Raw genomic sequence first — 55,968 nt, 5'->3', positions numbered from 1 at the left:
TTCGTTGTCCTGCTGATGGAAAGCGATGTCACGGCCGCGGCCTCCTATGCCGAGCGGGCACGCATCATGATCCAGGGTAGTCCCATCAAGATCGATAACAGCCAGACGGTCAGTGTGACCATCAGCCTGGGCTGCACGATACTCGCAGTCGATGATCGCGACATCCAGGATGCCATTGATCGCGCCGATGGCGCGCTCTACGGCGCCAAGGCTGCCGGCCGCAACCGCGTGCGGGTCTCGCTCTCGGTGGTACCGTCAGCCGCTGCTGCCGGTTGATCGCAGAGTCTGAAAATGCAAACGGCGCCGGTGTCATCCGGCGCCGCGGTGCATACTCTGATTACTCCGGTATTGCTTCGCCGCTGCCGCCCAGCTCGGCCGGGAAATCCTTCAGCTTGGGCAGCCCGTCCTTCATCGGCAGCACGGTCTCGGCGTAGTTCACATGCAGTGCCGGCCTGAAATCCAGGCTTGGGATCGTCGCGGCATAGACATCGGTCAACCCAAAGGTCGGGTGTCCGGTCATCACATGGCCGCCGCAGCGGATGCAGAACTGCCGCTCACTGGTCGGGTTTTTCGCGTATTCGCTCAGCAGCTCTTCGCCCTTGGTCACTTTCACCGCCTCGGGCTTCCACAGCGTGAAGGCATTCACCGGCCCGGCCGACCAGGCACGGCAGGAGCCGCAATGGCAATAGCCCATCGCCTCAGGCGCGCCGCTGACTTCGATTTCGACGGCGCCGCAGAAGCAGGCCCCGGTATGCGTGTTGCTCATGTCCATCCCTTTTGCTCGATGCGCCAGTTCCGTTTCGGCACTTGCTGCGCGCGCGCATCCTGCCAAGGGAATCACGGTCTGAAAAACCGCGGCCCGGCGGTTTGCGGTCACGCCTGCGTCAGCGACTCGCCGAACCATTCACAACCATGGGAGCGACAGAGCCGCGTATGCAGCAGCGCGCTGCCGCGGGAGCGATGGTTTGCAAAGCCGCCGATACGATCCGCATCCGGAGGGTGCCGGGCAAAAACGTGCTGCGGCAGGCTCGGGATAAGGTTAGTATCGCCTCACTACCGGTGCGAGCGGTGGTTATGTCCGTGTCAGGCACTGCCGTTCCAACCGCAGGATCCCATGCCGACCATCGCTATCGACCAGGACTCCTTCACCAGCATGCTGGTCCGCATGGCCCATGCCCATGACCAGGGCACGCTCAGCCATGCCACCCGGATGACCACGCTGGGCAAGCTTCTGGGACAGGGGCTCGATCTCGAGTTGGCGGAAATCGACATTATCGGACTGGGCGCGCTGCTGCACGATGTCGGCAAGAATGCGGTGCCGGATGCGATCCTGCTCAAGCCCGGCCGGCTTGACGAGGCCGAGCGCCGCATCGTCGCCCGCCATACCGCCAGCGGCTATGAGCTGTTGCGCGACTGCCGCCATCCGGCCCTGGATCTCGCCGCCCAGGTGGCGCTGTATCATCACGAATGTTTCGATGGCAGCGGCTATCCCGAGGGCCTGACCGGCCAGGCAATTCCGCGCCATGCCCGCATGGTGGCGATTGCCGATGTCTATGACGCACTGCGCTCCGAGCGTCCCTACAAGGCCGGCTTCAGCCATGCCGAGACCATCGCCATCATCACCAAAGGCGACGGCCGCACCAGCCCGCAGCAGTTCGATCCCGACGGCTTGCAGGCGCTGCAGCGGCAGGATCGCGCGATCCAGGCGCTCTATGTGGAAGCCCAGCGCGTCGGACTGCCGCCGGCCTGACGGTGAGCACAGAGAAACGGCGCCGGGTTGCCCCGGCGCCGCTCGTTTACGCAGGCTGCTCTGCCTGTAAAGCTTACGACTTCGCCAGCGGGCAGTTGCCGTCGGCCATCGGCCTGAAGGCATCCTTGGCCGGGATGGTGCGCACCAGCTTGTAGTAGTCCCACGGCCCCTTCGATTCTTCCGGCTTCTTCACCTGGAAGAACAGCATGTCATGCACGGCGCGGCCATCGGCGCGGATATTGCCCTTGCCGAACAGCGCGTCGTCGATCGGGATTTCGCGCATCTTCTTGGCCACTACAGCGCCGTCGGTGCTGTTGGCGGCCTTCACGGCTTTCAGGTAATGCAGCGTGCCGGAATAGACACCGGCCTGGTTGCCGGTCGGCCGGTTGCCATTCATCTTTGCGGCGAAGCGGTCGGCAAACGCACGCGTACCGGGGTTCAGATCCCAGTAGAAGGCCTCGGTCATATAAAGTCCCTGGGCGTTCTTCAGCCCCAGGGCATGCACATCGGTCAGCTGCATCAGCAGCGCGGCCAGACGCTGCTCGCTGCCGGCGATACCGAATTCCGCCGCCTGCTTCACCGAATTGATGGTGTCGCCCACCGCATTGGCCAGGCCGATGATCTGCGCCTTGCTGGCCTGCGCGCGCAGCAGCGGCGAAGAGAAGTCGTTGCCATTCGGCGGATGCTTCACACTGCCCAGCACCTGGCCGCCGGTTGCCTTGATCACGCCGGTGGCGTCGCCTTCCAAGGCATGGCCGAACGCATAGTCCGCGGTGACGAAATACCAGGTCTTGCCGCCACCCTCAGTCAGCGCACGCGCCGTGCCGTTGGCCAGCGCATAGGTGTCATAAGTCCAGTGAATGGTGTTGGCCGAGCATTTCTCGCCAGTCAGTACCGTGGTGCCGGGGCCGGAGGCGATGAACATCGTCTTGCTGTCGCGCGTCACTTCGCTGACCGCCAGGGCGACCGAGGAGAAGGGCACGTCGAGGATGGCGTTGATGCCGTCCTGGTCAACCCATTTGCGCGCCGCAGCCGAACCGATATCGGGCTTGTTCTGGTGATCCGAGAAGATCACCTCGATGGCCACGCCGGGCAGCTCCTTGGCGAAATCTTCGGCGGCGAGCCGCGCGGCGACCACCGAGCCCATGCCGGTGGAGTCGGATGCGAAGCTGCTCATATCGGTCAATACGCCGAGCCTGATCTTGTTGCCGGCGATTTGTGCCGTGGCATCTGATGCGGCAGGCAGGGCAAGAGCCGCGCCCAATACGACGGCGGCGGCCGTCAGTTTCAACGGGTATGTCATGGTTTCCTCCGGTTTATGATTTTCTGTTGTGATGGACGGACAGTTCAGGCTTTCCCGCGCAGATCGCGCAGAACGGTTTCGGCAACGTCCTGGCGCACGGCCTTGCGCTCGACCAGAACCGCGGCGACACGCGCGACCTCTTCGCCGGTGGCGCCAGCGGCAATCGCGACATTCTGTGCATGCAGTGCCATATGACCGCTCTGGATGCCGGTGGTGGCCAGCGCCTTCAGGGCGCTGAAATTCTGTGCCAGGCCGACAGCGGCAATGATGCGCGCCAGGTCTGCGGCGGATTTGACGCCGAGGATTTTCAGGCACGCCTGCGCGGTGGGATGCACCTTGGTGGCGCCGCCGACCAGACCGACCGGCATCGGCAGTTCTAATGTCCCACTGAGACCGCCATCAGTAGCGACCTCCCAGGTGGTCAGGCTGCCGTAATGACCGTTGCGCGCGGCATAGGCATGGGCGCCGGCTTCCACTGCACGGGTATCGTTGCCGGTGGCCAGCACGATGGCCGATACGCCGTTCATGATGCCCTTGTTATGGGTGGCGGCGCGGTAGGGATCGGCATCGGCGAAGTGATAGGCTGCCAGCATGCCGTCGCGCACGGCAGGGCCGCCGATGGCCTCCAGCGGCCAGGTGGCTCGCGCCCGAGCCAGGCGCCGGTCGGCCAGATTGGACAGGATGCGCAGGTAAACCCTGCCGCCACCCCAGCGCTCGATAGATGGCGCCAGTTTTTCCGCCATGGTGTTCACCGTATTGGCGCCCATGGCATCGCGGGTATCGACGATCAGATGGGTGATTACCATCGGCCCGCCCTGCGTGTCGATGACGCGGACTTCCACATCGCGGAAGCCGCCGCCGAGCTTCACCAGCACCGGATCGCAGGCGTTGCAGATTTCGGAGATCTCCGTCTTGCGTTCCAGGATGCGGATGCGGGCGGCCTGCGGATCGGTAACCTGCACCAGCTGGATCTGCGCGATCATCTCCGTGCCGGAGACAGATGTGGTGAAGCCGCCGGCGTCATAGCATTGCCGCGCGGCGTTGCACACGGCGGCGACGACGGAGGATTCTTCCGTGGCCATCGGCACCAGCAGGTCGCGGCCATCCACTTTCATATTGGTGGCGACGCCGATCGGGATACTGATGGCGGAAACCACATTCTCGATCATGTGGTCGGCCAGATGCGGATCGAGGGCGGGCTGGGCCAGGTGGCCGGCGGCGGCGGCATCCAGGCCGGCAAAGCCCTGGACCAGTTTCAGCCGGTCGGCCGGGCTGAGTTTGTGAAAGCCGCTGACGCGCGAGGATTTGCCGGTCTCGACCGATCCCATTCTCTGTCTCCATCCCTGTCCGCCGGTTGACCCATATGTCGATTGACTCGGGGGCGGTACAGTTTTCAAACTGTCCCAATACGGTTCTCTGGCTCAAGGGACGGTTTGGCGGATTCCGGCCGGGCCTGTACCAGCAGAAAAGGCGGGACAGTTGGCGAGCAGCAAAAAGACCGGGGCCGTCACCACGCAGCGTCCGGTGACACGGGTGGATGCGATCATCGCGCGGTTGTCGCGCCTGATCGCGGAAGGCCTGGTGAAGCCGGGTGAGCGCATTCCCTCGATCCGTCGCGCCGCCATCGACCAGGGCGTGTCGAAGAACACCATGGCCGAGGCCTATGACCGCCTGGTGGCGCTCGGCCTCCTGGAGGCGCGCCCGGGCTCTGGCTATGTCGTTGCCGCGGCGGCGGCGGGTGCCGCGCCCCGGCCGGCACCGCATGTGGCCGAAGCGCTCGATCTGGTCTCGCTGCTGCGCGAGCAGATGGAGCAGCATTACGAGGTACGGCCGGGCGATGGCCGGCCGCCGCCGTCCTGGATGGAGGGCTCGGAGCTGAGCGCACAGTTCGAGGGCATGAAACTGCCGCGCGGCGTCGGCATCGAATACGGTTACGGCACAGTGCGGGGTTTTCTGCCTTTGCGCGAGCGCATCGGATTATCGCTGGCCGAGCGTGCGATCCATGGCTCGCCCGAGCAGGTGCTGCTCACCCATGGTGCCAATCACGCGCTCGACCTGATCATGCGGCAGTTTCTCGAACCCGGCGATGTCGTCTTCGTCGACGATCCGGGCTACTACCCGCTGTTCGGCAAGCTGCGGCTGGGCAAGGCGCGCGTTGTCGGTATCCGGCGCAAGGCCGATGGCCCTGATCTCGATGATCTGAATGCCAAGCTGGCGGTGCTGCAGCCCAAGCTGTTCTTCATCCAGTCGCTGGCGCATAACCCGACCGGCGGCTCCTTGTCGCTGTCGGTGGCCTATGGCCTGCTGCAGGCGGCGGAAAAGCATGGCTTCCACATCGTGGAAGATGATCCCTTTGCCGATATTCTGCCGCCGAACAGCCCCCGGCTTGCCGCGCTCGACCAGCTCAACCGCGTGCTCTATATCGGCACTTTTTCCAAGACGCTGTCGGCTTCATTGCGGGTCGGCTATGTGGCCGCCAGCGCGGCGCTGACCGAGGCGCTGGCCGATATCAAGCTGCTGACCGTGGCGGCCTCCTCGGCGCATGCCGAGCGGTTTGTCTATGGTCTGATCGCGGGCGGACATTATCTGCGCCATCTGCGTCGCCTGCGCGGCCGGGTGGAGGAAGCAACGGCACGCGCGCTTGATGATCTGGCCCGCATCGGCCTGCCCGTGGTGCCGCCCCATGGCGGCGGATTTTATCTTTGGGCCGAGTTTCCTGCCGGCATCGACGAACTGGCGTTATGTCGCGATGCCGCCCAGCAGAGCATCTTCCTGGCACCCGGCACGGTGTTCAGCCCCGAACGCGTGTCGCGGCAGCCGGCGATGCGCATCAATGTGGCCCATGCCAGCCATCCGCGGTTTCTCGGCTTCATGAAGAAAGCGCTGCAGCAGATTGAGTGACCGGCAATGGTGCAGCCGGTTCATGAATCATCCCGTTCTTGTCATTTGTCATTCCGCCCCGGCATCAACATCCTGCCAAAATGATTTCGTGTGCGCTGAGCCGGCACCGTAAAAAAGATCGGCGCAGCCGGGACTATCCGGGGGGAGTTCGTCATGACGGGCGGTGTGTTGCCAACCGGGCATTGGCTGCGGCGGGCCGGTGGCCTTTTATGGTGCCTGGCAGGCATCCTGGCTGTGACGCCGGCCTATTCTGCGGATTACCCGACAAAGCCGATCACGCTGGTGGTGCCCTTCACGCCTGGCGGGACAACCGATATTCTTGCGCGCGAGATTGCGCATCGGCTGCAGGTCGATCTGGGCCAGACGGTGCTCATCGAAAATCGCGCCGGCGCCGGCGGTGGCCTGGGTGCGGAAATCGTCGCGCGCGCGTCGCCCGATGGCCACACCTTGCTGATGGGCCATATCGGAACGCTTGCGCTGAATCCCTCGCTCTATCCCAAGCTGGGCTATGACCCGATCAGGAGTTTTGCGCCGGTGGCCCTGGTGGCCCGCGTGCCGAATATCCTGGTCGTCAATGCGAAAAGCCCGATCAACACGCTGGCCGAACTGGTTGCGGCGGCCAAGGCCAGGCCCGGCAGCCTCGCCTATGGTTCCGGCGGCAATGGCAGCGCTGCGCATATCACCACGGAATATCTGAAACATGTGAGCGGCGTGGATCTGTTGCATGTGCCCTACAAAGGCACGGCGCCGTTTGTCACCGATCTGATCGCGGACCAGATCCAGGTGGGCTTCACCGGCGCCACCGCGGTGATGCCGCAGGTCAAGGCCGGGCGCCTGCGGGCACTGGCGATTTCGAGCGCGCGCCGCATGCGGGCTTTCCCGGAACTGCCGACGGTGGCGGAAAGCGGATATGCCGGTTTCGATGCGGACCAGTGGTATGGCATCGTGGCACCGGCCGGCACGCCGGCTGCCGTGATTGCCAGACTGAATGCCACCATCAACAGCGCATTGCTTTCGCCCCAGCTTCAGGCCCGGCTCGATCAGGAGGGCGCGGAAGCGGCCCCGGCCAGTCCGGAAAAATTCGGCAGCTACATCGCGGAAGAAATTGCGCGCTGGCGGCCGATTCTGAAAGCGGCAGACGTTCGTATCGATTGACCATTCAATGAAGGAGTATTGACCATGCGCTTTATCAGCATGATGAAAGTCTGGATGATCTCGCTGCTGTTTGTGGCAGGCGCGGCGCAGGCACAAAGCGGCCAGACCGAAGTGCTCTGGCTCGGTCAGGCGGCGTTCCGCATCACTTCGCCGGGCGGCAAGGTGATCGTTGTCGATCCCTGGCTGCGCACCAATCCGAAAACACCGGCGGCCTTCAAGGAGCTGACGGCACTCGGCAAGGTCGATGCGATCCTGGTGACACATGGCCATTTCGATCACATCGCCGATGCGCCGGACCTCGCCCGGATGCATAACCTGCCGATGTGGGCGCCGGGCGGCCTGAACCAGAGCCTCACCACGCTGGGCGTGATGCCGGGCGACAAGCTGCCGCGCTTCAACAAGGGCGGCACCATCCAGCCCGCGGCGGGCATCAAGGTGACCGCCACCCATGCCGAGCATTCATCCGAATATGTGCATCGCGACGAGGCGACCGGCAAAAGCGCCACCCATGTCGGCGGCGAGCCGGTCGGCTATATCATCGAGATGGAAAACGGCTTCAGGATTTATCACATGGGCGACACCGATGTGTTCGGCGACATGAAGCTGATCGCCGAGCGCTATCGTCCCGATCTGGTGCTGATCCCGATCGGCGGCAATTTCACCATGGACCCGCAGGGTGCCGCCTTTGCGATCCGCGACATGCTGAAGCCGAAATTCGTCATCCCGATGCATTATGGCGCCAATCCGCTCGGCAAGGGCACGCCGGAGGAATTCATCGGCGCGCTGGGCACCACAAGCACCCGGGTGCTGAACCTCAGCCCCGGCGAAGCCGTGAAGTTCTGACGCTAACAGCATAGCCAAGGCTGCCGGAAGCCTGCCTGCGGGCAGGGTTTCGGCAGTCTGGATCTTTGAAATGGAATTGGCGGAGAGGGTGGGATTCGAACCCACGGTACGCTTGCACGCACAACGGTTTTCGAGACCGCCCCGATCGACCACTCTGGCACCTCTCCGCGAGGGACCGGCTGGGGTGCAAACCACGGCCGGGGGTCGAAAACGGCGCGGACCTTAACTGAACCGCTCCCCGCCCGCAAGGCCCCGGCACCCCCTGCCGGACCGGGCAAAGCCAAAGACTCTTCAAGCACTTAAATACCTGCTCGGGGGCCGCGCGGCGGAACAGGTCTTGTCATCGCGACGGGCTTGGCGGACACTGTCACCACCGTGGGGCCGCGATCAGCGGAGTCGACGGCAAAAATACACCGGGAGGCCAGATGAGCACCGGGAAGACTGCAGGGACGAACGCCGGAACCAAGGGTGCTGCCGCAAGCGGGGCAGCAGCCCGCGTGGCTGTGTCCCCACGTGCCCGGCCACCCCATATCCGACCATCACCGATCCGACCATCATCGGCCGCCAGCTTTGCAACCGGCGGCGACTTGCATCGTTTTTCGGAGGTTGCGTAACCGGATCTGCACCCAACAGCCCGCCTCAGGTCGTCGGGCAGAAAGAGGAGGACACAACCATGGGCGTTGCGGCAATTCTCAAGAACAAGACGCCTGGCGTGATCAGCGTCAGGCCCGATGAAGGCATCGAGGCGGTCTGCCAGAAACTGGCCGACAAGGGCATCGGTGCGGTGATGGTGCTGCGGCCCGATGGCGGCATCGCCGGCATCCTGTCGGAACGCGATATCGTGCGCGGCCTGGCCATGATCGGCACCGACCTGCTGCAGCAGAGCGCCGACACCATCATGACCCGCAATGTGATGGTCTGCACCAGCCAGGACACCATCGAGGATGTGATGCACCTGATGACCAAGCGGCGCATTCGCCACCTGCCCGTTGTGGATAACGGCAAGCTGATCGGCATGATTTCCATCGGCGACGTGGTCAAGCGCCGCATTGCCGACACCCAGATGGAAGCCGAGGCCCTGCGGCAGTACATCGCCACCGGCTGAGTTCTGCCCTATATAGGAGCCATGAAGACTCAGCAGCCTGCCTATCTCGTCAGCCCCGACCCGCAGAACCCGGCGCTCACCGAGGCCGTGCAGGGTATCGACCAGGACGGCCGGCCGATCGATACCCGCGTGCCGGTCGAGCGTCCGCTCACCCTGTTTCTCAACGGGCAGGAGATCGTCACCATGATGACGATCGGCGACTATCCCGACTATCTGGCGCTCGGCTATCTGGCCAACCAGCGCATGTTGCTGCCCGAGGATGAGGTTACCAGCATCGACTACGATGCCGATATCGAGACCATCGTGGTGCGCACTGCACGGCAGACCGATTACGAAGACCGCCTGAAGAAAAAGACCCAGACCTCGGGCTGCGCCCAGGGCACGGTCTTTGGCAACATGATGGATGCGGTGGAAAGCGTGTCGCTCGATCCCGATGCGATGTTGAACACCTCCTGGATTTACAGCCTGTCGAAACAGATCAACCTGACGCCCTCGCTCTATCTTGAGGCCGGCGCCATTCATGGCTGCGTGCTGTGCGAGGACGACCGGCCGCTGATCTACATGGAGGATGTCGGTCGTCACAACGCCATCGACAAGATCGCCGGCTACATGCGCGTGCATGGCCTCTCGGCCAGGGGCAAGAGCATGTACACCACCGGGCGGCTGACCTCGGAGATGGTGATCAAGACGGCGCAGATGGGCATTCCCATCCTGATCAGCCGTTCTGGCTTCACCGCCTGGGGCGTGCAACTGGCACGCCAGATCGGCATGACCCTCATCGGGCGGGCCAAGGGCAAGCGGTTCGTGGCGCTGGCCGGCACCGAGCGGCTGCATTTCGATGCCGATCCGGCCGCCGTGGCCGAGGAAGACACCCGCAGCCAGCGCAAGGGCGGCCGCGACGACGAGGCGGCATAGCATGTCGGGCAAGGTTCTCGGTGTGGTGCTGGCCGGTGGGCTGGCGCGGCGCATGGGCGGCGGCGACAAGGGGCTGCAGCTGCTCGGCGGCAAGCCGATCCTCTCGCGGATCATCGAGCGCCTGGCGCCGCAGGTGGATGGCATCGTGCTGAATGCCAATGGCGATCCGGCGCGCTTTGCCGACTGGGGCCTGCCGGTGGCCGGTGATGCGGTCGATGGTTTTGTCGGACCGCTGGCCGGCGTGCTGGCTGGACTGGCCTGGGCGAAAGCCAATCGGCCGGAGATTACAGATATCGTCACCGTGCCGGGCGATGGCCCGTTCCTGCCGCGCGACCTGGTGGCGCGCATGGTGGCGGCGCGGATGCAGGCCGGTGCGGATCTCGCCTGCGCGGTGTCGGCCGGCCAGGCCTATCCGGTCGTCGGCCTTTGGCCGGTGCGCCTGCATGACGACCTGCGCCATGCCGTGGTGGACGAGGATATCCGCAAGGTGGATCGCTGGACGGCGCGGCACCGGCTGGTGCAGGTTGAGTTTGCCGCCACGCCGGTCGATCCGTTTTTCAATGCAAATGCGCCGGAAGACTTGGCCGAGGCCGAGCGGCTGCTGGCCAGTTTTGGGGATGCTGCATGACACCGGAAGAATGGCCCGACCTGCCACCGGGCTACACATTGAAGCTCTGCGTGGCCGATGCCTTCAGCACCGCCTGCCAGGCGGCCAGTGAAGGCGCCGAGGATGGCTTCATGCTGATGGTGGACCGGCCGAGCCGCTGCGAGGCGGCGCTGGTGCTGCGCCCGCTGGACCCGATCCAGCCGGCGCTGACCCTGGCCTATGTCGGCCTGCTGGGCCTGCATGATGGCCTGGCCGCGGTGGCGCCGGCCGAAACCCCTGTCGCCGTGGGTTGGCCGGATCGCCTGCTGGTGAATGCGGCCTGTGTCGGTGGCATCCGCATTGCGCATGGCCCGCTGGTCGAGAAGGAGGGCATGTCAGACGTGCCCGAATGGCTCGTGCTGGGCATCACCGTGCAGATGGTGTCCGAGCGCGACGACGATGCGCCGGGCACCGAGCTGGATTATACCAACCTGCATGAGGAAGGCTGCCGCGATGTGACCGTGCCGCAGCTGGTCGAATCCTTCGGTCGCCATATGCTGCATTGGCTTGATCGCTGGCAGGAACAGGGTTTTGAACCGGTGCGCCGGGCGTTCCTGCATGACCTGGACGACAAGGCGCTGAAGATCGATGCCAATGGCGACGCTTCCAGCGAGACGGCGGCGGGCGGGAAGAGCTTCTATCCGCTGCGCGACCGGTTGCGGCAGCCGAGCTGGCAACTGCCCGAAAGCGTAAAGGCCCTGCAATGAAGCTGCTGCGCACCATCCGCTTCGATGAGTCTGACACCCGCGTCTTCCCCGAAGCCGCCGATCCCGGCGAATGGGCTGTGCCGGGCACCTTTGCCTTTGCCGATGCCGACCCGGACAGCCTCAGCCGCCAGGAAAAACAGGCCTTTTCGAATGGTTTCCTGGGCCTCGACAGCTTCGGCTGGTCGACGCTGGTGACGGTGTCGACCATCGAGCGCGAGGAATACGATGCGGTGATCGAGGCGCTGGCCCGGCATCTGCAGCAGGAGTATGGCGCGCCGGATTTCGCCACTGCCAAGGCCGCTGCCAGGGAAGAGATCGATTACGCCGTCTCGCTGAGCGAGCATCCGATCAACACGCTGCTGTCCTTGAGCCGCTTCATCGAGGGCGATGCAATCCGCGAGCAGTTCCGCATCGTGCAGCCGCCGGGCGACAAGCCGCATACGAAAATCTGGGAGATCGCGCCTGATGTCTGAAGGCTTCTGGATCAGCAGCGGCTACGACCTGCTCGACCGCGGCGCCGATGGCCGGCTCGGCATCAGCGGCGATTTCATCCGCGCCTATCTCAGCCGGCCGGAAATGGCGCCGCCGGACGAGGCCTGTGCCGCCGAGCGCGCGCTGCATGCCAGCCTGCTGGGTGATCCGCTGCGCAGCGTGTCGGCTGCCGATATCGGCAGGCTCGCCGATGCCGATGCGCAGGAGAATTATACGATCTTCCTGCGCTTCCGCGATCACCTGATCCGCAGCGGCAATCTGGAAGCAGCCTATGTCGGCCTGTTCCGGCCCAAGGCGCCGGCCGTGCCGGCGATGTTCATGGATCATCTGGCTGCCGCCATCCTGCGCGATTTGCTCGATGGTCGCGACAATGCCTTCCAGGCCCGGGCCGCCGAGCTGTTCTTCCGCGTGCAGAAGGCAACGGTGCAGGACAGCCGCATCCTGCTGGCCGATGAGGAAACCGTCGAGATGCTGTCGGCCGGCGGCTTCGGTTCGCTGGGCGCGCTGGTGGCCGAGGCCGGAACGGCACTGCGCAGCATCGACATGGATATCCTGACCAAGGAAAACGCCCCGCAATACTGGGCGCGCAGCGACAAGCACGACTTCGTGCTGGATTTCGGCTTCACCCGGCCGGGGCAGGATGCCTTTGCCCGGGTGATCGAGGCCTGGGTCGAACGGCTGACCGGCGCTGCCGTGCAGGTGCAGCCGGTGCAGACCATCCGCGACGAGCGCTGGGTCTGGCATGTCGGCATGGACACGACCTCCAGCACGATCATGAACGCACTGTATGAGGGCAAGCCGGTCGACGAGGATCACATGCGCCAGATCCTGGCGCTGTTCCGGCTGGAATTCCGCGATCCGTCGCTGATGCTGCCGCGCGTGGCCGGCCGGCCGGTCTATCTCGGCATCGCCATGGATCACCATGGCAAGCTGCGGCTCAAGCCGCAGAATCTGGTGGTCAACCTGCCGCTGAATGCGGGAAGCTGACGCATGGCCGATATCCTGCCGCCTGAAACCGAAATCCGCCGCGTCGGCGTGATCCTGGAACGTCGCAAGCTGGACAATCCCTGGAAGGATTACAGCTGGCGCCCGGTGCAGGTGCTGCCCGGTGTGCCGGATTCGGCACCCTGGACCAAGCTGGCCGAGGGCGAGGGCTGGGTGCAGTTCTATGCCGGGGATGCTGAGCTGGCGCTGTATCGCCATGAGAGCGAGACCTACGCCTACAATATCGAAAGCGCGCAGCCCGCTGTCTGGGTCTTCCTGCGCAACAGCGATGTGGAGCCGGGCATCGCCCTGCATGGCGCTTCGGTCGATCCGGGCGAGGCGCATGCCCATAACGATACCGGTGACGACATCGTCGATTTCGTGCCGATGCCAGCCGCCATCCTGGAATGGATGCAGGATTACGTGCAGCGGCATCCGCCCACGAAAGAGCATTATAAACGCAAGCGCGACCGTGCCGATCCGGAAGCGTTGGCGCGCCGCAACTGGCTCTACACTTCCGACCCGCTGCGCCAGGTGCCGGAAGATGAGTGACCCCGGCAGCCGCGACAAGCCCGAAGGCGCCGATGCGGAAGCCGGCGGTTTCCTGTCGCGCTGGTCGCGCCGCAAAGCCGAAGCGCGACAGCAGGAGCAGGCCCCGGCCGCAGAACCGCCTGTTGCGCCGGAGCCGGAGCCCGAGATCGATCTGGCCGCGCTGCCGTCGATCGACAGCCTGACGGCCGACAGCGATTTCAGCCTGTTCCTGCGCAAGGGCGTGCCGCCGGCGCTGAAGGCCGCGGCGCTGCGCAAGCTGTGGCTGGTCGAGCCCAGCGTGGTGAACTACCAGGCACTGGTCGAATACAACTGGGATTTCACCGCACCGGGCTATGGCGATCTGCTGCCGGGCGATGATGTGGTGAAAATGGCGCAGAAGGTCTTTTCGGGCTTCAGCCAGGAACCGAAACCGGCGGAAGAAGCACCGGTCGCGGTGCCCCCGGCGGAGTCAAGCGAACCGCAGCAGGCCCTGCCGGCACCCGATGACGCTGCCGTTGCTGTATCCGCGCCGCTTGCGCCGGACCCGCAGCCAGCCGCGGAGCCGCAAGAGGCATCAATGCCGCGCCGCCGGCATGGCGGCGCGCTGCCGACTTAGGGCTTTTCGTCGTCTTTCTCCATGCCCAGCTTCTCGGCACCCAGGCGGCGCAGCAGGTCGGGGCGCGCCCGCAACCAGGCTTCCAGCGGCTCAAGCGCGCGGAACAGCAGCGGGTTCAGTGAAATCGACAGCAGGGCGCCGGCCAGGATCAGGTCGCGGCCATCCGGCGGCAGCAGGCCGAAGGACACACCCAGGCCGGCGAGGATGAACGAGAATTCGCCGATCTGCGCCAGGCTGGCCGATACCGTCAATGCGGTGGTGAGCGGATGGCGGAAAGCCAGCACGATCAGGAAGGCCGCCAGTGATTTGCCGAAGACGATGATGAGCACCACCGCCAGCACGCCGAGCGGTTCATCGAAAATGATGCTGGGCTGGAACAGCATGCCGACCGAGACGAAGAACAGCACGGCGAAGGCATCCTGAAACGGCAGCGAGCGTTGCGCCGCATCGTGGCTGAGTTCGGATTCATTCATGATCACACCGGCAAAGAAGGCGCCGAGCGCGAAAGACACGTCAAACAGCATGGCCGCACCGAAGGCGATGCCCAGCGCACAGGCCAGCACCGCGAGGGTGAACAGCTCGCGTGAGCCGGTGTTGGCCACATGCTGCAGCAGCCAGGGAATGGCGCGCTTGCCCACCACCAGGGCGAGGGCCGCAAACAGCGCCACTTTCACCGCCGTCATCAGCAGGGTGTAGGCAACGCTTTCGCCGCTGCTGTTCGGGCGATCGCCCAGCATGTCGGCAAAGGCCGGCAGCAGCAGCAGGGCGACGATCATCAGGATGTCTTCGACCAGCAGCCAGCCGACAGCGATACGGCCCTGATCGGTATCGACCTCGTTGCGGCTTTCCAGCGACCGTAGCAGCACCACGGTACTGGCAACCGACAAGGCAAGGCCGAACACCAGGCCGCCGCCGATACCCCAGCCAAAGATCTGCGCGACAATGAAACCGAGCAGGGTTGCCACCGCGATCTGCACGACGGCACCGGGAATGGCGATCCAGCGCACCCGCATCAGATCGCTGGGCGAGAAATGCAGGCCAACGCCGAACATCAGCAGGATGACACCGATCTCGGCGAGCTGTTGCGCCAGTACGGTATCGGCGACGAAGCCCGGCGTATGCGGACCGACCGCGATACCGGCAAGCAGGTAGCCGACCAGGGGGGACAGGCGGAACTGTTGCGCGATCATGCCGAAGGCGAATGCAATCACGAATGCGAGAGCCAGCATCGTAATCAGCGGGGCGTCATGCGGCATGCCGGGGGAATCCTTACGCAACCAAACGGTGAGCTATCGTCGAACTCTCTGGGAATACAGCCAGTTGGTTAGCAGTTAGTGCATCAGTGCCGCAGTTTAAAACCTTTATAAAAAGCTGCGACTAAGAATCGCTCTCAAAATTTCGCAGGTGCAGCAAAAACCCTGAAAAATCAGCAGGTTATGCCGATTTCCATTGGCGCCCGACAAATCAGTTTGTAAGTTAACGGCGACAGGCAGGGGATTCGTGAGCGACGCACTATCAAAAGCCATCACTTTGGTCGGCGGGCAGACTCAACTGGCCCGTTTGCTGGGCGTGAAGCAGGCCAATGTCTGGCATTGGCTGAACAAGGCTGATCGCGTCCCCGGCGAATACGTGCTGGCCATCGAGAGCGCGACGGGCGGGCAAGTGACCCGCCATGACCTGCGCCCCGATCTCTATCCCGATGTGCAGGCCGCCGATGCGGCTCCGGTCATTCCCGAGGAAGACATCTGGCGGGCACAGATTTATGCCCTGTTCGGGCGTAGCCTGGCGCGGCGCCCCGACACGGCGCTGCTGACCGCACTGGCCCAGCTCAAGGGCGATGCCAGCCCGATGGGTGCGGCATTGGCCGACCTGGCCGAAGCGGCCCGCGCCATCTCGCTGGAGCGCGCGCAGGACGAATACGACGCGCTGTTCATCGGCCTGCCGCGTGGCGAGCTGGTGCCCTATGCCTCATTCTATCGCACCGGTTTCCTGTACGAGCGTCCGCTGGCCAAGCTGCGCGGCGACATGGAGAAGCTGGGCTATGCCCGCGCCGACCATGTGGCCGAACCGGAAGATCATATGGGCGCCCTGTGTGAACTGATGGCTTTGCTGATCCGCGGCGGTGAAGGGCGTGGCCCGGCCGAACTGGCGACGCAGGAGCGCCTGTTCCGTCAGCATATCGCCCCCTGGGGCGAGCGGTTCTTCACCGATCTCGAACAGGCGCCCAGCGCGAAACTCTATCGGCCGCTCGGCACTGCCGGCCGGCTGTTCATGCTGATCGAAACCCAGGCTTTCGCCATGGCCGCGTGAGCGGCCGGCACACCCATACGGAGGAACCCGCCATGAGCAAAGACAAATCCGCCGAGAAGAAAGAAGCGCTCGATCGCCGCAGCTTCCTGCGCACCGCAGGTGTTGGCGCCGCGGCAGCTGCCGTTGCCGGTGTGGTTGCCGTGCCCGCCAAGGTCGAGGCAGCCGAGAATGCCGAAACCCGCAAGAAGCAGCGCTACAAGGAAACCGAGCACGTGAAGCGCTTCTACGACAGCAACCGGCTCTGATCGCTCAGAGCCGCAAGACCAGCCCGAAGACGTTAAGTCCCGATACCGGAGACGCCCCATGTTGATCAAGAAAAGCTCCACCACCGGTGCCCCCCAGAAGGCCGGCGGTAAACTGTCCGGCATCCTTGCCGGCGCTGCGCTGCAGACCATGGATCGCCGTGGCTTCCTCAAAGCATCCGGCCTTGCGGCCGGCGGTCTGGCTGCCGTTTCGGCGCTGACGCCTGCGATGATCAAGACCGCCAAGGCGGCGCCGTCTACCAGCGGCAACATCGTCAAGAAGAAGAATATCTGCACCCATTGCTCGGTCGGCTGCACCGTCACGGCGGAAGTCGAGAACGGCGTCTGGGTTGGCCAGGAGCCGACCTGGGACAGCCCGATCAACCTCGGCACCCATTGCGCCAAGGGTGCCTCGATCCGCGAGCTGACCCACGGTGACCGCCGCCTGAAATATCCGATGAAGCTGGTCGACGGCAAATGGACCCGCATCAGCTGGGATACCGCGATCAACGAGATCGGCGACAAGCTGCTGGAGATCCGCCAGAAGTCCGGTCCGGAATCGGCCTACTGGCTTGGTTCGGCCAAGTTCTCCAATGAAGGCGGCTACCTGTTCCGCAAGTTTGCCGCCTTCTGGGGTACCAACAACATCGACCACCAGGCGCGTATCTGCCATTCCACCACGGTCGCCGGCGTAGCCAATACCTGGGGCTATGGCGCGATGACCAATTCGTACAACGACATCCACAATTCGAAGTGCATCGTGATCATGGGCGGCAACCCCGCCGAGGCGCATCCGGTGTCGCTGCAGCATGTGCTGCGCGGCAAGGAGATCAACAAGGCGCCGATGGTGGTGATCGATCCGCGCTTCACCCGCACGGCCGCACATGCCACCGAATACATGCGCATCCGTCCCGGTACCGATATTCCGGTGATCTACGGCCTGCTCTGGCACATCTTCCAGAATGGCTGGGAAGACAAGGAATATATCCGCCAGCGCGTCTACGGCATGGATGACATCCGTGCCGAGGTGGCGAAGTGGACTCCGGAAGAGACCGAGAAGGTCACCGGCGTTCCGGGCGAACAGATGAAGCGTGTTGCCGAGCTGATGGCGAAGAACAAGCCCGGCACCCTGATCTGGTGCATGGGCGTGACGCAGCACACCGTCGGCACCGCCAATGTGCGTGCGCTGTCGATCCTGCAGCTCGCGCTGGGCAACATCGGCGTGGAAGGCGGTGGCGCCAACATCTTCCGCGGCCATTGCAACGTGCAGGGCTGCACCGACCTGGGCCTCGATGTGACGACGCTGCCGGCCTATTACGGCCTGGTTGAAGGCGCCTGGAAGCATTGGGCGCGTGTCTGGGATGTCGACTACAACTGGGTGCTGAGCCGCTTCCAGGACAAGAAGTTCATGGAGACCAAGGGCATCCCGTCGACGCGCTGGTTCGACGCCGTCATGGTCGACAAGAAGGATCTCGAGCAGCCCGACAACGTCAAGGCGATGTTCTTCTGGGGCCATGGCGGCAATACCGTGCCGCGCATGCCCGAGATGCGCACCGGCATGGAAAAGGTCGAGCTGATGGTCGTGGTCGACCCGCATCCGACCACGGCTGCCGCGCTGCCCGACCGCAAGAACGGCACCTATCTGCTGCCGGCCTGCACCCAGCTGGAGACTCGCGGTTCGCGCACCGCGTCGAACCGGTCGCTGCAGTGGGGCGAGCAGATCGTGCCGCCGGTCTTCGAATCGAAGCCCGACCACTGGATCCTGTACAAGCTGGCCAAGAAGCTCGGTTTCGAACAGGAGCTGTTCAAGAACATCAAGATCGATGCCGGCGACGAGCCGAATGTCGAAGACATCCTGCGCGAGATCAACAAAGGCACGATCTCGATCGGCTATTCCGGCCAGTCGCCGGAGCGCCTGAAGGATCATATGGCTCACCAGGGCGATTTCGACATCATATCGCTGCGCGCCACCAAGGGGCCGCTCAAGGGTGAGTTCTACGGCCTGCCCTGGCCGTGCTGGGGCACGCCCGAGATGAAGCATCCCGGCACCCATGTGCTCTACAACACCAACCTGCCGGTGAAAGACGGCGGCGGCGCCTTCCGTGCCCGCTTCGGCGTCGAGCGCAACGGCGTTTCCCTGCTGGCCGACGGTTCCTACCCGGTCGGTTCGGAGATCCAGGACGGCCATCCCGAGTTCACCTATGGCCTGCTCAAGAAGATGGGCTGGGACAAGGAACTGACCGACGCGGAACGTGCCACGATCGAGAAGATCGGCGGCAACAATCCCGATGCGGTCGGCTGGGCGATTGACCTGAGCTGCGGCATCATCCGCGTCACCATGGCGCATGGTGTGCAGGCGATGGGCAATGCCAAGGCGCGTGCCAATGCCTTCGGTCTGCCCGATCCGATCCCGGTGCATCGCGAGCCGATATACAGCTCGCGGCGTGACCTGGTCGCCAAGTATCCGGCCATGGCCGATCGCCGCGACTATCGCCTGCCGCATCTGGGCAAGAGCATCCAGGACAAGGATGTGACCAAGGACTTCCCGATGATCCTCACCTCCGGCCGCTTGGTCGAATACGAGGGCGGCGGCGAAGAAACCCGCTCCAACAAGTGGCTGGCCGAGCTGCAGCAGAACATGTTCGTCGAGATCAATCCCGATGACGCGACCCGCCTTGGCATCAAGGAAGGTCAGAATGTCTGGGTCTACGGTCCGGAAAACAACGCCAAGGCCAAGGTCAAGGCAATGGTGACGCCGCGCGTCGGCAAGGGCGTTGCCTTCATGCCGTTCCACTTCTCCGGCTTCTGGCAGGGCACGGACCAGCGCAAGAACTATCCGCCGGGCGCCGATCCGATCGTGCTCGGCGAATCAGTCAACGGTGTGACCACCTACGGCTACGACCCGGTCACCCATATGCATGAGAACAAGGCCACGCTGTGCCGCATCGAGGCGGCGTAAGCGCCGGTTAGGGAGATATAATCATGGCCCGCATGAAATTCCTCTGCGACTCCGAGCGCTGCATCGAATGCAATGCTTGCGTCACTGCCTGCAAAAACGAGAACGAGGTGCCCTGGGGCATCAACCGCCGCCGCGTCGTCACGCTGAATGACGGCGCCAAGGGCGAACGCTCGATCTCGATGGCCTGCATGCATTGCGAAGATGCGCCCTGCATGGCGGTCTGCCCGGTCGACTGCTTCTACAAGACCGAGGAAGGCGTGGTTCTGCATTCCAAGGATCTGTGCATCGGCTGCGGCTACTGCTTCTATGCCTGCCCGTTCGGCGCGCCGCAGTATCCGCAGGTCGGCAACTTCGGCAGCCGTGGCAAGATGGACAAGTGCACCTTCTGCGCCGGCGGCCCGGAAGCCGACAACACCAAGGAAGAATATGCCAAGTACGGTGCCAACCGTCTGGCCGAAGGCAAGCTGCCGCTCTGCGCCGAGATGTGCTCGACCAAGGCCCTGCTCGCCGGCGACGGTGACGTGATTGCCCAGATATACAAGGAGCGCGTCAGCCGCCGTGGCTATGGCTCCGGTGCCTGGGGCTGGGCGACCGCTTACAAGACCGGCGCCTGATCGTGGCTTACAAGGGAGACAGCAAGATGCGCCTTTTCGGTTTCAAGCGCACATTCCTCGCCGCCGCGCTCGCACTGGGCCTGGCATTCGCCATTGCCGCACCACAGGCGGCAATGGCGCAGCAGACTCCGGCCGATGAGGCCGCCTTGCTGCAGCAACTCAAGGGCGGACCGGTCACCGGTCGCGTGTCGATCCCCGATGCCAAGTCCGGCGTCCTGATCCAGCCGCAGGGTCGCGACTGGCGCCAGGTCTCGCAGGGCACCGTGAAGTCGGTCGGCGGTTGGCTGCTGGCCATCACCGTGATCGCGCTGGCCGCCTTCATGGCGATCCGCGGCCGCATCAAGGTCGAGCATGGCATGTCGGGCCGCACCATCGAGCGCTTCAAGGGCATCGAGCGGTTCGCCCATTGGCTGACAGCGATCTGCTTCGTCATCCTGGGGCTCAGCGGTCTCAACGTGTCCTTCGGTCGCAGCCTGCTGCTGCCGATCATGAGCCCGGAAGCCTTCACCGCGATGAGCGCCTTTGGCAAGCTGGCGCATAACTTCCTCAGCTTCCCGTTCGTGCTGGGTGTCTTCCTGATGGCAGTGCTGTGGATTCGCCACAACATCTTCAATGCCATCGACATGGAGTGGTTCCGCCAGGGCGGCGGGCTGCTGCAGAAGGGCGTGCATCCGCCAGCCGGCAAGTTCAACGGCGGCCAGAAGATCATCTTCTGGCTGGTCGTGCTAGGCGCCCTCGCGCTGGCCGTCAGCGGCTATATACTGATGTTCCCCTTCTATGGCACCGATATCGCAGGCATGCAGCTGGCGCAGCTGGTGCATGCCATTGCCGGCATCGTGATGGTGGCGGTGATCCTGGCCCATATCTACATCGGCAGCATCGGCATGGAAGGCGCCTTCGATGCCATGGGCAGCGGTCAGGTCGATGTGAACTGGGCCCGCGAGCATCACAGCCTCTGGGTCAAGGATGTTACCGCACGCGGCGCCGGCGACGACTAGCCGATCGCGCAGCCGAAATGAAAAGGGCGGTGGATTTCCACCGCCCTTTCTTTTTATGTGGACTGCGCCGAGGCTCAGCCGAGATTCTGTTCGGCGAACTCCCAGTTCAGCAGCTTGTCGATGGCTGCATTCAGGTGATCCGGGCGCCGGTTCTGGTAATCCAGGTAATAGGCATGTTCCCAGACATCGAGCGTGAGCAGGGGCGTCACGCCCTTCATATGCAGCGGATTTTCCGCATTGGCAGTTTTCTTGAACACCAGTTTGCCGCCCTCCAGGCAGAGCCAGGCCCAGCCGGAACCGAACTGTGTCACGCCGGTATTGGCAAACTCGTTCTTGAAGCTGTCGTAATCGCCAAAGCTGTCCTTGATCAGGTCGGCGATGCGGCCAGCCGGTTTTCCGCCGCCTTTCGGCGTCAGGCTCTGCCAGTAGAAGTCGTGGTTCCAGACCTGGCCCGCGTTGTTGAAGATCGCGGTCTTGTCGACCTTGCCGTGGGTCGCCTTGATGATCTCGACCAGGCTCTTGTCCTTCAGCGGGTCATCGGCGATCAGCTTGTTCAGCGTATTCAGATAGGTCGTGTGATGCTTGCCGTAATGGAAGCCGAGCGTTTGGGCGGAAATTACCGGATCAAGGGCATTTTCGGCATAGGGCAGGGGCTTCATGGTGAAAGGGGCACTCATGGCGGACTCCTTGAAACAGGCTGGTCATCTGGGGTGGTCCGATAGCGGACCTGGCTCATATAGGGCGTCACAGCATGTGACGGCAATATGATGCAGATTGACGCATCGACGGAACGCGACCGTGATGCGTGAGCTGTACAGGCGCGCTTGCAATGTTTTGCGGCGTGCCGTCATGATAAACGCCAGCGGGATGGAAAAGTTGCACAGGATGCGGCGATGACACTGCGACAATTTGCAACACGGCGGCATGTAGCGCTGATGGGCATGATTCTTGGCATCGCCTTGGCCGGTGGTGCTGCGCGGGCCGATATGGTCGGGCATGGTGCCATGGTGAATGCTGTGGCGGTCTCGGCCGATGGCAAGCGACTGCTCTCAGCCAGCTGGGACTACACCCTGCGGCTTTGGGATATGGCCAAGCAGAGCGAACTGAAAGTGCTGGATGGCCACACCGCCAGCGTCAATGCCGTGGTCTTCCTGCCCGATGGCAAGAGCGCGCTGTCGGCCAGCTGGGATCACATGGTGATTCGCTGGGATCTCAACAGCGGCAAGGAAACGGCCCGACTGACCGGCCATGTCAACAACATCGCCGGCATGAGCCTGAGCCGTGATGGCCGCAGGCTGGCGACGGCAAGTTGGGACAGAACCATCAAGCTGTGGAACCTGGCCGGCAACAAGCTGGAGCGCAGCTTCGAAGGCCATGAGGCGAATGTGATGCAGGTCGCCTTTGCCATGGATGACAAGCAATTGATCTCGGTCGGATATGACCTGACCGTGCGGCTCTGGGATATTGCCAGCGGGAAGGAGCTTGCCGTGCTGACCGGCCATCAGGCCAGTGTCAATGCCGTGGCGGTGACGCCCGATGGCAAGACGGCACTGACCGGCAGCACGGATGGGTCGATCAAGCGTTGGGATCTGGTGGCGCAGCGCGAAAGCGGCAGCCTGCCCGGCCACAGCGGATTCATCACCTCGATCGCGATCTCGAAGGATGGCCGCTATGCGCTGTCGGGCGGGGGTGATCGCCTGATGCGATTGTGGGATCTGAAAGACGGACGCCAGCTCAAGCAGTTTGCCGGCCATGAGAAACCGGTCTGGTCGGTGGCCTTCACACCCGACGGCAAACGCGCCGTGTCAGGCGGCTACGATACAGTAATCAAACTCTGGTCGTTGGAAACCGGCGCGTTGATTCCCGCGCCGAAATCCTAGAACCAAAACCGTTCGGTTTAATGCTGTTCGGGCGTCACACGTGCGCCTTCGGTGCTGAAGGCAACATCGACGGATTTGTTGACCGTCTGCAGAATGAAGGCGGCGCCAATGGCGATGACGAGCGCAGCGATCAGGCCGGAAACGAAGGCTTTCATGGGGCAACCTCCAAAGTATTGATACAGCTGAATTATATATGGTTTTGTGGGCCGATTGGAAGGGCTGCGGTTATTTCCCGGCTGCCTGTTTGAGCCAGGCGATCAAATCGACGCGATCCTGCGCGATGGCCAGTCCGCCATACATTTTGTTGCCCGGCATGAAGTCCTGGGTGGCTGCCAGATAGGCATCGAGCGTCTGCTCGGTCCAGACCACGGCAGACTTCTTCATCACCTCGGAATAGCGGTAGTCGGCCACGCTGCCGGCCTTGCGGCCGAACATGCCATGCAGGCGGGGACCGACGATGTTGCGGCCCTGTGGCTCGATGGTGTGGCAGGCACGGCACTTGCCCCAGAGTTCGGCGCCGCGCTCCAGGCTGGGCGGTTCCAGATCGTCCGCTTTCGTCTGGGCCCGGGCTATGCCGGCATAGGCGAGAAGGCCTGGAATCAGCAGCCAAATGACAATGCGCAAACCGGGTCTCCGGCTGGTTTTCCTGTGTCCTCAACACTATAGTCCTGACAGTGAGTTTACCAGATTGTCGGGTGGAAAACGGGTGATGCGGCTGGACGGAAAACGCGTCCTGGTGTGCAACTGCGAAGGCACCATGCCGCTGGACGGCAAGGCGCTGGCCAAGGCTTGTGGCGCAACAGAGGGTGGTGAGGCGGCGACGCAGCTCTGTCGCGCTGAACTGGGCCGTTTCCAGGCCGCGCTGAAAACCGGCGAGCCGCTGACTGTGGCCTGCACTCAGGAAAGCGCGCTGTTCGATGAGCAGCGCGAGGAGCTGCGCAGCGATACGCCGGTCTCCTACGTCAATATCCGCGAAACCGCCGGCTGGTCGTCCGAGGCCGCCGACGCTCTGCCGAAAATGGCGGCCCTGATTGCCGCGGCGGCGGTGCCGACCCCGGCCTTGCCGACCGTGACGATGAAATCCGAAGGCGTTGCGCTGATCTACGGCCGCGACGAGATGGCCATTGCCGCCGCCCGCCAGCTCAGCAGCCGGCTCGATGTCACCATCATGCTCGACCGCCCGAAGGATGTAGCGGCGCAGCCGCAGATGGACCTGCCGATCGTGCAGGGCCATATCGCCGGGGCGCGCGGCCATCTGGGGGCTTTCGAGCTGGTGGTCGACAATTACGCGCTGCCATTGCCGTCGTCGCGCCAGAGCCTGAAATTCGGCGCCCCCCGCAATGGCGCCAGCTCGACCTGCGACATCATCATCGACCTCACCGGCGGCACCCCGCTGTTTCCGGCACATGAAAAGCGCGACGGCTATTTCCGCCCGGATCCGAAGGATCCGGCGGCAGTGCAGCGGGCTTTGTTCGAGGCCAGCGACCTGACCGGCAGTTTCGAGAAGCCGATCTATGTCGCCTACCATGCCGAGATCTGCACCCATTCGCGCTCGAAAAAGACCGGCTGCACGCGCTGTCTGGATGTCTGCCCTACCGGTGCCATCGCGCCGTCAGGGGATCACGTCACGATTGATCCATACATTTGCGGCGGCTGCGGCAACTGCGGCGCGGTCTGCCCCACGGGCGCTGCCGAATACCGGCTGCCACCGCCGGCGACGCTGGCCGAGCAGCTGCGTGCCCTGCTGCTGGCCTATCGCGAGGCCGGCGGTCGCCAGGCCGTGGTGCTGGTGCATGATGCCAAGCATGGCGCGCCGCTGATTGATGCCCTGGCCCGCCATGGCGATGGCCTGCCGGCACGCGTGCTGCCCTTTGCCGTGAATGCGCTCGGCGAATGCAATGTCGCCTTCTTCGCCTCTGCCTTTTCCTACGGCGCAGCCGATCTGCGCCTGCTGGCGCCGGTCAAGCGCAACGATGATGCGGCCGGTATCGGCCAGCAGATGGCACTGGCTGAGAGCGTGCTGGTCGGCCTGGGCTATGAGGGTGGTCGCCTCGGCCTGATCGAAACCGATGACCCCGAGCAGCTTGGCGCTGGCCTGGCCGCGCTGCCCCGGCGCGAGGGGCCGAGCGGTGCCAGCTATCTGCCGATGGGGCGCAACCGCGATCTGGCCCGACTGGCCTTCCGTCATCTGCACAGCGTGGCGCCGCAGCCGGTCGATGCGATTGCCCTGCCGCCTGGTGCACCTTTCGGCAACCTGCAGATCGATGCCGAAAACTGCACGCTCTGCCTGGCCTGCGTCTCGGCCTGCCCGACCGGCGCGCTGAGCGACGATCCGGAGCGGCCGCGGCTCAGCTTCACCGAAGATGCCTGCGTGCAATGCGGCCTGTGCAAGAACACCTGCCCGGAAAAGGTGATTGCGCTGGAGCCGCGGATCAATTTCACATCTGAGTCGGCACGCCAGCGCCAGGTGAAGGAAGAAGAGCCCTTCCATTGCATCCGCTGCGCCAAGCCATTTGGCACCAAGTCCTCGATCGAGAAGGTGATTGCCACGCTGGAGGGCAAGCACTGGATGTATGGCAAAGGCGGCGAAATTGCCGACCGCATGCGCATGTGCGCCGACTGCCGCATCATCGTGCAGAGCGAGAACAAGATTGATCCCTATGCCGGTGCGCCGCGGCCCGATGTGCGCACCACCGATGATTATCTGGCCGAACGTGCCGCCGCCGAACTGAAGGCGTCTGGCAAGAAGCCCTCATGACGGTGCCGGTATGAAAGTGCTGGGCATTTCCGGCTGGAGCGGTGCCGGCAAGACAACGCTTCTGGCCGCGCTGATCCCGCTGCTCACGGCACGCGGCATCACGGTCTCCACCATCAAGCATGCGCATCACGAGTTCGATGTCGACAGGCCGGGCAAGGATTCCTATCGCCACCGCGAGGCCGGTGCCAGCGAAGTGCTGATCAGCTCGGCCAAACGCTATGCCATCATGCATGAGCATCGTGGTGCGCCGGAGCCGACGCTGGAGGACCTGCTCACCCGGCTCAATCCGGTCGATCTGGTTCTGGTGGAAGGCTTCAAGAAATCCAGCCACGCCAAGATCGAGGTCTGGCGCGCGGCTGTCGGCAAGCCGTTGTTGCAGGCCGGAGACGCCAGTGTCATCGCGGTGGCCAGCGATGCACCGGTACCGGATCTGAGCGTGCCACAGCTCGATGCCAACCAGCCGCAGCAGGTGGCTGATTTCATCATCGCCTGGCTGGGTCGCCCGACTGCCACGCGAGACGAGGCGCGCCGTGGCGCAGCTGAGTGACGACTGCTTCGCCCATGGCGGCGCTCTGATGCGGCTGGACGATGCGCTGCGTGAACTCTCGCAGCGTCTTGTCCCCATCGCCGCCATCGAATCCCTGCCGCTGGCACTCTGCCGCGGTCGCATTCTCGCAGCGCCCCTGGCGGCGAAGGTTGCCGTGCCGCCGCGCGACAATTCCGCCGTCGACGGCTATGCGGTCTATCACGACGACCTGTCAAAGGACGGCGAGACGCGCCTGCCGGTGATCGGCCGAGCCGCTGCCGGCCATCCCTTCGAGGGGCCGCAGCCGCGCGGCACCGCTGTGCGCATGCTGACGGGCGCCGTCATGCCGCGCGGCGAAAAGGAAGACCCCGATACCGTGATGATGCAAGAAGACTGCACGCGCGATGGCGATACGGTGGTGGTCCGGCCGGGCATCAAGCGCGGCGCCAATCGCCGGATTGCCGGTGAAGATCTGCAGGCCGGTGAATCTATGCTCAAGGCAGGCCGCATTCTGGGCGCCGCCGATCTGGCGCTGGCCGCCGCCGGCGGCCACGCCATGCTGCATGTGCACCGGCCCCTGCGCGTGGCGCTGCTCTCGACCGGCGACGAGGTGCATGAAGCGGGCAGTACACTGCCCGATGGCGGCATCTACGACGCCAACCGGCCGCTGCTGGTTGCCCTGCTGACGGCGGCCGGCTGCAAGGTGAGCGATCTCGGTATACAGCCTGACCGGCGTGACCATCTTGCCGCCGTCTTTGCCCAGGCAGCCCGCGAGCATGATGCGGTGGTCAGTTCTGGCGGCGTCTCCACGGGCGACGAGGATCACGTGAAGGCCGCCATCGAGGCGCATGGCCGGCTGGATTTCTGGCGGCTGGCGATCAAGCCGGGCCGGCCGGTGGCGCTGGGCCTGATCGGCCGGGTGCCGTTTTTTGGCCTGCCGGGGAATCCGGTGGCGGCCTTGCTGACATTTTGCTTTTTTGCCCGCCCGCTGCTGCAGCGGCTGAATGGCGCCCTGCCGCAGGCGCCACGCAGCTTCCCGGTGACGGCCGGATTTTCCTACAGGAAGAAATCCGATCGCCGCGAATGGGTGCGGGTCTCGTTGCAGGATGACGGGAACGGCGGCTGGCGGGCGGAGAAATACGCCGTCGATGGCGCCGGCGTGATCACGTCGGTAACCCGCACCGACGGGCTGCTGGAACTGCCGGAAGACCTGCTGCGGCTGGAGCCGGGGCAGCCCGTGCGGTTCTATCCTTACGAAACACTCGGGCTGTAAACGCTTACAGAATCGTCGGGTTTGGTGCGTCGCCGTAGACTTCCTTTGGATCGAACATCTTTTCCTTCTCCTCGAAGGTGAGTTCGACCGTGTCGGCCGGCGCGCCGGTCGGCACCGAGCGATAGAAGCAGGAGCGATAGCCGACATGGCAGGAGGCGTCGCCCGGGATCGTCACCCGCAGCCAGACCGCATCCTGATCGTCGTCGATGCGCATCTCGACCACCTTCTGCACCAGGCCCGAGGTGGCCCCCTTGTGCCACAGCACCTTGCGGCTGCGGCTGTAGTAGTGCGCCTCGCCGGTCTCGATGGTCTTGCGCAGGGCTTCGGCATTCATATAGCCGAGCATCAGCACCTCGCCGCTTTCGGCGGCGGTGGTGACACAGGCGATCAGACCGTCGGCGTCGAATTTCGGCGCCAGATCCTTGCCTTCTTCGACCTGCTCAATGGAGACGCGATTGGCGAACACGGGGCTTGCTCCTGACCGGCCAGCCTGTAGAAACTGCCCGGATTGCTCTTGAAGGAATGGCCGTTATATATCGTCGGGTGGCCGGTGCTTCAAGCCGAGCCGGCCGAGGAGTAGCCTAAGCGCCATGCTCAATGCCCTCTACAACGAAAAAATCCTTAGTTTTGCGGCACATATCGGACAAACCGAGCGTCTGACCGCCCCGGATGCCACCGTGACGCACCACAGCCCGCTCTGCGGCAGCCGGATCACCGTGGACCTGACCCTGGCCCCGGACGGCCGGGTGGCCGCCTACGGCCAGCAGGTGCGGGCCTGCGCGCTCGGCCAGGCCGCCGCCAGCATCCTGGGCCAGCATATCGTCGGCCAGGATGCCGCCACGCTGCGCCAGCTGGTGGGGGTGATGCGCAGTATGCTGAAGGAAAACGGCCCGCCGCCGGGGGCGGATTTCGCCGGTGGCGCCTTCAGCGACCTGGAGGTGCTGGTGCCGGTGCGCGAACACAAGGCCCGCCACAATGCCGTGCTGCTGCCCTTCGAGGCGGCGGTGAAGGCAATCGACCAGATCGAAGCGGCGAAAAAGGCCTAGGCCGCTTTCAGCTCGGCCTTCGCCACCGACTGGATCAGTGCGATCATGCCGTTCAGGCCGTTGATGCGGTTGGATGTGATGTTTTCCCACACGCCGATGCGCTGCAGGAAGTCGGGCGGGTTATCGATGATCTCCTGCGGCTTGCGGCCGGAATAGACCTTCAGCAGCAGGGCGATCAGACCGGCCACGATCTCGGACTCGCTGCTGGCCTGGTAATATACCCGGCCATCGCGCGCTTCGCCATGCAGCCATGCGCGATTGATGCAGCCTTTCACCCGCCAGGCATCGGTACGCAGCTCGTCGGGATAGGCGGGCAGGGCGCGACCGAGATCGATCAGGAAGCGATAACGGTCCATCCAGTCGTCGAAGGTGCCAAAATCATCGACGATCTCTTCCTGCACGGCCTTGATATCGGGTTCGCTCATGACATCACCCGCCATGTGGTTTCGCCGGCTTTGTCTTCCAGCAGGATACCACGCGCGGCGAGGTCGTCGCGGATGCGGTCGGACTCGGCCCAGTCCTTGCGCGCACGCGCGGCCTTGCGCTCGGCGATCAGTGCCTCGATGGCAGCCGCATCCACATCGGCAGCGCCAGTGCCTTTCAGCCATGTGGCCGGATCCTGCTGCAGCAGACCAAGCAGCCAGCCGTTGGCCAGCAGCTCAGCCTTCAGGCGGGCGCGTTCGGCGGCGTCGGTCGCCTTGTTGGCGGCATTGGCGATCTGGTGCAGTTCGGCCAGGGCCTTCGGCGTGTTGATGTCGTCGGCCAGGGCGGCCATGAAGCTGTCCGATGCCCGGCCAATGCCGGCTTCGACATCCTTCAGGCTGTCGAGCGCGCGATAAAGCCGGTCGAGCTGCGCACGGGCATCCTTGACGGCACTCTCGGTCCAGTCGAGCGGCTGGCGATAATGCGCCGACAGCAGCACCAGGCGGATGGCTTCGCCCGGCGCCAGTTCGATCAGGTCGTGCACCAGCGTCACATTGCCGAGCGATTTCGACATCTTCTCGGCGTTGATATTGACGAAACCGTTATGCAGCCAGGTGCGGCAGAACAGCGCGCCGTTATGGGCGCAGGTGCTCTGGGCGATTTCGTTCTCATGGTGCGGGAAGATCAGGTCATGCCCGCCGCCATGGATATCGATCGGACCGATGCCGAAATTGCGCTCGATCATCGCCGAGCATTCGATATGCCAGCCCGGGCGGCCGCGGCCCCAGGGGCTGTCCCAGCCTGTCATGTCAGGCGGCGAGGGCTTCCACAGAGTGAAGTCGGCAGGGTCTTTCTTATAAGAGGCGACATCAACGCGGGCACCGGCGATCATGTCGTCGCGGTCGCGGCGTGATAGCTGGCCGTAGTCCTTGAACGACGGCACATGGAACAGCACCTGGCCGTCGGTCTCATAGGCATGGCCGTTTGCCACCAGCCGTTCGATCATGGCGATGATCGCATCGATATGCTGGGTGACCTTGGGTTCGATGGTCGGCGGCAGCACGCCCAGCGCGCCCATGTCGGCATGATAGGCCGCCAGATAGCGCTCGGTGATCGCACTGATCGGCACGCCCTGGTCCTTGGCCGACTGGTTGATCCTGTCGTCCACGTCGGTGACGTTGCGGGCGTAGACCACCTTGGGGAAGCTGCGCTGCAGCAGACGGTACAGGGTATCGAACACCACGGCCGGTCGGGCATTGCCGATATGGGCGTAATTGTAGACCGTCGGGCCGCAGACATACATGGTCACCCGCTGCGGATCGAGCGGCCGGAAGACCTCCTTCTGGCGGGTGAGCGTGTTGTAGAGATGGATGTCCATTTTCCGAGCCTGTGCTATGGCCCGGAATATAGGCAATAGTGGCGGAATCGCAACCGGCGGACTGGCCCGCCGCAACATCTAAACGCCAGAAATCGCCCCGGAAAACGCGAACTAGCGCAGGTAGTTGACCAGCGAAAGCTGCAGGCTGTCGCGGGTGATCACGTAGCTGGCTTCCAGTGTCGTCTGCAGGTTTTTGATGTTCACCGAGACCTCGCCGATATCGATATTCTCGATGCCACCGATACGCACCTTGACGACGTCCAGCGAACGGTCATGGCGCTCCTGCACTTCCTCCAGCTGCTGCTGCTTGTAGCCGTTGCGGGAGGCAATCGTCTTCAGCTGGGTGATGGCGGTGTTCAGCTGGTCGCGCGCATCATCGACGCGGGCCTGGTAGTTGTTCGGGTCGGTCGCGATATCCTGGGTGGCATCGCGGAAGCGGATGATCGAGTCGACCAGGGTCTGGAAGCCGTCTTCGGCGGCCGAGACGCCATAGCTCAATTGCTCGTTGTCATCCGAATACAGGGTCGTGCCGGCGGCGTCATAATAGTCATCATAGGTGCCGGGTGCCGTGGCGGTCGGATTGATATAGAAGTCGGCAGCCGAGGCGTAGTTCGTGGTGCCGGGGAAAGCCGCCGGCACCGTGAAGGGCACGAAAGTGTTGAAGCCGACGCCGGGAACCGCACCGGCCGGATAAACGGTGGCCAGGCCCGAGATCGAGCCATTGATCGGGTTTTCGGTATAATTGGTGCCGGCAAACAGGAAGCGGTCGCCATCCTTGGTCTGCAGCAGGCCGCCGATGCGGTCGAGCAGCACATTGGCCTGCACATTCGGCGCCGAGGTCGAGGCGAAGAACGGATCGCGGTTCTTGATCATCGTATCCTGCGCCTCGGTGGCGATATCGATGATCTCTTCGATGGTCAGTGCGTAAAGGTTGGTGCGGTTTTGTGCTGTCAGCACGGCACTTTTGTAATTGTTGATCGTGCCGACTTCCGACTTCAATGAACCGAGTTCCTGGGCGCGCTGCGACACGCCGATCAGGCCATCGGCATAGCGGCCGTCGGCCAGCTGCTGGTTCTGCTTGCTCAGCTGCAGATTCAGCAGCCGGATGTTGCGGGTCACATCGAGCTGAGTGGCGTATTGGGTGGTACCTACGAGCGCAACCATGATTTACCTCCCGATGTTGACGAGCGTGTCAAACATCTGCGTGACCGTATTCATCACATTGGCCAGCGCGGCGTAATTGTTCTGCAGAACCTGAAGCTGCGCAAGCTCGTCGTCGATGTTTACACCCGTCAGGTTGCGGTATTTCTGGTCCAGGGTGTTTTCCAGGCGTTCTGCCGAGTCACGCTGGGTTTCGTTGTCGGCGGCGGCGCGAGCGTGGTAGGCCAGAATACTGTTGGCGACGCCGAAAATATTGACATTGGCGATCACAAGACCATTCGGATCGGTCGTCCGGTTGATCTGCGCATTGGTCCGGGTGGTATTGCGCATCGCCTGCTGCACCGCACCGGCGACGCTGGCATCCAGCGTGCTGGGATCAGCCGTGACGCCGGCTTCGACCGTGATTCGGCCAGCTTCATCCGGCGGTGTCGCGACGGCGCCATTGTAGTCGAAGAACACGCCGCCGTAGGCGGTGTTGACCACATCAGCCAGGTTTGAGGCAAAGGAATCCAGCTGGTTGAAGAATTTGGACAGCGTCCCGACATTGGGATCTGTCGAGGCGAGGCCGGTTGTAGTGCTGTCGAGATAATCGATCGAGGCGCGGGTCGTGCCATTGAGGAAGCCGGCCGTTACATCGGCGCCCGAGCTTTGCAGATAGATGCCGGGCTGCGGGTAGGTCGGGGGATTGGCGACGGAAATATAGTCGAACTGCTGGGAGACGGTGCCAACCAGCTGGACGCCGCCTTCGGTATAGACGAACAGCTCGCCGCGATCGTTCTTGATGGTGCGGATGCCAACCTTGTCCGACAGGGCGGCAATCTCTGCATCACGCAGATCTTCCAGATCACCGATCGGCGCGCCGGCGGCAGCCTGGGAGGCGATCTTGCCATTCAGTTCGGCGATCTTGTTTGTCGCCTCGTTGAGTGAGTCAATCTGGCTGCGCAGGTTCTCCTGCGCACGGCTCTGCAGTTCGGACTGCAGACCATTGAGGCGCCGGATTTCCGTGGCCAGTTCGTTGCCGCGCTGGACCACCAGGTTCTTCAGGTCGTTGTTTTCGGGTGTGGCTTCCAGCTGCTTCCAGGCGTCCTCGAAGCGCGTCAGCATCGCCAGCATGGTCGGCTGGTCGCCCGTGGTGTTGGTGGCGTCCAGCGTTTCCGCCAGTTCCTTGGTGTAGGTGAGCTGCTGCTGCAGGCGGCCGAAATCGGCATTCGCCCGGTACAGATCCTGTTGGATTTCGGGCGCCGCGACGCGGGTGATGCTGGAGATCAGCGCGGCAGACGGCAGGCCTTCCGCAACTGGTGTGGTGAGGGTGGAAACCTTGCGGGTGTAATTGGGATTCTGCGCGTTGGAGACGTTGCCCGCCGCCAGGCGCGTCTGGCTCTGCAGGGTCTGCAGGCCGATCACGGCGGTGTTGAGGGCAGCGCTCAAAGACATGACGCAAAATCCTTTTTGGCGGGGTGGGAGATGACCGCCGGGCGGGTGCCCGGCGGTCAGTCAGCGTTAGCGGCGGATATTGATGGTTTCCTGCAGCAGTTCGTCGGCAGCGGTAATCAGCCGGGCATTGGCCGAGTAGGTACGCTGGGCGACGATCAGCTTGGAGAACTCCTCCGCGATATCGACGTTCGAGCCTTCGATGGCGGCCGAGACATAGTCGCCGGCACCGCTCGCACCGGACTGCGACAGAACCGCAGCACCCGAGCTCGGGGTTTCCACGAAGGCGTTGCCGGCCACGCGGTCCAGTTCGGTCGGATCTCGGAACTTTGCCACCGGGATCTGGTAGAACTGCTTGACGTTGCCGTTGTCGAAGGTGACCGAGACGAAGCCGTCCTGGTCGATGGCAAGGTTCTTGAAGTTACCCTGCGGCACACCGTTTTGCTGGAAGTTGTTCAGCGTCAGGGTGTCGCCGGCATACTGCGTGGTGCCGATCGAGTTGCCATAGGAACCCAGATCGAGGCGGATCTGCTGGCCGCCCGAACCGTAGTCGAGGCTGAAGCTCAGCGAGGCGTCGTCGTTGGTCGCGGTGGCGTTCGAGCCGACCAGGCCGCCGGAAGCGGTGGTGCCGTCCGCTGCGCCCAGGCTGGAGATCGTGCCGGGGCCGGCCACAGTGGTGGTCGCACCGATCGAGGCACCGAACACCACCGTCACCGGACCGAAGGCCGATACGGTCGCGCCGGTCGCCGTGACATCGAGCGTCCAGGTATTGTTGCCGGTACGGGTCCAGGTCAGATCGAGCGTGCGGGCATTGCCCAGCGCGTCAAAGATCTGGATCGAACTGGCGGGCAGGGTGGCGGGCAGGGCGCCCGAAGTGTTCGTTGCGTTGGACGGCAGGTTGGCGGCGTATTCCACCACGCTGGTCGCGACCGGTGCGTCGAGCAGGTTGGACACGCGCACTTCCTCGGTGGCCGAGCTGTCCACCACGCCGGTGACCGGATCGATCGGCCAGCCGCGCAGGAAGTAGCCCGACGAGTTCACCAGGAAGCCATCGTTGTTCTGGTTGAAATCGCCGACGCGGGTGAAGTAGCTGGTGGTTTCGAAAGTCGGCAGGCCGGTCGTCTGATCCTGGCCGTTCTTTTTCGAGACCGGCATGAAGCCGCCGCCGACCAGGGCGATCGAGGTGGTGGATGACACCTGCTGGATCGCGCCTTGTGAATTGTTGGCGAAGAACGGCTGGTTGATCACACCGCCCGGAGAATGCGTGTTGGCCTGGGCGCTGGACTGCGTCACCAGCGTCTGGAAGCGCGATTCCACCTTCTTGTAACCGATGGTGCTTGCGTTCGCGACGTTATCCGAAATGAAGCCGATGGCGGATGACTGGCCATTCAGGCCGGTAATCGAAGTCTGTAAAGCGCCACTAATTGACATAACACTGCCTCCTGGCTGGAAACCGATTTGGCAGTACAGGAGCAAGCCGCGTGCCAGTTTTGGCCAGCCTGGCTAATGTCTTATTATTTCAGGGCTTTTTATAATATTTCGGGACTAGGTAAACACGGCAGCTTCTGCCGTGTCACATCATTGCAGGGGGTGGTCCGGCAGAATTTGCCGGGTCTTTCCCGCCCTGCCCGGGTCAGCCGCGGTTGAGGCCGGGCACCCAGAGCACGTCGGCGGCGCCATCCTGGTTGGCATGGCGGGCGGCGACAAACAGATGGTCGGACAGCCGGTTGATATAGCTGAGCGCAGCGGGATTGACCCGCTCAGCATCCTGCAGGGCGGTGACCAGCCGCTCGGCGCGACGGACCACGGTGCGGGCCAGATGCAGATAGGCTGCCGCCGGGCTGCCGCCGGGCAGTATAAAAGATGTCAGTGGGCTGAGCCGGCTGTTCATGGCGTCGATCTCTGCTTCCAGCCGGTCGACCTGCACCTGGTCGACCCGCAGGGCGGGACGGCGGCGCGGATCGTTCTCTTCATCTTCCGGGGTCGACAGGTCGGCGCCCAGGTCGAACAGGTCGTTCTGGATACGCGACAGCATGGCGTCCAGATCGCTCTCCGCCGTATGCAGCCGGGCCATGCCGATGGTGGCATTGGCCTCGTCTACGGCGCCATAGGCCTCTACCCGCAGGTCGTGCTTGGGCACCCGCTCGCCGTTCCCCAGCGAGGTCATGCCCTTGTCGCCGCCGCGCGTGTAGATCCGATCGAGTTTCACCATGGCGAAGCGGCCTTAGTTGCGGAAGGCAAAACTGGCAATGCCAATCAGGATGATGGCGATGAACTGCAGCAGGATGCGCCAGCGCATCAGCAGGTTGGAATAGGAGCGGTTGAAGCGGCCCCCCCGGAACAGGGCGAAGATGCCCACGCACAGCACCAGGAAGGTGGCGACGGCAAAGGCCGGGATCAGCATGTTAACGACAGTCTGCATGAGCGGAGAATATAGTGTCAGGCCGGGGCAATCCAACGCCCTGAAGGTGCCCGGCGGTGATCCGGGGCGCGGCGCAAGGCCGCAGGCAGGACACAATCCGGTGGCCCTGGGCCCAGCCGACTTCTATTCTGTTCCCGGTCCGGAGGTCATGCCGTGCAGGCAAATGCGAAGAATTTGGTGCGATACTGGGAGAACCGGCATATGCCGGGGCTCAGCCTGCTGCACGCCGATTTCACCCGCCACGATTATGCCCCCCACAGCCATGACGCTCTGGTGGTGGCCGTCACCGAGGCCGGCGGAGCCGAATTCACCAGCCGTGGCCATACCGAGGAAGCCCGCGAGGATGTCCTCCTGGTCTTCAATCCCGACGAGCCGCATTCGGGCCGCATGGCGCGCAGCCCGCGTTGGCGCTACCGCTCTATATATCTGGACGGACAGGCGATCGCCGCAGCGGCCCGGCTGGCCGGCCTGCCCCGGCCGGCCTATTTCACCGCCAACCTGTTCCGCGACCCGGAACTGGTAAACCTGTTCCATAGCCTGCATTGCGTGCTTGAGCAGGCCGATGATCCCCTGCACCAGCAGGAATTGCTGGCCCAGGGCTTTGCAATGCTCGCGGGCCGCTATGGCAGCCAGCGCCGCCCGGCCGCAGAAGCCGCCAGGGGGCGGCATCCGATGCGGCAACTGCTGGCGGTGATGGAGGAGCGCCATCCCGAGCGTCTGATGCTGGATGATCTCAGCGATCCGCTGGGGCTCAGCTCGTTTCAGTTGATCCGGATGTTCCGCCAGGCCACCGGCCTGACCCCGCATGCCTATCTGACCCAGATCCGGCTGAAGGCCGCCCTGCGCCATCTGCGGGACGGCATGCCGATTGCCGAGGCGGCTCTCGCCGCCGGCTTTTTCGACCAGAGCGCCCTCAACCGGCATTTCCGCCGGATCTATGGCATCACGCCGCGGCAGTTTGTTGCCGCCCAGGTCGCCTGACCGGCCGCATCGCGCAATTTTTGCCAAGAAGCTGACCGCCTGCCCGCCTACTCTCCGCCTTTGGACGATGAGGAAGCGATGTCGCGGTATTTCTGTCACCTGAATCCAGAAGTCATGACCCTGCGCAGCACAGTGCTGGCCAGCCGGCCTGGTCTGGTTCGCCTGGCCGAAATGCCCTTCTATCCGGGTGGTGGCGGCCAGCTGCCCGATCTGGGTGTGCTGAACTGGAGTGGCGGTACGGTCGCCGTGGAAGGCTTCGAGAGCATCGACGGTCAATTGTGGATCAGGCTGCAGCACCCGGTCGAACTGACCGGGGAGGTGGAGGCGCAGGTCGATCCGGTATTTCGCCAGACCATGCGCGAGTTGCATACGGATCTGCATATCCTCAATGCCCTGGTCTTCCAGGCTTTCGATGGCGCATTGGTCACCGGCGTGCAGATGAATGCCGATGCCACGGCGCGGATCGATTTCGATCTGCCCGATGCCGATAACGATCGCCTGCGTGCCCTGGAACCGGCGATCAACGATGCGATCCGGCAGGATCTGCCGGTCAGGGAAAGCTATCTCGCGCTCGACGATGCCTATGACGAGAAGGGCCTGTTGCGGTCACGCTCGGTGACGCCGCCCCCGACCACCGATGGCCTGATCCGTATCATCGAGATCGCCGGACTCGACCGGCAGGCCTGCGGCGGGACTCATCTGGTCTCGACCGGTGCATCGCGCCCGGTCCGCATCCTCAAGATCGATAACAAGGGCCGGCATAACCGACGCATGCGCATCGGCCTGGCCGGCTGAATGATGGCGCGTTGGCTGGATGCGATCTGGCAGCGGCCGTATCTGCTGCTCTGGCTGCCGCCTGCCTTCTGGGCCGGCAACCTGGTGCTCGGCCGCGGCCTGGCCGACACCATGCCGCCGGTGACACTGGCAGTCGGACGCTGGGTGGTGGCACTGGCCGTGCTGTTACCCTTTGTGTCGGCAGTGTTGTGGCGCCAGCGCGCATTGCTCTGGCAGCAACGCTGGCTGGTTCTGCTCTGCGGTGCTTTCGGCATTGCCGGTTATAATGCGCTGGCCTATGTCGCCCTGCGCACGGTGCCGGCGGTGAATGTCGCTTTCCTCAATTCCACTTTGCCGCTGATGATTCCGGTCGCCGCCTTCGTGCTGACCCGCGAAACGGTGTCCAGCCGCACGGTGCTCGGCATCTTGGTTTCCTTCCTGGGTGTCAGCTGGATCGTCTCGCGCGGCAATATGCAGGCGCTGCTGACCCTGCGGTTTGAACGTGCCGACCTGCTGGTGCTACTGGCGATCCTGAACTATGCGCTCTATTCGGTTCTGCTGCGGCGCCGGCCTGCCGCGCTCGATCCGCTGGCCTTTCTGGCGGCCACCATGGCCACCGGCCTGCTGGTGCTGCTGCCCTTCTGGCTCTGGGAACTGGCCGACGGCGCGGTGATCCCCGTCGATGCGGCTTCGCTGTCGGCCGTGCTCTATATCGGCATCTTTGCTTCCCTGCTGGCCTTCATCCTGTGGAATCGCTGCGTGGCCATGCTGGGAGCGGTGGTCACCGGTGTCTCGTTTCATCTCGTTGCCGTCTTCACGGCCACGCTCGCTTTTATTTTTTTGAATGAGGCGGTGCATGGATTTCATATTGTCGGCATCGTGATGATCCTGGGCGGTTTTGGCCTGGCCACACTGCCGATGGCGAAGCGACACAGATCGCCATGACCATACGGCCGGCCGAACGCGTCGCTGCAGTACGGCGGTTCAACCGCTTCTACACCCAGTATGTCGGCGCGCTGGATGACAGCCTGCTGCGCAGTGCCTTCTCGCTCACCGAGGTGCGGGTGCTGTTCGAGTTGGCCCATGGACCGGCCACCACGGCGCACGCCCTGGGCCAGCGCCTTGGCCTGGATGCCGGCTATCTCAGTCGCATACTGCAGCGATTCCGCCGTGGCGGGCTGTTGACGCGTGAAGCCAGCCCGCAAGACCGGCGGGAATACTGGTTGCGCCTGACGCCGGCGGGTCGGGCGGCTTTTATGCCACTGGACCGTGCAGCCAGTCGTGAGGTTGCCCGGATGCTGAAATCGCTGAGCGACGACAAGCAGCGCATGTTGTTGGCTGCAATGCAGACCATCCAGCGTCTGCTGGATTAAAGCGCGCGCAAGGTCTGCTTCAGTTTGGCGATGGCCGCCTCATCGCGGCGATAGAAGGTCCACTGCCTGATACGCTTGCCCTGCAGCAGACCGGCCTGCTGGAGGATTTTCAGGTGTTCGCTGGCAGTGGGTTGGCTGACACCCAGCTTTTCGGCGATCAGCAGGCCGCAGACGCCATCCTTCACCAGGTCGCCATCCACCTGCGGGCGGAAATGCGCCTTCGGATCGCGCAGCCAGTCCAGGATGGCGAGACGGCGATCGCTGGCCAGCGCCCGGAACGCGGCGAGAGATGTTTCGCTGGAAGACATATTGCCAATTAGCCATTTTCCTAATTATAGTCAAGCCGGTTTCCACGCCGCTGCCATCACCTCATCATCCCCAGGGCCCCATGACCCAGCCTGTCGTCGACCGCGCCGCCATTGCCGCCAACTATCCGCGCATCGCGCCCTATATCCGGCGCACGCCGGTGATGGCAGTGAATGGTGCAGATTTCGGCCTGCCGCTCCCGGAGCTGCAGCTCAAGCTCGAATTGCTGCAGCATTCCGGTTCGTTCAAACCGCGCGGCGCCTTCACCAGCCTGCTGGCGCGGGAGATACCGAAGGCCGGTGTGGTGGCCGCATCGGGCGGCAACCACGGTGCGGCGGTGGCCTATGCCGCCATGGTGCTGCAGGTGCCGGCCAAGATTTTTGTGCCCAGCATCGCCGCACCGATGAAGATTGCCCGCATTCGTGGCTATGGCGCCGACCTTGTGGTGGGTGGCGACCGCTATGCCGATGCGCTGGCGGCCGGCGAGGCCTGGCTGGCGCAGAGCGGCGCCATGGCGATCCATGCCTATGACCAGCCGGAAACGCTGATCGGTCAAGGCAGCGTCGGCCTGGAACTGGAACAGCAGGTGCCGGAGATCGACACCCTGCTGGTCGCGGTTGGTGGCGGCGGCCTGATCGGCGGCATTGCCGCCTGGTATGGCGGCAAGGTGAAGGTGGTGGCGGTGGAACCGGAAGCGGCGCCTACTCTGCATATGGCGCTCAAGGCCGGCCATCCGGTGGACGCGCCGGCCGGCGGCGTGGCAGCGGACTCGCTGGCGCCGAAGCAGGTCGGCGGCCTCATGTTCCCGATTGCACAGAAAGGCGTGGCCGCATCCGTGCTGGTGACCGACGATGCGATCCGCGAGGCGCAGAAGGCGCTGTGGGACAAGCTGCGCCTGGTGGCCGAGCCTGGCGGTGCGGCGGCCTTCGCGGCCCTGCTGTCGGGCCGTTACGTGCCGAAGCAGGGCGAGAAGATCGCCGTGCTGGTCTGCGGCAGCAACCCGACCGACCTGGCCTTCACGGCTTAGGCGTTGCGGGTTTCCAGCAGGCGGCGGGCGATCACCTGCGCCTGGATTTCGGCGGCACCTTCAAAGATGTTGAGGATGCGCGCGTCGCAAAGCACGCGGCTGATCGGGTATTCCTCGGCATAGCCGTTGCCGCCATGCACCTGCAGGGCATTGTCGGCATTGGCCCAGGCGATGCGGGCGGCCAGCAGCTTGGCCATGCCGGCTTCCAGATCGCAGCGACGGCCCTGGTCCTTTTCGCGCGCGGCGAAATAGCACAGCTGCCGCGCCATCATGGTTTCCACCGCCATCCAGGCGATCTTGCCATGCACGCGCGGGAAGCTGTAGATCGGCTTGCCGAACTGGATGCGCTCGTTGGCATATTTCAGGCCCAGCTCCATCGCGCATTGTGCCACGCCAAGCGCGCGTGCGCCGGTCTGGATGCGGGCTGATTCAAAGGTCTCCATCAGCTGCTTGAAGCCCTGGCCCTCGCGCTGGCCCAGCAGGTTTTCGGCTTTCACCTCGAAACCATCGAAGCCGATCTCGTATTCCTTCATGCCGCGATAGCCCAGCACCTCGATCTCGCCACCGGTCATGCCTTTTGCGGGGAAGGGGTTGGCATCGTCGCCGCGCGGCTTCTCGGCCAGGAACATGGAGAGGCCGCGATAGCCTTTCTCATTGGGATCGGTGCGCACCAGGAGGGTCATCAGATCGGTGCGGGCGGCGTGGGTGATCCAGGTCTTGTTGCCGGTCACCTTGTAGACATCGCCATCCTTCACGGCGCGGGTGCGCAAGGAGCCGAGATCGGAGCCGGTATTCGGTTCGGTGAAAACGGCCGTAGGCAGTATCTCGCCCGAGGCCAGCTTGGGCAGCCATTGCTTGCGCTGGTCTTCCGTGCCGCCGCGCAGGATCAGTTCGGCGGCGATCTCGGCACGGGTGCCGAGGCTGCCGACGCCAATGTAGCAGCGGCTGAGTTCTTCCGAGACGACGCACATCGCCGTCTTGCCCAGGCCATGGCCGCCGTATTCTTCCGGGATGGTGAGACCAAAGACGCCGAGTTCGGCCATCTCGTCCACCACACTCATCGGGATGAATTCATCCTTGCGATGCCAGTCATGGGCAAACGGGATTACCTTGTCCTGGCCGAAGCGGCGGAACTGCTCGCGCACCATCGCCATGGTTTCATCCAGGCCCAGCTCGCCGAAATCGCCGGTATCGAGGCCATCCTTGATCAGTTCGGCAATGCGGCTGCGAACGGTCGGGATGTTGCCGCCGGCGATCAGGGTCTTCACCGCCGGCACCAGCAGGGCTTGCTGTGCCTCGGGGGCGACACCGAGATCGGACAGGCGGCAGATTTCCACCTGGCTCATGCTGATGCCGCCCAGCATCTGTGCCAGGTATTCGCCAAAGCCGGCCTGCAGGATCAGTTGCTCCAGCTCGCGCAGCTTGCCGTCTTCCTGCAGACGCTCGGCCCAGTGCAGACTTTCCTTCAGTGTTGCTACATAGGTTGCCAGCCAGGCCAGGCCATGGGTGGCGAACTGCTCATCCTCCAGCTTGACGGCATCGATGCTGCCGTCGGCACCGCGCACGCGCTGCGCCACCGCCGCCGTGGCATGGCCCAGCAGCTGTTCGGCCGCCTCCAGCGCCTTGGCGCAGGTTGGCAGCAGATCGGCAATCAGCATGGTATCGGCAGCAGGAGCGGGTTTCGGGACGGCAGACATGCGGGGGCTCGCTCTGGAAAATCGGAACGGAACATCAGATCGGAAAAGGCGGCTGGCGGAGTTGCCCCCGCCAGCCGGTCAGCATCGAGAGGGATTATGAATTCCCTGCTTCGATCGCATCTTCAATGGTGCGCAGACCGGGGGTCTTGGCGCTGACCAGCACCGCCATGTTGCCGGGCTTGTGCTGGTTCTTCCACATCTTGGTATGGGCGCGCGGGATATCGGCCCAGCTGAACACTTCCGACATACAGGGATCGAGACGGCGTTCGATCACCAGCTGGTTGGCCTGGCTGGCCTGCAGCAGGTTGGCGAAATGGCTGCCCTGGATGCGTTTCTGCCTCATCCACACGAAACGTGCATCGAAGGTGAGGTTGAAGCCGGTGGTGCCGGCGCAGAACACCACCATGCCGCCGCGCTTCACCACGAAGCAGGAGACCGGGAAGGTCTGCTCGCCCGGATGTTCGAAGACAAAGTCAACATCGTTGCCCTTGCCGGTGATTTCCCAGATGCCCTTGCCGAACTCGCGGCATTTCTTCATGTAGGCGCCGTATTTCTCGGTATCCATCACCGGTGGCAACTGGCCCCAGCAGTCATAGTCGTTGCGGTTGACCACGCCCTTGGCGCCCAGGCTCATGACGAACTCGCGCTTCGATTCATCGGAAATCACGCCGATGGCATTGGCACCCGAAATGGCGATCAGCTGGATCGCCATCGAGCCGAGGCCGCCGGCAGCGCCCCAGACCAGCACATTGTGGCCCGGCCGCAGGATATGCGGGCGATGGCCGAACAGCATGCGATAGGCGGTGGCCAGCGTCAGCGTGTAGCAGGCGCTTTCCTCCCAGGTCAGGTGCTTGGGCCGCGGCATCAGCTGGCGCGACTGCACGCGGGCAAACTGTGCGAAGCTGCCATCCGGCGTCTCGTAGCCCCAGATGCGCTGCGAGGGCGAGTTCATCGGGTCGCCGCCGTTGCATTCCTCGTCGTCGCCGTCGTCCTGGTTGCAGTGGACGATGACCTCGTCGCCGACCTTCCAGCGTTTCACGCGGCGGCCGACGGCATAGACGATGCCCGAGGCATCGGAACCGGCAATATGGAAGGGTGCCTTGTGCACATCGAAGGGCGAGATCGGCACGCCGAGGCCGGCCCAGACGCCGTTGTAGTTCACGCCGGCGGCCATCACCAGGATCAGCACCTCGTCGGCATCGATCTCAGGCGTCGGCAGCACTTCCAGCAGCATCGACTGCTCCGGCGGGCCATGGCGCTCGCGGCGGATCGCCCAGCCATACATCTGTTTCGGCACATGGCCGAGAGGGGGAATCTCGCCCACCTCATAAAGATCCTTCAGCGCGCCGGCTGCGCCCTGCGCCTTGGCGGCGGCTTGGGCTGCCTGGGCCTGGGCGGTCGGTAAAGCGACCACGGATCCACCCGCATTCGACATGGCGAAACTCCTCCTGTGCTATCCCTGTTACGGCCCCCGATTAACGGGTGCAGGTTTATGCTTGTTGGGCCGGTTCGGCCGGGATTAGCCTTGCCGGGCCCGTGAGACGGTGCGCTGCAAAGCGATTACCATCTTTTTGCAGAAGCGAAAAAATGGCAAGATCATTTTGCAATGCAGCAGAGGTTATGATATTTCGATTATGCCGTGCAACCGGAAAGATAATGACCCAACGTCAACTTGACACGGAATAAAATTATGTCTGCGACTCGTTCGACTCCTGGTGACCAGGCCTCCGGCCTTCGCACCCGCGAAAAGGATAATCCGGCAAAGGCTGACCGGCCAAAGGATAACCGGGAAAAGCCCTGGTTGTTCCGGACCTATTCGGGCCACAGCTCGGCCACGGCCTCGAATGAGCTGTACCGGACCAATCTGGGCCGCGGTCAGACCGGCCTGTCAGTGGCTTTCGATCTGCCGACCCAGACCGGCTACGACAGCGACCATGTGCTGGCGCGCGGCGAGGTCGGCAAGGTCGGCGTGCCGATCAGCCATCTGGGCGATATGCGGGTGCTGTTCGACCAGATTCCGCTCGCGCAGATGAACACCTCGATGACCATCAATGCGCCGGCCGCCTGGCTGCTGGCGCTCTATATCGCCGTGGCCGAGGAGCAGGGTGCCAAGCGCGCCGACCTGAACGGCACGGTGCAGAACGATATCATCAAGGAATATCTCTCGCGCGGCACCTATATCTTCCCGCCGGCAGCCTCGATGCGGCTGATCACCGATGTGATCGCCTTCACCTATCGCGACCTGCCGAAATGGAATCCCACCAACGTGTGCAGCTATCACCTGCAGGAAGCCGGCGCCACGCCGGTGCAGGAACTGGCCTATGCGCTGGCTACGGCGATCGCCGTTCTCGATGCCGTGCGCGACAGCGGCCAGGTGCCGCCGGAAGATTTCGCCCAGGCCTTTGGCCGTATCAGCTTCTTTGTGAATGCCGGTATCCGGTTCGTCACCGAAATCTGCAAGATGCGCGCCTTCGTCGATCTCTGGGAAGAGATCGGCCGCGAGCGCTATGGCGTCACCGATCCCAAGGCGCTGATGTTCCGCTATGGCGTGCAGGTCAATTCGCTCGGCCTGACCGAGCCGCAGCCGGAAAACAACGTCTACCGCATCCTGCTCGAGATGTTGGCGGTGGTGCTGTCCAAGAAGGCGCGCGCGCGCGCCGTGCAGCTGCCGGCATGGAATGAGGCGCTGGGCCTGCCGCGTCCCTGGGACCAGCAATGGTCGCTGCGCCTGCAGCAGATTGTTGCCTATGAGACCGACCTGCTGGAATACGGCGACCTGTTTGATGGCAATCCGGCCATCGATGCCAAGGTCGAGGAACTCAAGCAGGCGGCGCGCGCCGAACTGAAGCGCATTGCCGATATGGGTGGCGCCATCATGGCGGTGGAAAGCGGCTATCTCAAACAGGCATTGGTGGAGAGCAACACCGCCCGCGTGCGTGGCATCGAAACCGGCAGCATCACTGTGGTCGGTGTCAACAAATTCACCGAAAGCGCACCGTCGCCGCTGGTTGCCACCGAAGGCGGCGCCATCATGACGGTCGACCCGGCGGCCGAATCCGAGCAGATCGAACGGCTGAAAGCCTGGCGTGCCAGCCGTGACCAGGCGGCCGTCGATGCGGCGCTGAAGGATATCGAGGCTGCCGCCCGCGATGGCCGCAACATCATGGAGCCCAGCATCGCCGCCGCCAAGGCCGGCGTCACCACCGGCGAATGGGCGGCGACTTTGCGCAAGGTGTTTGGCGAATACCGCGCCCCCACCGGCGTGTCGGCCGCCAGCGGCGCGCTCAGCAACGACGGCATGGACGAGCTGCGCGAAGAGGTCAAGGCCGTGGCCAAGCGGCTCGGCCGGCCGCTCAAGCTGCTGGTCGGCAAGCCGGGCCTGGATGGCCATTCCAACGGCGCCGAACAGATCGCCGTGAAGGCGCGCGACTGCGGCATGGAAGTGGTCTACGAGGGCATCCGGCTGACACCGGAGCAGATTGTTGCCGCCGCCCTGGAAGAGGGCGTGCATCTGGTCGGCCTGTCGATCCTGTCGGGCAGCCATGTCGAGCTGGCCACCGAGGTGATCCAGCGCATGCGTTCGGAAGGCATCGGCGGCGTACCGGTGGTGGTCGGCGGCATTATTCCGCCCGATGACGAGGCGCGGCTGAAGGCTTCGGGCATCGCCGGGGTATTCACGCCGAAGGACTATGATCTCACCGCGATCATGCGTGCCATCGTCGCCCTGGTTGACCGCACCTGGTCCAAGGCCGCATAACAGGCAATGTTCTGGCTCCTGACGGCAGCCTGGGCCATCGGCCTGGTGCTGAGCGGTATTGCGCCTTACGACCGCGCTACCTGGCTGATGGAGGTCCTCCCCGCCATCATCGCCTGGCCGATCCTGTTCTTCACGCGGCAGCGCTTCCGGTTCAGCGATCTAGCCATGGCTCTGATCACCCTGCATGGCCTGATCCTGATGCTGGGCGGCGCCTATACCTATGCCCGCACGCCGCTGGGTTTCTGGCTGCAGGACTGGCTGCAGCTGGAACGCAATCCTTACGACCGTATCGGCCATCTGGCGCAGGGCTTCGTGCCGGCGATCGTTGCGCGTGAATTGCTGCTGCGTGTCTTCCGGCTGGAGAATGGCAAGCTGCTCGGTTTCCTGGTCGTCTGCATCTGCCTGGCGATCAGTGCCAGCTATGAACTGGTCGAATGGGCTGCGGCCCTGGTCATGGGCGAGGGTGCCGATGAATTCCTCGGCACCCAGGGCGACCAGTGGGACACGCAGTCCGACATGTTCATGGCGCTGCTCGGCGCCCTGGCGGCGCTGTTGCTCGCCCGCTGGCATGATCGGCAGATGGCCCGTATGGGCCGATAAATCATGATCGCCTTGAGCCTGGTCAAACTTTCGCCATCGCCGGTGCGTTAGACTGGTTGTATGACCGAGCCCAATCCGGCCGATATCGCTGATCTGTTTGCCGCACCGCCCGAGCGCGTGATCGAAACGCATATCTCGCGGGTCTTCCTCTGTGGCGACCGCGCCTGGAAGCTGAAACAGGCCGTCACGCTGCCCTATGTCGATTTCGGCAGCCTGGAGCAGCGTCGCATCGCCTGCGAACGCGAGGTGGCGCTCAATTGCCGGACCGCGCCGGACCTCTACCTCGGCTGTCGCGCGGTCTATCGTGACAATGCGGGCAGTTTGACCTTTTCCACGCATGGCCTGCCAGTGGAGTGGCTGGTGGAAATGCGTCGTTTTCCGTCCGGCGCGACCCTCGACGAACTGGCAGCCAGGCACGGCCTGACTCCGTCACTGATTGAGGAGCTGGCCGATGCAGTCGCGGATTTTCACAGCCAGGCCATGTTGGTGGATGTCGATCCCGCCGCGACGGTTGAACGCACGCTGCGCCTGAACCGGGAGGCCGTAGCGCATCTTGCGCCCGATGCCCTGCCGGCAGGGGCGTGGAGTGACCTTGAAGCCGCGTTGACCACAGAGTTCGAGCGCCAGCGTGACGCGCTCTCGCAACGCAAGGCCGACGGCCGCATGCGCCACGGCCATGGCGACCTGCATCTGCGCAATATCGCCCTGATCGATGGCAGGCCGGTGCTGTTCGACTGCCTGGAATTTGACGACGGCCTGGCCGAGATCGATACGCTCTACGACTTCGCCTTCCTGCTGATGGATCTGCTGCAGCATGGTTGCCACGATCTCGCCAACCGGGCGCTCAACCGCTACCTCGACCGGACCGGCGACTATGCCGGCCTCAGTCTGCTGCCGCTCTATGTCGCCCTGCGTGCGGCGATCCGCTGCCATATCGCCGCCATGACCCCGGCAGGCCAGGCCGAGGCATGCCGTTACCTGGATCTCGCGCTGCGGTCTTTGCAGGGCAGTGATCTGCGGCTGATGGCCGTGGGCGGATATTCCGGTACCGGGAAGACCACGGTGGCGCGCGCGCTCGCGTGTGAACTCCGGCACCGCCCCTGGGGCGGCGTGCTGCTGCGCAGCGATGTCCTGCGCAAGCAGATGCATGGCGTGGCGTTGAGCCAGACATTGCCGCGCGAAAGCTATACAGCCGAGGACAGTCGCCGGGTCTATGCCGCGATGCTCGAATGGGGCCGGATCGTGCTGCAGGGCGGCAATGCTGTGGTGCTTGATGCCGTGTTCGGCCGTGCGGATGAACGCGCGGCGGCCACTGAATTGGCGAAAGGCTGCAATGCTGCATTCACCGGCCTGTGGCTGACCGCGCCGCTTGCGGTTCTGGTGGATCGGATATCGGGGCGACAGGGCGACGCATCGGATGCCACCACTGCCGTGGTGGCCTGGCAATACCAGACACTGCAGCCGCCCCTGGGCGAACCCGGCTGGAGCAGCCTCGATGCGGGCGGCAGCGCCGAAAGCACAATCGCCCTGGCCCGCAGTCGCGGCGGTCCTGCCGCTGGCATCCCGGCGCCCGGCCTGCTATCGAAGGCCAACCAGACGGAAACAGCAGTTCTTGGGGAGACAGGTGTGCTGTCGCGTTTATCCAGCCTGATCCGGCCTCGCAGCCTGGCCGGCCGCATCATTACCAGCCTGATTGCCGGCCTCGGCCTGCCGGTGGTGCTGTATGCCATCCTGATGCTGCGCACCCATGGCTACGAGCCGATGGGCCTGTGTCATCCCACCCCACATGGCGGCCTGATCCCGATCGACATGAGCCGGGGCAGTGGCATTCCCACCGGCTGCGGCGTCGACTGGGGCTTTGTCGCCAGCAATATTCTGCTGCCCGGCCTCGGCTTCGCCCTGCTGGCCTATATCCTGATGGCACTGCTGGCCCGCGCCGAACGTTGAATCGCTGGGCGCCGCCGGGCGCCTTCAGATTTGCGAGGGCGCTTTGACGGCAAAGGCTGCAAGGAATTTCCGCAAGAATAACGGCCGTGATCCGGAGCCGGTGGCACTGCCTTATCATGGCGCTGCTGACCTGCCGGCCGTGCATGTCGACAGCTACAATCTCGAGCTGCGCGATGCCGAAGGTTTTATTGGTGACAAAGCCAGTGGCCGGGCCTTTCGTGCCCTGCTCGATGCATTGCGCAAGGACGCCGGCGATCTGGCCGGTAATGACCTGAATCCGGCGCGCGATATCTCCAAGAAGGAAATGGACGCGATCCTCACCGGTGACGATCTGGGCGCTGCCGCCATTCTGCATGGCGCCATTGAGGAATTCGCCCAAAATCTCTCGGCCGTGGCCCAGCGTTTCTTGCGCCAGCAGGCCTGGAAAGGCGTGCAGCGTATCGTTGTCGGTGGCGGGCTGCGGCGCAGCCGGGTGGGGGAAATCGCCATCCTGCGCGCCGCGCTGCTGTTGCGGCAGGCGGATATCGATATCGATATGGTGCCCCTCAATCATCATCCCGACGAGGCGGGTCTGCTTGGCGGGTTGCAGCTGCTGGCGCCTGATGTGATGCGGGATCACGACGGCTTCATTGCGATCGATATCGGCGGCACCAATCTGCGCTGCGGAATCGTCACCCTTAAACCCAGCGACAAGCTGGGCAATACGGCCGAGATTGCGCGCCTGCTGCACTGGCGCCATCGCGATGAACGACCTGGCCGCGAGGAAGCGCTCGACCATCTTGGCGGCATGATGCGGGAACTGGCGGCGCGTGCCACGCGGCACAAATGGCATCTGGCTCCGGTGGTGGCGGTCGGTTGCCCCGGCCTGATCGCCGGGGATGGCTGGATCAAGCGTGGCGCGCAGAACCTGCCCGGCAACTGGGAGGGCGAGGATTTCAATCTGACCGAAGCCCTGCGCGAGCGACTGCCCCGCATCGATGGCCACAGCATCAGCATCGCCCTGCATAACGACGCCGTGGTGCAAGGCCTCAGCGAGGTGTGGCGCATGCGCGACATCAAATGCTGGGCGGTCCTGACCATTGGTACGGGTCTTGGCAATGCCAGCTATACCAATGTGAAGGCGTAGCGAAACCGCCCAGGCCTTCTGTCCGGGCGGCTGAACGCGAGTGTGCTGTCGGTGCCTTTCAGGCCGACAGGGAAACGCCGCTGCCGGACTGCGACTGGTAGCCCTGCGTCCTGGCATAGGTCTCCAGTTGACTGAGGAAGGTCTGCAGCAGGCTATCCGTCGTGTTGGCCGCAGTGCTCGATGCGGTCTCGTCGGTATCCTCGCTGCTGTAGCTTTCCAGCAGCGCCAGCAGATCCGACACAGTGGTGCTGTCGTCATCCTCGTCCTCATCGGAGGATGAACTTGCCATGCCCGGTGGCGGGCCTGAAGGCGGCGGCGGCATCTGGCCGCTTTCCTGCAGGGCGATCATGCTGCTCTGCATGTCCTCGGCCAGCTTCTTGAAACCGGCATCGAATTCCGAGCCCGAAACGGCACCATCGCCATCGGTATCGAAAGCAGAGACAACATTCTCCGAGGTCAGGCTGCTGTCAGACGAGCTGGTCTGCAGAGTGTCGAGCAGCGAACTGATCTCGCTGGTATCGAGCTTGCCGTCGGTATTGGCGTCGCTTTTGGAAAACAGCTGGCGCATCGCCTGCTGCAACGGATTGCAGCCGGATGAGCCGATACTCCCGATGCTACTCATATGGATCTCCTTCGAAGTCGTTGCGGATCGGAAGGCGGCATCCGACCGGCGGCCGGTGCAGACTTCCGCAAAACGCCCTTCACGCCGCATGCCATCGGCGTGCAGCGCTAAGCGATTGGCTTCGCGAAGAGATATTGTTTCAGGAGATTGCGGCGGCGAATGATCCGGCCCGCCCGGCAAATCCGCATCGGCAGCTCTTGCCGGATTTGCGTCGGCCGATTGCCTGAAACAGTTTGCAATGATGTTTCAGGCGGAAAATGCGGGTAATTCAGCCCGCAGCCGGGGCAGGGCATGGGCATGATCCTGCTGCAGGAAAGCGATGATCTTCTCGCGGATTTCGCAACGCAGGTCGAAGGCCCGGCCGGCCGACCCGGCGCTGGCCAGGATGCGCACTTCCATCGTGCTTTGCTTGAAATCCGTCACCTGCACGGCGATCACGCGCCTGTCCCAGTTGGGCGAGGCCTGCACGATTTCTTCCGCCTTGCGGCGGATTTCGGCGACCGGCGCGGTGTGATCCAGATACAGCATCACCACACCGATCAGGTCGGCATTCTCGCGCGTCCAGTTCTGGAACGGCTGCTCGATGAAATAACTCAGCGGCAGGATCATGCGACGCCAGTCCCATAGTCGCATCACCACATAGGTGGAGGTGATCTCCTCCACATTGCCCCATTCGCCTTCCACGATCAGAGCGTCGTCGATGCGGATCGGCTGGGTGATGGCCAGCTGGATGCCGGCGATCAGGTTCTTCAGCACCGGCTGCAGAGCCAGGCCGACGATGATGCCGGCGGCCCCGGCCGAGGCGAGCAGCGACACGCCGTACTGCCGCACGCTATCAAAGGTCATCAGTGCCGCCGAGGCAGCGATCACCACGATCAGGCCGTTCACCACGCGCTGCAGAATGCGGGTTTGCGTCACATGCTTGCGTGCCAGCAGATTATCTTCGGTATCCAGCTTGAAGCGCCGCAGATGCATCACCATCCAGACATGGAAGGCTGTCAGTGCGATCCAGCCCAGCAGGGCGATGAACCCGACCGACAGCACCTGCCGCACGATGGCGCCCCAGCCCGGCGGCAGCGGCGCGATGCTGGCGGCTAAGCTGACGGCGATAATCAGGAAGGCCAAGCGGGTTGGCCCTTCGGTCCGCGCCACCAGCGCACGCCAGAACAGGTCCATATGGCTGACCCACCCGGTCACCACGCGGAACAGAATCCGATGCAGCAGATTGGCACAGAAGGGCGTCAGGCTCAGGATCGCCACACTGATGGCCCAGTCCGGAATCCACTGCAGCTGGCCCAGCAGTTTGTTGGCAAGAATCTGTCGGTCGCGCATTCTTATAAAAGGGTGATTGAGCGCAAAAGTTCACTCGCCGCAAAATGAAAACCGCCCGGTCATTGCTGACCGGGCGGCAGATATTGAGCAGTTAGGGAGTGTTGAAAGGGTTTGGGCGCGTCGGAGCGGCCATATATCGGCCTTCGACGACATACCAGGCAAAGCATTTTGCCAAAGATGGAGGAAACGATGAGTCCAATTTCATGGCCCAATTATAAATCTCTCGTTCGTCTCCCTTGATCGCCACACCGCCCCAGCTTTCGACCTTCTGTGGCTGCTTATTCACTATTTTGATAAAGGATGCGCCAGATTCTGCATTTTCAAAATCGGCCCAGACAATGTGCCAGCTCTGTTTTTGCATATGCTCGTATATTCGAGTTCCGGGCTCATTCACTAACCCTGCACGTTCTCTGAGTTGTTTTCCTGCCGATAATGACTTCTGCCATATGCCGGCACAGAGATTTCTCGCAGATGTCGGCCCTGCGTGAAAGAAGATCGCTAGCCCGGCAAAAGCTACAAATAAGAAGTTTTTGCCGGGCATTGTTTGGTTTACTCTGCCGCCGCCTTGTCGATCGGTGCACCGTTGCTGCCCGGTTTCCAGCGCAGTACTGGCGAGCGGGCGGCACGGGTTTCGTCGAGCCGCCGGCGCGGGGTGAGCCGCGGTGCGCCCTGGAACCACTCGACCTGATCGCCCTGTTTCGCTTTTTCGGCCAGGCCGCGCAGGGTGCTCACAAAGGCATCGACGCTGTCCTTGCTCTCGCTTTCGGTCGGCTCGATCAGCATGGCGCCATGCACGACGAGCGGGAAATACACGGTCATCGGATGGTAGCCCTCGTCGATCATCGCCTTGGCGAAGTCCAGCGTGGTGACGCCGGTGTCCTTCAGGAAGCGGTCGTCAAACAGCGCCTCATGCATGCAGGGGCCCTCGAAGCTCGGGCTCATCACATCCTTGAGGCTGGCCATCACGTAGTTGGCCGACAGCACGCTGTCTTCCGCCACCCGTTTCAGGCCATCGGCGCCATGGCTCATCATGTAGGCCAGCGCGCGGATGAACATGCCCATCTGGCCGTTGAAGGCCTTCATGCGGCCGAAGCTTTTCGTGTCGCCGCTTTCAACCAGCCTGTAGCCATCGCTGCCATGCACCACATAGGGCACCGGCACGAAATCCTTCAGCGCGTCCGACAGCACCACGGGGCCCGAACCGGGGCCGCCGCCACCATGCGGGGTGGAGAAGGTCTTGTGCAGGTTGATATGCATGGCGTCGATGCCGAGATCGCCCGGCCGCACCTTGCCAACGATGGCGTTGAAGTTGGCGCCGTCGCAGTAGAAGAAGGCACCGGCGGCATGCACCATCTCGGCGACTTTCTTGATGTCGCGCTCGAACAGGCCGCAGGTATTCGGGTTGGTCAGCATGATCGCTGCCACATCCGGACCCAGCTTGGCCTGCAGGGCATCAAGATCGACGCGGCCCTCGGCGGTGGCCGGGATCGGATCGACCGTGTAGCCGCAGAGTGCCGCTGTGGCCGGGTTGGTGCCATGCGCAGACTCAGGCGCCAGGATGCGCTTGCGGACATCGCCGCGTGCCTTCAGCGCCGCGCGGATCGCCATCAGACCGCAGAGTTCGCCATGGGCGCCAGCCGCAGGCGACATGGCCACCGCCGGCATGCCGGTCAGGGTCTTGAGCCAGCCGGCCAGCTGGTCGATCAGCTCCAGCGCACCTTGCACGGTGGAGGCCGGCTGCAGCGGATGGATGTCGCCCAGGCCGGGCAGGCGCGCCATCTTCTCGTTGAGGCGCGGATTGTGCTTCATCGTGCAGGAGCCGAGCGGATAGAGGCCGGCATCGATGGAATAGTTCTTCTGGCTCAGGCGCACGAAATGCCGCACCACCTGCGGCTCGCTCAGGCCCGGCAGGCCGATCTTGCCCTGGCGCTTCAGGCCGCCAAGGCGGTCCTTCACCTTGGGCGCATCCGGCAGATCAACGCCGGTGCGGCCCTCTTCGCCGATCTCGAAAATCAGCGCTTCTTCCATCTGCAGGCCGCGATTGCCGGTGATGGTGCCGGTGACGGCGCTGTTGGCAGCCGCATGCGGCGTGGTCGGACGTCCCTGACGGTTCAGCATCACAGCACCTCCTTCAGGGCGGCGGCAAGCTTGTCCATGTCGCCTTCGGTATTGGTTTCGGTCACGGCGATCAGCAGCACGTTGGCCAGGCTCTTGTCGCCCGGGAACAGGCGCGATGCGGGCACGCCGCCGAGAATCTTCTTCTCCACCAGCTTCTCCACCACCTCGGCTGCCGGCTTGGGCAGGGTGATGGCGAATTCGTTGTAAAAGGCCTGCGGCACGATGGCGACGCCCTTCATCTGGCTCAGCTTCTCGGCCAGCTGCACGGCCTTGCCGTGATTGATCTCGGCCAGCCGGGTCAGGCCGGCTTCGCCCAGCAGGCTCATATGGATGGTGAAGGCCAGCGCGCAGAGACCCGAATTGGTGCAGATATTCGAGGTCGCCTTTTCGCGGCGGATATGCTGCTCGCGGGCCGACAGCGTCAGCACGAAGCCGCGCCGGCCGTCCTGGTCGACGGTTTCGCCACAGAGTCGCCCAGGCATCTGCCGCACATATTTCTCGCGCGTGGCGAAGAGTCCGACATAGGGCCCGCCGAAACTGAGCGGCACGCCGATGCTCTGGCCTTCCGCCACCACGATATCGGCGCCCATGGCACCCGGCGGCGTGACCAGGCCGAGCGAGGTGATCTCGGTAACAGCGACAATCAGCAATGCGCCCTTGGCCTGGCAGGCCCGGGCGAGGCCGGAGAGATCGCGCAGATGGCCGAACACATTCGGATTCTGCACCACCACGCAGGCGGTCTGCTCGTCGATGAAGGTTGCAAGGTCTTCATTGCCGGCAAGATCGACCGGGGCCGCCACATGCGGCTGGTCGGTCTGGTCCATCAGGGTGGCGACGGTGTCCCGGTAATGCGGATGCAGGCCACCCGACAGCACCGCCTTGCTGCGCTTGGTGATGCGCTGGGCCATCAGCACGGCCTCGGCCGCTGAAGTGGCGCCGTCATACATCGAGGCATTCGCCACTTCCATGCCGGTGATCATGCTCACCTGGGTCTGGAACTCGAACAGATACTGCAGCGTGCCCTGGCTGATCTCGGGCTGATATGGCGTGTAGGAGGTGAGGAATTCCGAGCGCTGGATCAGGTGATCCACGGCAGCCGGAATGTGATGGCGATAGGCGCCGGCACCGAGGAAGAACGGCACCTCCATCGGCGAAACATTCTTCTTCGCCATGGCGGCAAAAGCGCGCTCGACTTCCAGTTCGCCCTGGTGCGGTGGCAGGTCGAGCTGCGGGTTCAGTGCACCAGTTGGCACGTCCTTGAACAGGGCGTCGATACCGCCGGCACCAATGGTGTTCAGCATCTCGCCGCGGTCGGCTTCGGTCAGACCGAGATAGCGCATGGGGAGGCGCTCCTGATTAGAGGGTCTTGAGATAGGCGTCGTAGGCGGCCTGATCCATCAGGGCATCCAGTTCGGCCTTGTTGCTGAGCTTGAGCTTGACGAACCAGCCGTCGGTCTGCGCCGCGCGATTGACCAGCGCGGGGTCATCGACGATGGCCTGGTTGCCCTCTACCACTTCGCCGCCGGCGGGGGCGTAGACTTCACTGGCGGCCTTGACCGATTCAACCACGGCGACTTCAGCGCCGGCATTCACCTTTTTGCCCGGTGCCGGCAGGTCGACGAACACAACGTCACCCAGCTGGCTCTGGGCGTAATCGGAAATGCCGATGGTGGCGACATCGCCCTCGAGACGGATCCACTCATGGTCCTTGGTATAGCGGGTGGTCATGGATCGTCTCCTTACTTGGCGTAGCGTTTGGTGATGAAGGGAAGGGTGCAGGTCTTGGCCGGCAATGCCTTGCCGCGCACCATCAGGGTGAGCGGCGTGCCTGGTTTGGCGTATTCGGTGGCGACATAGCCCATGGCGACCGGGGCATCGACGCTGGGGCCAAAACCGCCCGAGGTGATGACACCGATCTTCTCGTTTTTCTCATTGAAGACTTCGGTGCCTTCGCGGGCGGGTGCGCGCCCCTCGGGCTGGATGCCGACCCGCTTGCGCGTGACGCCGTATTTCAGTTGTTTCTGAACGATGGCGGCACCGGGGAAGCCGCCCTCCTCGCGACGACGCTTTGAGATCGTCCAGTTCAGGCCGGCCTCGATCGGCGAGGTGGTGGTGTCGATGTCGTGGCCGTAGAGGCAGAGCCCGGCTTCGAGGCGCAGAGAGTCGCGCGCGCCAAGACCAATGGGCTTCACTTCCGGCTGGCCGAGCAGCCAGCGGGCGAAGTCTTCTGCTTCATCGGCTTTCAGCGAAATCTCGAAGCCGTCCTCGCCGGTGTAGCCCGAGCGGGTGACGAAGGCCTCGAACTTGCCGAGCGCCAGCGTGGCGCCCATGCCGAAACTCATCGCCGGCATCACGGAATTCAGCCGCGACAGCACATCGACGGCGGCCGGACCCTGCAGCGCCAGCAGCGCGCGGTCTTCCAGATATTCCAGGTCGACGCCCTTCAGGTTCTTGCGCATATGCGCGATGTCATCGTCCTTGCAGGCGGCATTGACGATCACGAAGAGGTCGCGGTCGCGCTTGTTCACCATCAGGTCATCGAGGATACCGGCCTGATCATTGGTGAAGACCGTGTAGCGCATCTTGCCGACATCGAGTGCGACCAGATCCCCGGGCACCAGGGCTTCCAGCGCTTTCGCAGGATCGGCGCCGGTGAGCCGCACCTGGCCCATATGGGAGACGTCGAACAGGCCGGCGGCGGCGCGGGTATGCTTGTGCTCAGTCAGGATGCCGGTCGGATACTGCACCGGCATTTCATAGCCGGCAAAGGGCACCATGCGCGCGCCCAGCTCTTTGTGCAGGGCATTGAGAGGCGTGATTTTGAGATTTTCGGCCGTATCGCCCAAGCGAGGTTCCCTTGCAGACAGAGTCAGAGTCGAACCGGCGGATGGTTTCGCCGTTCGCCCCCTCTGTCCGGGAACCTGAGAGATTCGGAGAAG

The 55,968-nt window shown here is 63.7% G+C and carries 56 protein-coding genes, 1 tRNA gene and 1 pseudogene (1 of these 58 only partly in view); 32 read left to right on the top strand and 26 right to left on the bottom strand.

Annotation, left to right across the window (positions count from 1 at the left end; genetic code table 11):
* Nucleotides 1-276, top strand: the end of a protein-coding gene (locus AAG799_RS05135) for a sensor domain-containing diguanylate cyclase (protein WP_341894726.1). 1,464 nt of this gene lie to the left of the window's left edge; the window shows 276 of its 1,740 coding nt (coding positions 1,465-1,740); its start codon lies beyond the left edge, outside the window; it ends in the stop codon at nt 274-276.
* Nucleotides 277-337: 61 nt separating this feature from the next.
* Here the strand turns inward: AAG799_RS05135 and AAG799_RS05130 are convergent, their stop codons facing one another.
* The gene (locus tag AAG799_RS05130; protein WP_341894725.1) at nt 338-766 is read right to left on the bottom strand and encodes a GFA family protein; all 429 of its coding nucleotides are present in this window, start codon (nt 764-766) and stop codon (nt 338-340) included.
* 348 nt (nt 767-1,114) lie between these two features.
* Here AAG799_RS05130 and AAG799_RS05125 point away from each other — a divergent pair, with 348 nt between their 5' ends.
* A complete protein-coding gene (locus tag AAG799_RS05125) occupies nt 1,115-1,750 on the top strand; it encodes an HD domain-containing phosphohydrolase (RefSeq protein WP_341894724.1) in 636 nt (211 codons plus the stop codon).
* 73 nt (nt 1,751-1,823) lie between these two features.
* On the opposite strand, the gene AAG799_RS05120 is transcribed toward AAG799_RS05125, so the two are convergent.
* A complete protein-coding gene (locus tag AAG799_RS05120) occupies nt 1,824-3,053 on the bottom strand; it encodes an ABC transporter substrate-binding protein (RefSeq protein ID WP_341894723.1) in 1,230 nt (409 codons plus the stop codon).
* A 44-nt stretch (nt 3,054-3,097) separates the two neighbouring features.
* Nucleotides 3,098-4,381 carry a hydroxymethylglutaryl-CoA reductase, degradative gene (locus tag AAG799_RS05115; RefSeq protein ID WP_341894722.1) on the bottom strand — a complete coding sequence of 428 codons (1,284 nt, stop codon included), beginning with the start codon at nt 4,379-4,381 and terminating at the stop codon, nt 3,098-3,100.
* A 151-nt stretch (nt 4,382-4,532) separates the two neighbouring features.
* Between AAG799_RS05115 and AAG799_RS05110 the strand changes: the two genes are divergently transcribed.
* The 3 genes from AAG799_RS05110 to AAG799_RS05100 all read left to right on the top strand — a co-directional run bounded on the left by AAG799_RS05110 (nt 4,533) and on the right by AAG799_RS05100 (nt 7,952).
* Entirely contained in the window at nt 4,533-5,954 is a 1,422-nt protein-coding gene (locus tag AAG799_RS05110; protein WP_341894721.1) for a PLP-dependent aminotransferase family protein, read from the top strand.
* 153 nt (nt 5,955-6,107) lie between these two features.
* Nucleotides 6,108-7,109, top strand: coding sequence for a tripartite tricarboxylate transporter substrate binding protein (locus AAG799_RS05105; protein ID WP_341894720.1), 1,002 nt, complete (start codon nt 6,108-6,110; stop codon nt 7,107-7,109).
* Between the two features lie 24 nt (nt 7,110-7,133).
* Entirely contained in the window at nt 7,134-7,952 is an 819-nt protein-coding gene (locus AAG799_RS05100) for a metal-dependent hydrolase (protein ID WP_341894719.1), read from the top strand.
* Nucleotides 7,953-8,029: 77 nt separating this feature from the next.
* Here AAG799_RS05100 and AAG799_RS05095 read toward each other — a convergent pair.
* Nucleotides 8,030-8,119 (bottom strand) — tRNA-Ser (locus AAG799_RS05095).
* 506 nt (nt 8,120-8,625) lie between these two features.
* Here AAG799_RS05095 and AAG799_RS05090 point away from each other — a divergent pair.
* From AAG799_RS05090 to AAG799_RS05055, 8 genes are read left to right on the top strand one after another with little or no spacing between them, the layout of a single operon-like run.
* Nucleotides 8,626-9,057, top strand: coding sequence for a CBS domain-containing protein (locus AAG799_RS05090; protein ID WP_341894718.1), 432 nt, complete (start codon nt 8,626-8,628; stop codon nt 9,055-9,057).
* A 21-nt stretch (nt 9,058-9,078) separates the two neighbouring features.
* Complete coding sequence (locus AAG799_RS05085) at nt 9,079-9,972, top strand: formate dehydrogenase accessory sulfurtransferase FdhD (RefSeq protein WP_341894717.1); 894 nt, start codon at nt 9,079-9,081, stop codon at nt 9,970-9,972.
* Between the two features lies 1 nt (nt 9,973).
* Nucleotides 9,974-10,600 carry a molybdenum cofactor guanylyltransferase MobA gene (mobA, locus tag AAG799_RS05080; protein WP_341894716.1) on the top strand — a complete coding sequence of 209 codons (627 nt, stop codon included), beginning with the start codon at nt 9,974-9,976 and terminating at the stop codon, nt 10,598-10,600.
* Nucleotides 10,597-11,325: a biotin/lipoate--protein ligase family protein gene (locus AAG799_RS05075; RefSeq protein WP_341894715.1), complete on the top strand. Its 729-nt coding sequence runs from the start codon at nt 10,597-10,599 to the stop codon at nt 11,323-11,325. Before mobA ends, AAG799_RS05075 begins: the two co-directional genes overlap by 4 nt.
* Nucleotides 11,322-11,798 carry a DUF6505 family protein gene (locus AAG799_RS05070; RefSeq protein ID WP_341894714.1) on the top strand — a complete coding sequence of 159 codons (477 nt, stop codon included), beginning with the start codon at nt 11,322-11,324 and terminating at the stop codon, nt 11,796-11,798. Before AAG799_RS05075 ends, AAG799_RS05070 begins: the two co-directional genes overlap by 4 nt.
* Nucleotides 11,791-12,804 carry a DUF6352 family protein gene (locus AAG799_RS05065; RefSeq protein ID WP_341894713.1) on the top strand — a complete coding sequence of 338 codons (1,014 nt, stop codon included), beginning with the start codon at nt 11,791-11,793 and terminating at the stop codon, nt 12,802-12,804. Before AAG799_RS05070 ends, AAG799_RS05065 begins: the two co-directional genes overlap by 8 nt.
* Before the next feature lie 3 nt (nt 12,805-12,807).
* Nucleotides 12,808-13,353 carry a DUF3305 domain-containing protein gene (locus AAG799_RS05060; RefSeq protein ID WP_341894712.1) on the top strand — a complete coding sequence of 182 codons (546 nt, stop codon included), beginning with the start codon at nt 12,808-12,810 and terminating at the stop codon, nt 13,351-13,353.
* On the top strand, nt 13,346-13,948 hold the full coding sequence (locus AAG799_RS05055) for a DUF3306 domain-containing protein (protein WP_341894711.1): 603 nt from the start codon (nt 13,346-13,348) through the stop codon (nt 13,946-13,948). Before AAG799_RS05060 ends, AAG799_RS05055 begins: the two co-directional genes overlap by 8 nt.
* Here the strand turns inward: AAG799_RS05055 and AAG799_RS05050 are convergent.
* Nucleotides 13,945-15,204: a cation:proton antiporter gene (locus tag AAG799_RS05050; protein ID WP_341894710.1), complete on the bottom strand. Its 1,260-nt coding sequence runs from the start codon at nt 15,202-15,204 to the stop codon at nt 13,945-13,947. The two genes, AAG799_RS05055 and AAG799_RS05050, sit on opposite strands and share 4 nt — an antisense overlap.
* A gap of 244 nt (nt 15,205-15,448) precedes the next feature.
* Here AAG799_RS05050 and AAG799_RS05045 point away from each other — a divergent pair, with 244 nt between their 5' ends.
* Genes AAG799_RS05045 through AAG799_RS05025 form a run of 5 tightly spaced genes read left to right on the top strand, consistent with a single transcriptional unit; the run spans nt 15,449 to nt 21,071 of the window.
* A complete protein-coding gene (locus tag AAG799_RS05045; RefSeq protein ID WP_341894709.1) occupies nt 15,449-16,258 on the top strand; it encodes a molecular chaperone TorD family protein in 810 nt (269 codons plus the stop codon).
* A 32-nt stretch (nt 16,259-16,290) separates the two neighbouring features.
* Entirely contained in the window at nt 16,291-16,503 is a 213-nt protein-coding gene (locus AAG799_RS05040; RefSeq protein ID WP_341894708.1) for a twin-arginine translocation signal domain-containing protein, read from the top strand.
* Between the two features lie 58 nt (nt 16,504-16,561).
* Nucleotides 16,562-19,459, top strand: a complete 2,898-nt coding sequence (locus tag AAG799_RS05035; protein ID WP_341894707.1) for a molybdopterin-dependent oxidoreductase — start codon at nt 16,562-16,564, stop codon at nt 19,457-19,459.
* A gap of 23 nt (nt 19,460-19,482) precedes the next feature.
* Nucleotides 19,483-20,073, top strand: coding sequence for a formate dehydrogenase FDH3 subunit beta (gene fdh3B, locus AAG799_RS05030; RefSeq protein WP_341894706.1), 591 nt, complete (start codon nt 19,483-19,485; stop codon nt 20,071-20,073).
* A gap of 26 nt (nt 20,074-20,099) precedes the next feature.
* Nucleotides 20,100-21,071: a formate dehydrogenase subunit gamma gene (locus AAG799_RS05025; protein WP_341894705.1), complete on the top strand. Its 972-nt coding sequence runs from the start codon at nt 20,100-20,102 to the stop codon at nt 21,069-21,071.
* Between the two features lie 74 nt (nt 21,072-21,145).
* Here the strand turns inward: AAG799_RS05025 and AAG799_RS05020 are convergent, their stop codons facing one another.
* Nucleotides 21,146-21,748: a superoxide dismutase gene (locus tag AAG799_RS05020; protein ID WP_341894704.1), complete on the bottom strand. Its 603-nt coding sequence runs from the start codon at nt 21,746-21,748 to the stop codon at nt 21,146-21,148.
* A 216-nt stretch (nt 21,749-21,964) separates the two neighbouring features.
* Between AAG799_RS05020 and AAG799_RS05015 the strand changes: the two genes are divergently transcribed.
* Entirely contained in the window at nt 21,965-22,951 is a 987-nt protein-coding gene (locus AAG799_RS05015; RefSeq protein WP_341894703.1) for a WD40 repeat domain-containing protein, read from the top strand.
* A gap of 17 nt (nt 22,952-22,968) precedes the next feature.
* On the opposite strand, the gene AAG799_RS05010 is transcribed toward AAG799_RS05015, so the two are convergent.
* Complete coding sequence (locus AAG799_RS05010; protein ID WP_341894702.1) at nt 22,969-23,106, bottom strand: hypothetical protein; 138 nt, start codon at nt 23,104-23,106, stop codon at nt 22,969-22,971.
* Between the two features lie 70 nt (nt 23,107-23,176).
* Nucleotides 23,177-23,575 (bottom strand): cytochrome c family protein, encoded by a 399-nt coding sequence (locus AAG799_RS05005; RefSeq protein ID WP_341894701.1) that lies wholly within the window; start codon nt 23,573-23,575, stop codon nt 23,177-23,179.
* A gap of 85 nt (nt 23,576-23,660) precedes the next feature.
* On the opposite strand from AAG799_RS05005, the gene AAG799_RS05000 reads away from it, so the two are divergent.
* From AAG799_RS05000 to glp, 3 genes are read left to right on the top strand one after another with little or no spacing between them, the layout of a single operon-like run.
* The gene (locus AAG799_RS05000) at nt 23,661-25,709 is read left to right on the top strand and encodes a 4Fe-4S binding protein (protein WP_341894700.1); all 2,049 of its coding nucleotides are present in this window, start codon (nt 23,661-23,663) and stop codon (nt 25,707-25,709) included.
* 10 nt (nt 25,710-25,719) lie between these two features.
* A complete protein-coding gene (gene mobB, locus AAG799_RS04995; protein WP_341894699.1) occupies nt 25,720-26,256 on the top strand; it encodes a molybdopterin-guanine dinucleotide biosynthesis protein B in 537 nt (178 codons plus the stop codon).
* On the top strand, nt 26,240-27,508 hold the full coding sequence (gene glp / locus AAG799_RS04990) for a gephyrin-like molybdotransferase Glp (RefSeq protein ID WP_341894698.1): 1,269 nt from the start codon (nt 26,240-26,242) through the stop codon (nt 27,506-27,508). Before mobB ends, glp begins: the two co-directional genes overlap by 17 nt.
* A gap of 4 nt (nt 27,509-27,512) precedes the next feature.
* Here the strand turns inward: glp and hisI are convergent, their stop codons facing one another.
* The gene (hisI, locus tag AAG799_RS04985; RefSeq protein ID WP_341894697.1) at nt 27,513-27,974 is read right to left on the bottom strand and encodes a phosphoribosyl-AMP cyclohydrolase; all 462 of its coding nucleotides are present in this window, start codon (nt 27,972-27,974) and stop codon (nt 27,513-27,515) included.
* A gap of 124 nt (nt 27,975-28,098) precedes the next feature.
* Between hisI and AAG799_RS04980 the strand changes: the two genes are divergently transcribed.
* Nucleotides 28,099-28,554 carry an iron-sulfur cluster assembly scaffold protein gene (locus tag AAG799_RS04980; protein WP_341894696.1) on the top strand — a complete coding sequence of 152 codons (456 nt, stop codon included), beginning with the start codon at nt 28,099-28,101 and terminating at the stop codon, nt 28,552-28,554.
* On the opposite strand, the gene AAG799_RS04975 is transcribed toward AAG799_RS04980, so the two are convergent.
* From AAG799_RS04975 to AAG799_RS04945, 7 genes are all read right to left on the bottom strand, one after another.
* Complete coding sequence (locus AAG799_RS04975) at nt 28,551-28,979, bottom strand: SufE family protein (protein ID WP_341894695.1); 429 nt, start codon at nt 28,977-28,979, stop codon at nt 28,551-28,553. The genes AAG799_RS04980 and AAG799_RS04975 overlap by 4 nt on opposite strands.
* Nucleotides 28,976-30,355: a cysteine--tRNA ligase gene (cysS, locus tag AAG799_RS04970; protein ID WP_341894694.1), complete on the bottom strand. Its 1,380-nt coding sequence runs from the start codon at nt 30,353-30,355 to the stop codon at nt 28,976-28,978. The genes AAG799_RS04975 and cysS overlap by 4 nt, the downstream gene beginning before the upstream one ends.
* Nucleotides 30,356-30,466: 111 nt before the next feature.
* On the bottom strand, nt 30,467-31,519 hold the full coding sequence (locus tag AAG799_RS04965) for a flagellin (protein ID WP_341894693.1): 1,053 nt from the start codon (nt 31,517-31,519) through the stop codon (nt 30,467-30,469).
* Between the two features lie 3 nt (nt 31,520-31,522).
* A complete protein-coding gene (gene flgK / locus AAG799_RS04960) occupies nt 31,523-32,950 on the bottom strand; it encodes a flagellar hook-associated protein FlgK (RefSeq protein ID WP_341894692.1) in 1,428 nt (475 codons plus the stop codon).
* A 66-nt stretch (nt 32,951-33,016) separates the two neighbouring features.
* A complete protein-coding gene (locus tag AAG799_RS04955; RefSeq protein WP_341894691.1) occupies nt 33,017-34,378 on the bottom strand; it encodes a flagellar hook protein FlgE in 1,362 nt (453 codons plus the stop codon).
* Nucleotides 34,379-34,580: 202 nt separating this feature from the next.
* On the bottom strand, nt 34,581-35,159 hold the full coding sequence (locus AAG799_RS04950; RefSeq protein ID WP_341894690.1) for a cob(I)yrinic acid a,c-diamide adenosyltransferase: 579 nt from the start codon (nt 35,157-35,159) through the stop codon (nt 34,581-34,583).
* 12 nt (nt 35,160-35,171) lie between these two features.
* Nucleotides 35,172-35,369, bottom strand: a complete 198-nt coding sequence (locus AAG799_RS04945) for a twin transmembrane helix small protein (RefSeq protein ID WP_341894689.1) — start codon at nt 35,367-35,369, stop codon at nt 35,172-35,174.
* A gap of 201 nt (nt 35,370-35,570) precedes the next feature.
* Between AAG799_RS04945 and AAG799_RS04940 the strand changes: the two genes are divergently transcribed.
* The 4 genes from AAG799_RS04940 (at nt 35,571) to AAG799_RS04925 (ending at nt 38,497) form a co-directional block, all read left to right on the top strand.
* Nucleotides 35,571-36,350 (top strand): AraC family transcriptional regulator, encoded by a 780-nt coding sequence (locus AAG799_RS04940; protein ID WP_341894688.1) that lies wholly within the window; start codon nt 35,571-35,573, stop codon nt 36,348-36,350.
* 114 nt (nt 36,351-36,464) lie between these two features.
* Nucleotides 36,465-37,145 (top strand): alanyl-tRNA editing protein, encoded by a 681-nt coding sequence (locus AAG799_RS04935; RefSeq protein ID WP_341894687.1) that lies wholly within the window; start codon nt 36,465-36,467, stop codon nt 37,143-37,145.
* Entirely contained in the window at nt 37,146-38,069 is a 924-nt protein-coding gene (locus AAG799_RS04930) for a DMT family transporter (protein ID WP_341894686.1), read from the top strand.
* Nucleotides 38,066-38,497 (top strand): MarR family transcriptional regulator, encoded by a 432-nt coding sequence (locus tag AAG799_RS04925; RefSeq protein WP_341894685.1) that lies wholly within the window; start codon nt 38,066-38,068, stop codon nt 38,495-38,497. The genes AAG799_RS04930 and AAG799_RS04925 overlap by 4 nt, the downstream gene beginning before the upstream one ends.
* On the opposite strand, the gene AAG799_RS04920 is transcribed toward AAG799_RS04925, so the two are convergent.
* Entirely contained in the window at nt 38,494-38,805 is a 312-nt protein-coding gene (locus AAG799_RS04920) for a winged helix-turn-helix domain-containing protein (protein ID WP_341894684.1), read from the bottom strand. The genes AAG799_RS04925 and AAG799_RS04920 overlap by 4 nt on opposite strands.
* Nucleotides 38,806-38,885: 80 nt before the next feature.
* Here AAG799_RS04920 and AAG799_RS04915 point away from each other — a divergent pair, with 80 nt between their 5' ends.
* Nucleotides 38,886-39,830, top strand: coding sequence for a threonine/serine dehydratase (locus AAG799_RS04915; protein WP_341894683.1), 945 nt, complete (start codon nt 38,886-38,888; stop codon nt 39,828-39,830).
* Here the strand turns inward: AAG799_RS04915 and AAG799_RS04910 are convergent.
* Together AAG799_RS04910 and ccrA are read right to left on the bottom strand one after the other, a co-directional pair.
* Complete coding sequence (locus AAG799_RS04910) at nt 39,827-41,527, bottom strand: acyl-CoA dehydrogenase family protein (protein ID WP_341894682.1); 1,701 nt, start codon at nt 41,525-41,527, stop codon at nt 39,827-39,829. The genes AAG799_RS04915 and AAG799_RS04910 overlap by 4 nt on opposite strands.
* A 94-nt stretch (nt 41,528-41,621) precedes the next feature.
* Nucleotides 41,622-42,962, bottom strand: coding sequence for a crotonyl-CoA carboxylase/reductase (gene ccrA, locus AAG799_RS04905; protein ID WP_341894681.1), 1,341 nt, complete (start codon nt 42,960-42,962; stop codon nt 41,622-41,624).
* A 348-nt stretch (nt 42,963-43,310) separates the two neighbouring features.
* Between ccrA and AAG799_RS04900 the strand changes: the two are divergent.
* The 4 genes and pseudogenes from AAG799_RS04900 to AAG799_RS04885 form a co-directional block, all read left to right on the top strand.
* Nucleotides 43,311-45,284, top strand: a pseudogene (locus AAG799_RS04900) (methylmalonyl-CoA mutase family protein); the annotation flags it as partial.
* 6 nt (nt 45,285-45,290) lie between these two features.
* Entirely contained in the window at nt 45,291-45,884 is a 594-nt protein-coding gene (locus AAG799_RS04895; protein WP_341894680.1) for a DUF2238 domain-containing protein, read from the top strand.
* 60 nt (nt 45,885-45,944) lie between these two features.
* Nucleotides 45,945-47,831: an AAA family ATPase gene (locus AAG799_RS04890; protein ID WP_341894679.1), complete on the top strand. Its 1,887-nt coding sequence runs from the start codon at nt 45,945-45,947 to the stop codon at nt 47,829-47,831.
* 100 nt (nt 47,832-47,931) lie between these two features.
* Nucleotides 47,932-48,957: an ROK family protein gene (locus tag AAG799_RS04885; protein ID WP_341894678.1), complete on the top strand. Its 1,026-nt coding sequence runs from the start codon at nt 47,932-47,934 to the stop codon at nt 48,955-48,957.
* A gap of 58 nt (nt 48,958-49,015) precedes the next feature.
* On the opposite strand, the gene AAG799_RS04880 is transcribed toward AAG799_RS04885, so the two are convergent.
* The 7 genes from AAG799_RS04880 to gcvT all read right to left on the bottom strand — a co-directional run bounded on the left by AAG799_RS04880 (nt 49,016) and on the right by gcvT (nt 55,875).
* Nucleotides 49,016-49,579, bottom strand: coding sequence for an EF-hand domain-containing protein (locus tag AAG799_RS04880; protein WP_341894677.1), 564 nt, complete (start codon nt 49,577-49,579; stop codon nt 49,016-49,018).
* A 246-nt stretch (nt 49,580-49,825) separates the two neighbouring features.
* On the bottom strand, nt 49,826-50,911 hold the full coding sequence (locus AAG799_RS04875) for a mechanosensitive ion channel family protein (RefSeq protein ID WP_341894676.1): 1,086 nt from the start codon (nt 50,909-50,911) through the stop codon (nt 49,826-49,828).
* A gap of 91 nt (nt 50,912-51,002) precedes the next feature.
* On the bottom strand, nt 51,003-51,452 hold the full coding sequence (locus tag AAG799_RS04870) for a hypothetical protein (protein WP_341894675.1): 450 nt from the start codon (nt 51,450-51,452) through the stop codon (nt 51,003-51,005).
* A gap of 8 nt (nt 51,453-51,460) precedes the next feature.
* Entirely contained in the window at nt 51,461-53,032 is a 1,572-nt protein-coding gene (gene gcvPB, locus AAG799_RS04865; RefSeq protein ID WP_341894674.1) for an aminomethyl-transferring glycine dehydrogenase subunit GcvPB, read from the bottom strand.
* Complete coding sequence (gcvPA, locus tag AAG799_RS04860; RefSeq protein WP_341894673.1) at nt 53,029-54,369, bottom strand: aminomethyl-transferring glycine dehydrogenase subunit GcvPA; 1,341 nt, start codon at nt 54,367-54,369, stop codon at nt 53,029-53,031. Before gcvPA ends, gcvPB begins: the two co-directional genes overlap by 4 nt.
* Nucleotides 54,370-54,385: 16 nt before the next feature.
* Nucleotides 54,386-54,757, bottom strand: coding sequence for a glycine cleavage system protein GcvH (gcvH, locus tag AAG799_RS04855; RefSeq protein ID WP_341894672.1), 372 nt, complete (start codon nt 54,755-54,757; stop codon nt 54,386-54,388).
* Between the two features lie 11 nt (nt 54,758-54,768).
* Complete coding sequence (gcvT, locus tag AAG799_RS04850; protein ID WP_341894671.1) at nt 54,769-55,875, bottom strand: glycine cleavage system aminomethyltransferase GcvT; 1,107 nt, start codon at nt 55,873-55,875, stop codon at nt 54,769-54,771.
* Nucleotides 55,876-55,968: the final 93 nt, after the last annotated feature.

Source organism: Ferrovibrio terrae, assembly GCF_943371255.1.
Classification (GTDB): Bacteria; Pseudomonadota; Alphaproteobacteria; order Ferrovibrionales; family Ferrovibrionaceae; genus Ferrovibrio; species Ferrovibrio terrae_B.
Note: the sequence above shows the minus strand (reverse complement) of the source record. Positions and strands in the feature narration are given on the sequence as shown.

Coding starts and splice junctions, on each gene's coding strand:
- AAG799_RS05130 (WP_341894725.1), bottom strand. CDS start 766: ATGAGCAACACGCATACCGGGGCCTGCTTCTGCGGCGCCGTCGAAATC.
- AAG799_RS05125 (WP_341894724.1), top strand. CDS start 1,115: ATGCCGACCATCGCTATCGACCAGGACTCCTTCACCAGCATGCTGGTC.
- AAG799_RS05120 (WP_341894723.1), bottom strand. CDS start 3,053: ATGACATACCCGTTGAAACTGACGGCCGCCGCCGTCGTATTGGGCGCG.
- AAG799_RS05115 (WP_341894722.1), bottom strand. CDS start 4,381: ATGGGATCGGTCGAGACCGGCAAATCCTCGCGCGTCAGCGGCTTTCAC.
- AAG799_RS05105 (WP_341894720.1), top strand. CDS start 6,108: ATGACGGGCGGTGTGTTGCCAACCGGGCATTGGCTGCGGCGGGCCGGT.
- AAG799_RS05100 (WP_341894719.1), top strand. CDS start 7,134: ATGCGCTTTATCAGCATGATGAAAGTCTGGATGATCTCGCTGCTGTTT.
- AAG799_RS05090 (WP_341894718.1), top strand. CDS start 8,626: ATGGGCGTTGCGGCAATTCTCAAGAACAAGACGCCTGGCGTGATCAGC.
- AAG799_RS05085 (WP_341894717.1), top strand. CDS start 9,079: ATGAAGACTCAGCAGCCTGCCTATCTCGTCAGCCCCGACCCGCAGAAC.
- mobA (WP_341894716.1), top strand. CDS start 9,974: ATGTCGGGCAAGGTTCTCGGTGTGGTGCTGGCCGGTGGGCTGGCGCGG.
- AAG799_RS05075 (WP_341894715.1), top strand. CDS start 10,597: ATGACACCGGAAGAATGGCCCGACCTGCCACCGGGCTACACATTGAAG.
- AAG799_RS05070 (WP_341894714.1), top strand. CDS start 11,322: ATGAAGCTGCTGCGCACCATCCGCTTCGATGAGTCTGACACCCGCGTC.
- AAG799_RS05065 (WP_341894713.1), top strand. CDS start 11,791: ATGTCTGAAGGCTTCTGGATCAGCAGCGGCTACGACCTGCTCGACCGC.
- AAG799_RS05060 (WP_341894712.1), top strand. CDS start 12,808: ATGGCCGATATCCTGCCGCCTGAAACCGAAATCCGCCGCGTCGGCGTG.
- AAG799_RS05055 (WP_341894711.1), top strand. CDS start 13,346: ATGAGTGACCCCGGCAGCCGCGACAAGCCCGAAGGCGCCGATGCGGAA.
- AAG799_RS05050 (WP_341894710.1), bottom strand. CDS start 15,204: ATGCCGCATGACGCCCCGCTGATTACGATGCTGGCTCTCGCATTCGTG.
- AAG799_RS05040 (WP_341894708.1), top strand. CDS start 16,291: ATGAGCAAAGACAAATCCGCCGAGAAGAAAGAAGCGCTCGATCGCCGC.
- AAG799_RS05035 (WP_341894707.1), top strand. CDS start 16,562: ATGTTGATCAAGAAAAGCTCCACCACCGGTGCCCCCCAGAAGGCCGGC.
- fdh3B (WP_341894706.1), top strand. CDS start 19,483: ATGGCCCGCATGAAATTCCTCTGCGACTCCGAGCGCTGCATCGAATGC.
- AAG799_RS05025 (WP_341894705.1), top strand. CDS start 20,100: ATGCGCCTTTTCGGTTTCAAGCGCACATTCCTCGCCGCCGCGCTCGCA.
- AAG799_RS05020 (WP_341894704.1), bottom strand. CDS start 21,748: ATGAGTGCCCCTTTCACCATGAAGCCCCTGCCCTATGCCGAAAATGCC.
- AAG799_RS05015 (WP_341894703.1), top strand. CDS start 21,965: ATGACACTGCGACAATTTGCAACACGGCGGCATGTAGCGCTGATGGGC.
- AAG799_RS05010 (WP_341894702.1), bottom strand. CDS start 23,106: ATGAAAGCCTTCGTTTCCGGCCTGATCGCTGCGCTCGTCATCGCCATT.
- AAG799_RS05000 (WP_341894700.1), top strand. CDS start 23,661: ATGCGGCTGGACGGAAAACGCGTCCTGGTGTGCAACTGCGAAGGCACC.
- mobB (WP_341894699.1), top strand. CDS start 25,720: ATGAAAGTGCTGGGCATTTCCGGCTGGAGCGGTGCCGGCAAGACAACG.
- AAG799_RS04980 (WP_341894696.1), top strand. CDS start 28,099: ATGCTCAATGCCCTCTACAACGAAAAAATCCTTAGTTTTGCGGCACAT.
- AAG799_RS04975 (WP_341894695.1), bottom strand. CDS start 28,979: ATGAGCGAACCCGATATCAAGGCCGTGCAGGAAGAGATCGTCGATGAT.
- cysS (WP_341894694.1), bottom strand. CDS start 30,355: ATGGACATCCATCTCTACAACACGCTCACCCGCCAGAAGGAGGTCTTC.
- AAG799_RS04965 (WP_341894693.1), bottom strand. CDS start 31,519: ATGGTTGCGCTCGTAGGTACCACCCAATACGCCACTCAGCTCGATGTG.
- flgK (WP_341894692.1), bottom strand. CDS start 32,950: ATGTCTTTGAGCGCTGCCCTCAACACCGCCGTGATCGGCCTGCAGACC.
- AAG799_RS04955 (WP_341894691.1), bottom strand. CDS start 34,378: ATGTCAATTAGTGGCGCTTTACAGACTTCGATTACCGGCCTGAATGGC.
- AAG799_RS04950 (WP_341894690.1), bottom strand. CDS start 35,159: ATGGTGAAACTCGATCGGATCTACACGCGCGGCGGCGACAAGGGCATG.
- AAG799_RS04945 (WP_341894689.1), bottom strand. CDS start 35,369: ATGCAGACTGTCGTTAACATGCTGATCCCGGCCTTTGCCGTCGCCACC.
- AAG799_RS04940 (WP_341894688.1), top strand. CDS start 35,571: ATGCCGGGGCTCAGCCTGCTGCACGCCGATTTCACCCGCCACGATTAT.
- AAG799_RS04935 (WP_341894687.1), top strand. CDS start 36,465: ATGACCCTGCGCAGCACAGTGCTGGCCAGCCGGCCTGGTCTGGTTCGC.
- AAG799_RS04930 (WP_341894686.1), top strand. CDS start 37,146: ATGATGGCGCGTTGGCTGGATGCGATCTGGCAGCGGCCGTATCTGCTG.
- AAG799_RS04925 (WP_341894685.1), top strand. CDS start 38,066: ATGACCATACGGCCGGCCGAACGCGTCGCTGCAGTACGGCGGTTCAAC.
- AAG799_RS04920 (WP_341894684.1), bottom strand. CDS start 38,805: ATGTCTTCCAGCGAAACATCTCTCGCCGCGTTCCGGGCGCTGGCCAGC.
- AAG799_RS04915 (WP_341894683.1), top strand. CDS start 38,886: ATGACCCAGCCTGTCGTCGACCGCGCCGCCATTGCCGCCAACTATCCG.
- AAG799_RS04910 (WP_341894682.1), bottom strand. CDS start 41,527: ATGTCTGCCGTCCCGAAACCCGCTCCTGCTGCCGATACCATGCTGATT.
- ccrA (WP_341894681.1), bottom strand. CDS start 42,962: ATGTCGAATGCGGGTGGATCCGTGGTCGCTTTACCGACCGCCCAGGCC.
- AAG799_RS04895 (WP_341894680.1), top strand. CDS start 45,291: ATGTTCTGGCTCCTGACGGCAGCCTGGGCCATCGGCCTGGTGCTGAGC.
- AAG799_RS04890 (WP_341894679.1), top strand. CDS start 45,945: ATGACCGAGCCCAATCCGGCCGATATCGCTGATCTGTTTGCCGCACCG.
- AAG799_RS04880 (WP_341894677.1), bottom strand. CDS start 49,579: ATGAGTAGCATCGGGAGTATCGGCTCATCCGGCTGCAATCCGTTGCAG.
- AAG799_RS04875 (WP_341894676.1), bottom strand. CDS start 50,911: ATGCGCGACCGACAGATTCTTGCCAACAAACTGCTGGGCCAGCTGCAG.
- AAG799_RS04870 (WP_341894675.1), bottom strand. CDS start 51,452: ATGCCCGGCAAAAACTTCTTATTTGTAGCTTTTGCCGGGCTAGCGATC.
- gcvPA (WP_341894673.1), bottom strand. CDS start 54,369: ATGCGCTATCTCGGTCTGACCGAAGCCGACCGCGGCGAGATGCTGAAC.
- gcvH (WP_341894672.1), bottom strand. CDS start 54,757: ATGACCACCCGCTATACCAAGGACCATGAGTGGATCCGTCTCGAGGGC.